Source organism: Pelomonas nitida (assembly GCF_043555975.1).
GTDB lineage: Bacteria > Pseudomonadota > Gammaproteobacteria > Burkholderiales > Burkholderiaceae_C > Pelomonas > Pelomonas nitida.
In genome coordinates, this window is sequence record NZ_JBIGIA010000017.1 from 1 (window position 1) to 53,546 (window position 53,546).

General features: G+C 70.5%; 54 protein-coding genes (1 of these 54 running past the window's edge). 17 read left to right on the forward strand and 37 right to left on the reverse strand.

What is annotated here, in order from left to right:
* Positions 1–210 precede the first annotated feature (210 nt).
* From ACG00X_RS19125 to mnmG, 8 genes are all read right to left on the reverse strand, one after another.
* Positions 211–1,161 carry a polysaccharide deacetylase family protein gene (locus tag ACG00X_RS19125; RefSeq protein ID WP_394490446.1) on the reverse strand — a complete coding sequence of 317 codons (951 nt, stop codon included), beginning with the start codon at positions 1,159–1,161 and terminating at the stop codon, positions 211–213.
* 62 nt (positions 1,162–1,223) lie between these two features.
* Positions 1,224–2,258, reverse strand: coding sequence for an OmpA family protein (locus ACG00X_RS19130; protein WP_394490448.1), 1,035 nt, complete (start codon positions 2,256–2,258; stop codon positions 1,224–1,226).
* Between the two features lie 22 nt (positions 2,259–2,280).
* A complete protein-coding gene (locus ACG00X_RS19135) occupies positions 2,281–2,517 on the reverse strand; it encodes a hypothetical protein (RefSeq protein WP_394490450.1) in 237 nt (78 codons plus the stop codon).
* Between the two features lie 129 nt (positions 2,518–2,646).
* The gene (locus ACG00X_RS19140) at positions 2,647–3,402 is read right to left on the reverse strand and encodes a GNAT family N-acetyltransferase (RefSeq protein WP_394490452.1); all 756 of its coding nucleotides are present in this window, start codon (positions 3,400–3,402) and stop codon (positions 2,647–2,649) included.
* A gap of 67 nt (positions 3,403–3,469) precedes the next feature.
* Entirely contained in the window at positions 3,470–4,243 is a 774-nt protein-coding gene (locus tag ACG00X_RS19145; RefSeq protein ID WP_394490454.1) for a ParA family protein, read from the reverse strand.
* Between the two features lie 232 nt (positions 4,244–4,475).
* The gene (gene rsmG, locus ACG00X_RS19150) at positions 4,476–5,108 is read right to left on the reverse strand and encodes a 16S rRNA (guanine(527)-N(7))-methyltransferase RsmG (protein WP_394490456.1); all 633 of its coding nucleotides are present in this window, start codon (positions 5,106–5,108) and stop codon (positions 4,476–4,478) included.
* Positions 5,105–5,611, reverse strand: coding sequence for a cysteine hydrolase family protein (locus ACG00X_RS19155; RefSeq protein ID WP_394490458.1), 507 nt, complete (start codon positions 5,609–5,611; stop codon positions 5,105–5,107). The genes rsmG and ACG00X_RS19155 overlap by 4 nt, the downstream gene beginning before the upstream one ends.
* Positions 5,608–7,557 (reverse strand): tRNA uridine-5-carboxymethylaminomethyl(34) synthesis enzyme MnmG, encoded by a 1,950-nt coding sequence (gene mnmG, locus ACG00X_RS19160; protein ID WP_394490669.1) that lies wholly within the window; start codon positions 7,555–7,557, stop codon positions 5,608–5,610. The genes ACG00X_RS19155 and mnmG overlap by 4 nt, the downstream gene beginning before the upstream one ends.
* Positions 7,558–7,863: 306 nt before the next feature.
* Between mnmG and ACG00X_RS19165 the strand changes: the two genes are divergently transcribed.
* On the forward strand, positions 7,864–9,066 hold the full coding sequence (locus ACG00X_RS19165; RefSeq protein WP_394490460.1) for a hypothetical protein: 1,203 nt from the start codon (positions 7,864–7,866) through the stop codon (positions 9,064–9,066).
* A 9-nt stretch (positions 9,067–9,075) separates the two neighbouring features.
* Here the strand turns inward: ACG00X_RS19165 and ACG00X_RS19170 are convergent, their stop codons facing one another.
* Positions 9,076–9,672 carry a TetR/AcrR family transcriptional regulator gene (locus ACG00X_RS19170; protein WP_394490462.1) on the reverse strand — a complete coding sequence of 199 codons (597 nt, stop codon included), beginning with the start codon at positions 9,670–9,672 and terminating at the stop codon, positions 9,076–9,078.
* A gap of 82 nt (positions 9,673–9,754) precedes the next feature.
* Between ACG00X_RS19170 and ACG00X_RS19175 the strand changes: the two genes are divergently transcribed.
* The 4 genes from ACG00X_RS19175 (at position 9,755) to ACG00X_RS19190 (ending at position 12,232) form a co-directional block, all read left to right on the forward strand.
* Entirely contained in the window at positions 9,755–10,969 is a 1,215-nt protein-coding gene (locus ACG00X_RS19175) for an MFS transporter (RefSeq protein WP_394490464.1), read from the forward strand.
* Positions 10,970–11,015: 46 nt separating this feature from the next.
* Positions 11,016–11,654 carry a Crp/Fnr family transcriptional regulator gene (locus ACG00X_RS19180; RefSeq protein WP_394490466.1) on the forward strand — a complete coding sequence of 213 codons (639 nt, stop codon included), beginning with the start codon at positions 11,016–11,018 and terminating at the stop codon, positions 11,652–11,654.
* 67 nt (positions 11,655–11,721) lie between these two features.
* Positions 11,722–11,916: a YgaP family membrane protein gene (locus tag ACG00X_RS19185; protein ID WP_394490468.1), complete on the forward strand. Its 195-nt coding sequence runs from the start codon at positions 11,722–11,724 to the stop codon at positions 11,914–11,916.
* A gap of 46 nt (positions 11,917–11,962) precedes the next feature.
* Entirely contained in the window at positions 11,963–12,232 is a 270-nt protein-coding gene (locus ACG00X_RS19190) for a YkgJ family cysteine cluster protein (RefSeq protein ID WP_394490470.1), read from the forward strand.
* On the opposite strand, the gene ACG00X_RS19195 is transcribed toward ACG00X_RS19190, so the two are convergent.
* The 8 genes from ACG00X_RS19195 to ACG00X_RS19230 all read right to left on the reverse strand — a co-directional run bounded on the left by ACG00X_RS19195 (position 12,217) and on the right by ACG00X_RS19230 (position 19,786).
* Positions 12,217–12,441, reverse strand: a complete 225-nt coding sequence (locus ACG00X_RS19195) for a DUF2061 domain-containing protein (protein WP_394490472.1) — start codon at positions 12,439–12,441, stop codon at positions 12,217–12,219. The two genes, ACG00X_RS19190 and ACG00X_RS19195, sit on opposite strands and share 16 nt — an antisense overlap.
* Positions 12,442–12,543: 102 nt before the next feature.
* Positions 12,544–13,053: a hypothetical protein gene (locus tag ACG00X_RS19200; protein ID WP_394490474.1), complete on the reverse strand. Its 510-nt coding sequence runs from the start codon at positions 13,051–13,053 to the stop codon at positions 12,544–12,546.
* Between the two features lie 12 nt (positions 13,054–13,065).
* The gene (locus tag ACG00X_RS19205) at positions 13,066–14,247 is read right to left on the reverse strand and encodes an ABC transporter permease (RefSeq protein WP_394490476.1); all 1,182 of its coding nucleotides are present in this window, start codon (positions 14,245–14,247) and stop codon (positions 13,066–13,068) included.
* Positions 14,244–15,086 carry an ABC transporter ATP-binding protein gene (locus tag ACG00X_RS19210; protein WP_394490478.1) on the reverse strand — a complete coding sequence of 281 codons (843 nt, stop codon included), beginning with the start codon at positions 15,084–15,086 and terminating at the stop codon, positions 14,244–14,246. The genes ACG00X_RS19205 and ACG00X_RS19210 overlap by 4 nt, the downstream gene beginning before the upstream one ends.
* Positions 15,083–16,549: an alpha/beta hydrolase gene (locus ACG00X_RS19215; RefSeq protein ID WP_394490480.1), complete on the reverse strand. Its 1,467-nt coding sequence runs from the start codon at positions 16,547–16,549 to the stop codon at positions 15,083–15,085. Before ACG00X_RS19215 ends, ACG00X_RS19210 begins: the two co-directional genes overlap by 4 nt.
* A 129-nt stretch (positions 16,550–16,678) precedes the next feature.
* Positions 16,679–17,713: a DUF3667 domain-containing protein gene (locus ACG00X_RS19220; protein ID WP_394490482.1), complete on the reverse strand. Its 1,035-nt coding sequence runs from the start codon at positions 17,711–17,713 to the stop codon at positions 16,679–16,681.
* Positions 17,714–17,906: 193 nt separating this feature from the next.
* Entirely contained in the window at positions 17,907–18,839 is a 933-nt protein-coding gene (locus ACG00X_RS19225) for an alpha/beta hydrolase (RefSeq protein ID WP_394490484.1), read from the reverse strand.
* 77 nt (positions 18,840–18,916) lie between these two features.
* The gene (locus tag ACG00X_RS19230) at positions 18,917–19,786 is read right to left on the reverse strand and encodes an alpha/beta hydrolase (RefSeq protein WP_394490486.1); all 870 of its coding nucleotides are present in this window, start codon (positions 19,784–19,786) and stop codon (positions 18,917–18,919) included.
* Between the two features lie 145 nt (positions 19,787–19,931).
* Here ACG00X_RS19230 and ACG00X_RS19235 point away from each other — a divergent pair, with 145 nt between their 5' ends.
* The gene (locus ACG00X_RS19235) at positions 19,932–20,861 is read left to right on the forward strand and encodes an MBL fold metallo-hydrolase (RefSeq protein ID WP_394490488.1); all 930 of its coding nucleotides are present in this window, start codon (positions 19,932–19,934) and stop codon (positions 20,859–20,861) included.
* Between the two features lie 13 nt (positions 20,862–20,874).
* Here the strand turns inward: ACG00X_RS19235 and ACG00X_RS19240 are convergent, their stop codons facing one another.
* The 7 genes from ACG00X_RS19240 to ACG00X_RS19270 all read right to left on the reverse strand — a co-directional run bounded on the left by ACG00X_RS19240 (position 20,875) and on the right by ACG00X_RS19270 (position 30,945).
* Positions 20,875–21,663, reverse strand: a complete 789-nt coding sequence (locus ACG00X_RS19240) for a hypothetical protein (protein WP_394490490.1) — start codon at positions 21,661–21,663, stop codon at positions 20,875–20,877.
* A gap of 47 nt (positions 21,664–21,710) precedes the next feature.
* Positions 21,711–22,214: a YgjV family protein gene (locus ACG00X_RS19245; protein WP_394490492.1), complete on the reverse strand. Its 504-nt coding sequence runs from the start codon at positions 22,212–22,214 to the stop codon at positions 21,711–21,713.
* A gap of 58 nt (positions 22,215–22,272) precedes the next feature.
* Positions 22,273–22,782, reverse strand: coding sequence for a hypothetical protein (locus ACG00X_RS19250; protein WP_394490494.1), 510 nt, complete (start codon positions 22,780–22,782; stop codon positions 22,273–22,275).
* Between the two features lie 34 nt (positions 22,783–22,816).
* Positions 22,817–26,944 (reverse strand): hypothetical protein, encoded by a 4,128-nt coding sequence (locus tag ACG00X_RS19255; RefSeq protein WP_394490496.1) that lies wholly within the window; start codon positions 26,942–26,944, stop codon positions 22,817–22,819.
* A gap of 124 nt (positions 26,945–27,068) precedes the next feature.
* Positions 27,069–29,039, reverse strand: a complete 1,971-nt coding sequence (locus tag ACG00X_RS19260; protein WP_394490498.1) for a TonB-dependent receptor family protein — start codon at positions 29,037–29,039, stop codon at positions 27,069–27,071.
* Positions 29,039–30,133 carry a PQQ-dependent sugar dehydrogenase gene (locus ACG00X_RS19265; protein WP_394490500.1) on the reverse strand — a complete coding sequence of 365 codons (1,095 nt, stop codon included), beginning with the start codon at positions 30,131–30,133 and terminating at the stop codon, positions 29,039–29,041. The genes ACG00X_RS19260 and ACG00X_RS19265 overlap by 1 nt, the downstream gene beginning before the upstream one ends.
* Before the next feature lie 71 nt (positions 30,134–30,204).
* On the reverse strand, positions 30,205–30,945 hold the full coding sequence (locus tag ACG00X_RS19270) for a TFIIB-type zinc ribbon-containing protein (RefSeq protein WP_394490502.1): 741 nt from the start codon (positions 30,943–30,945) through the stop codon (positions 30,205–30,207).
* Positions 30,946–31,063: 118 nt separating this feature from the next.
* Here ACG00X_RS19270 and ACG00X_RS19275 point away from each other — a divergent pair, with 118 nt between their 5' ends.
* Complete coding sequence (locus ACG00X_RS19275; RefSeq protein ID WP_394490504.1) at positions 31,064–31,624, forward strand: DUF3617 domain-containing protein; 561 nt, start codon at positions 31,064–31,066, stop codon at positions 31,622–31,624.
* Positions 31,625–31,795: 171 nt separating this feature from the next.
* Here the strand turns inward: ACG00X_RS19275 and ACG00X_RS19280 are convergent, their stop codons facing one another.
* Positions 31,796–33,424 (reverse strand): peptide chain release factor 3, encoded by a 1,629-nt coding sequence (locus tag ACG00X_RS19280; RefSeq protein ID WP_394490506.1) that lies wholly within the window; start codon positions 33,422–33,424, stop codon positions 31,796–31,798.
* Positions 33,425–33,568: 144 nt separating this feature from the next.
* Here ACG00X_RS19280 and ACG00X_RS19285 point away from each other — a divergent pair, with 144 nt between their 5' ends.
* Positions 33,569–34,189, forward strand: a complete 621-nt coding sequence (locus tag ACG00X_RS19285) for a serine hydrolase domain-containing protein (RefSeq protein ID WP_394490508.1) — start codon at positions 33,569–33,571, stop codon at positions 34,187–34,189.
* The gene (locus ACG00X_RS19290) at positions 34,075–34,929 is read left to right on the forward strand and encodes a tetratricopeptide repeat protein (RefSeq protein WP_394490510.1); all 855 of its coding nucleotides are present in this window, start codon (positions 34,075–34,077) and stop codon (positions 34,927–34,929) included. Before ACG00X_RS19285 ends, ACG00X_RS19290 begins: the two co-directional genes overlap by 115 nt.
* A 163-nt stretch (positions 34,930–35,092) precedes the next feature.
* On the opposite strand, the gene ACG00X_RS19295 is transcribed toward ACG00X_RS19290, so the two are convergent.
* From ACG00X_RS19295 to ACG00X_RS19320, 6 genes are all read right to left on the reverse strand, one after another.
* Positions 35,093–35,788, reverse strand: a complete 696-nt coding sequence (locus ACG00X_RS19295; protein ID WP_394490512.1) for a LytR/AlgR family response regulator transcription factor — start codon at positions 35,786–35,788, stop codon at positions 35,093–35,095.
* On the reverse strand, positions 35,785–36,822 hold the full coding sequence (locus tag ACG00X_RS19300; RefSeq protein WP_394490514.1) for a sensor histidine kinase: 1,038 nt from the start codon (positions 36,820–36,822) through the stop codon (positions 35,785–35,787). Before ACG00X_RS19300 ends, ACG00X_RS19295 begins: the two co-directional genes overlap by 4 nt.
* A complete protein-coding gene (locus ACG00X_RS19305) occupies positions 36,819–37,388 on the reverse strand; it encodes a hypothetical protein (RefSeq protein WP_394490516.1) in 570 nt (189 codons plus the stop codon). The genes ACG00X_RS19300 and ACG00X_RS19305 overlap by 4 nt, the downstream gene beginning before the upstream one ends.
* A gap of 133 nt (positions 37,389–37,521) precedes the next feature.
* Positions 37,522–38,022: a Dps family protein gene (locus ACG00X_RS19310; RefSeq protein WP_394490518.1), complete on the reverse strand. Its 501-nt coding sequence runs from the start codon at positions 38,020–38,022 to the stop codon at positions 37,522–37,524.
* 136 nt (positions 38,023–38,158) lie between these two features.
* Positions 38,159–39,277, reverse strand: coding sequence for a trypsin-like serine protease (locus ACG00X_RS19315; protein WP_394490520.1), 1,119 nt, complete (start codon positions 39,275–39,277; stop codon positions 38,159–38,161).
* Between the two features lie 153 nt (positions 39,278–39,430).
* Positions 39,431–40,351: a hydrogen peroxide-inducible genes activator gene (locus ACG00X_RS19320; protein ID WP_394490522.1), complete on the reverse strand. Its 921-nt coding sequence runs from the start codon at positions 40,349–40,351 to the stop codon at positions 39,431–39,433.
* A gap of 88 nt (positions 40,352–40,439) precedes the next feature.
* Between ACG00X_RS19320 and panB the strand changes: the two genes are divergently transcribed.
* Positions 40,440–41,246: a 3-methyl-2-oxobutanoate hydroxymethyltransferase gene (gene panB / locus ACG00X_RS19325; protein ID WP_394490524.1), complete on the forward strand. Its 807-nt coding sequence runs from the start codon at positions 40,440–40,442 to the stop codon at positions 41,244–41,246.
* Between the two features lie 2 nt (positions 41,247–41,248).
* Positions 41,249–42,085, forward strand: coding sequence for a pantoate--beta-alanine ligase (gene panC, locus ACG00X_RS19330; protein ID WP_394490526.1), 837 nt, complete (start codon positions 41,249–41,251; stop codon positions 42,083–42,085).
* On the opposite strand, the gene ACG00X_RS19335 is transcribed toward panC, so the two are convergent.
* Positions 42,078–42,911, reverse strand: coding sequence for an FKBP-type peptidyl-prolyl cis-trans isomerase (locus tag ACG00X_RS19335; RefSeq protein WP_394490528.1), 834 nt, complete (start codon positions 42,909–42,911; stop codon positions 42,078–42,080). The two genes, panC and ACG00X_RS19335, sit on opposite strands and share 8 nt — an antisense overlap.
* Before the next feature lie 140 nt (positions 42,912–43,051).
* On the opposite strand from ACG00X_RS19335, the gene ACG00X_RS19340 reads away from it, so the two are divergent.
* The 3 genes from ACG00X_RS19340 (at position 43,052) to ACG00X_RS19350 (ending at position 45,247) form a co-directional block, all read left to right on the forward strand.
* The gene (locus ACG00X_RS19340) at positions 43,052–43,756 is read left to right on the forward strand and encodes a peptidylprolyl isomerase (RefSeq protein ID WP_394490530.1); all 705 of its coding nucleotides are present in this window, start codon (positions 43,052–43,054) and stop codon (positions 43,754–43,756) included.
* Positions 43,757–43,812: 56 nt separating this feature from the next.
* On the forward strand, positions 43,813–44,937 hold the full coding sequence (locus tag ACG00X_RS19345) for a 6-phosphofructokinase (RefSeq protein WP_394490532.1): 1,125 nt from the start codon (positions 43,813–43,815) through the stop codon (positions 44,935–44,937).
* 115 nt (positions 44,938–45,052) lie between these two features.
* On the forward strand, positions 45,053–45,247 hold the full coding sequence (locus ACG00X_RS19350; RefSeq protein ID WP_394490534.1) for a hypothetical protein: 195 nt from the start codon (positions 45,053–45,055) through the stop codon (positions 45,245–45,247).
* Between the two features lie 44 nt (positions 45,248–45,291).
* Here ACG00X_RS19350 and recG read toward each other — a convergent pair whose 3' ends face one another.
* The 3 genes from recG to ACG00X_RS19365 are packed head-to-tail and all read right to left on the reverse strand — an operon-like array spanning position 45,292 to position 48,151.
* Positions 45,292–47,352 carry an ATP-dependent DNA helicase RecG gene (recG, locus tag ACG00X_RS19355; protein ID WP_394490536.1) on the reverse strand — a complete coding sequence of 687 codons (2,061 nt, stop codon included), beginning with the start codon at positions 47,350–47,352 and terminating at the stop codon, positions 45,292–45,294.
* A 30-nt stretch (positions 47,353–47,382) separates the two neighbouring features.
* Entirely contained in the window at positions 47,383–47,751 is a 369-nt protein-coding gene (locus tag ACG00X_RS19360) for a hypothetical protein (protein ID WP_394490538.1), read from the reverse strand.
* A 28-nt stretch (positions 47,752–47,779) separates the two neighbouring features.
* Positions 47,780–48,151, reverse strand: a complete 372-nt coding sequence (locus tag ACG00X_RS19365) for a TraR/DksA family transcriptional regulator (protein ID WP_394490540.1) — start codon at positions 48,149–48,151, stop codon at positions 47,780–47,782.
* Between the two features lie 118 nt (positions 48,152–48,269).
* On the opposite strand from ACG00X_RS19365, the gene queA reads away from it, so the two are divergent.
* The gene (queA, locus tag ACG00X_RS19370; RefSeq protein WP_394490542.1) at positions 48,270–49,427 is read left to right on the forward strand and encodes a tRNA preQ1(34) S-adenosylmethionine ribosyltransferase-isomerase QueA; all 1,158 of its coding nucleotides are present in this window, start codon (positions 48,270–48,272) and stop codon (positions 49,425–49,427) included.
* On the opposite strand, the gene ACG00X_RS19375 is transcribed toward queA, so the two are convergent.
* Together ACG00X_RS19375 and ACG00X_RS19380 are read right to left on the reverse strand one after the other, a co-directional pair.
* Complete coding sequence (locus ACG00X_RS19375) at positions 49,420–51,261, reverse strand: DEAD/DEAH box helicase (protein WP_394490544.1); 1,842 nt, start codon at positions 51,259–51,261, stop codon at positions 49,420–49,422. The genes queA and ACG00X_RS19375 overlap by 8 nt on opposite strands.
* A gap of 112 nt (positions 51,262–51,373) precedes the next feature.
* Entirely contained in the window at positions 51,374–51,964 is a 591-nt protein-coding gene (locus tag ACG00X_RS19380; RefSeq protein ID WP_394490547.1) for an IMPACT family protein, read from the reverse strand.
* 41 nt (positions 51,965–52,005) lie between these two features.
* Here ACG00X_RS19380 and tgt point away from each other — a divergent pair, with 41 nt between their 5' ends.
* Positions 52,006–53,133 carry a tRNA guanosine(34) transglycosylase Tgt gene (gene tgt / locus ACG00X_RS19385; RefSeq protein ID WP_394490549.1) on the forward strand — a complete coding sequence of 376 codons (1,128 nt, stop codon included), beginning with the start codon at positions 52,006–52,008 and terminating at the stop codon, positions 53,131–53,133.
* A 39-nt stretch (positions 53,134–53,172) separates the two neighbouring features.
* A protein-coding gene (locus ACG00X_RS19390; protein ID WP_394490552.1) for a hypothetical protein crosses the window boundary here: on the forward strand, positions 53,173–53,546 show its 5' portion. The gene runs 124 nt beyond the window's last position; 374 of the gene's 498 nt are visible here — the first part of the coding sequence; the start codon lies at positions 53,173–53,175; its stop codon lies beyond the right edge, outside the window.

The window sequence follows — 53,546 nt, forward strand, 5'->3', positions numbered from 1 at the left end:
CTCCCCCCCGGCCTCCCCCCCCCCGGGGGGGGGGGGGGGGTGTGGGGGGTGGGGGGGGGGGGGGGGGGGGGGGGGGGGGGGCGGCCGGGGGGGGGGGGGGGGGGGGGGGGGGGGGGGGGGGGGGGTTGGGGGGGGGGGGGGGGGGGGGGCGGGGGGGGGGGGGGGGGGGGGGGGGCGGGCCCCCCCCCCCCCCCCCCCCCCGACAGCCTCCTAGCGCGAGCAAAGCTGGGCATGCCATGGCGCCGTGCGGCCTTCGGGGTCGGGCTGGCCATACACGCTGAGCTTGACCCCTTGGGCCCGCGCCCAGCGCGCGAGCCAGGACGGTCCGAACCGGCCGCTGGCGCGGGCCGGCAGGCGGTAGGCCTCGTCACGCAGGGCTTCGTCCAGCGGCACGAAGGTGTAGCCGAGTTCGGCGAGCGTCGTCAGCGTGCGGTCGAGGGTGTCCGCATTGAGGCGGTTGGCGTGGATCAGCAGGATCTGCGGGACCTGGCGACCCAGGAGCTCCTGCGACATGGTTTCGAACACCCGCACCGAGGTGCGCAGATGCGCGTCGTATTCGTCGGCTACGGTCTGGCGGCGGGCCGCCTCGTGTGGCGCTCCGAGATGGTCGTAGACGCAGGCGAAGAAGTAGTCGTCATGCTCGATCGTCATCGGCGCGACGGTGTAGCCGTGTGCGGCAAGGAAGGTCTCGAAAGCCGCTCGATCCGCTTCGGTCCGGCCTGTCTGCGTGTAGGGATGGCGGTAGTAGCGCAGCGGGGCCTGGTGCTCGCGGGTGAGCCAGCGCGTGAGCACCTCGCCCTTCAGCACCGCGGCCTCGACGTCTTCGCGGGACGATTGCCACAGCCCCACATGGCCGAAGTTGTGGTTGCCCAGTTCCATGCCGGCCTTCAGCCAGGCCGTGAGCACGGCAATGCCGTCGTCGACATGGCCAGGGACGAGCAGCCGGTCCTCGTTGACAAAGCCCACCGCCTTGACGCCATGGCGCTTCAACGCCGCGAGCAGCTGTTCGTTGAGCCGTGCCGTCTCGCCGGTTGAGATGGCGGTGGCGCTGGCCGCGGGGACGTCGTCGATGGTGACGGCGATGCGCTTGGCGTCGGCAGCGAACACGGCGCTGGCGAACGCCAGGGGGAGCAGCGAGAGGGCGCGCGAGACACGGGGCATGCGATCACTGTAGGGCCAGCGCGGGCCCGCCCGCCCGAGTTCACGGCGCGCCGCGAACGGCGCTATTGCGCCACCAGCTCCACGCGCCGGTTTTTCGCCCGGCCGGCGTCGTCGCCATTGCCGGCCACCGGCGCCAGCGAGGCCAGGCCCCTGGGCGCCAGCCGTTTGGCGTCGACCTTGTACGGCGCCGCCGTCAGCGCCGCGACGATGGCCTGGGCGCGCGCCAGGCTGAGCTTCTCGTTGGCGTCGAAGGCGCCGACGTTGTCGGTGTGGCCGACGATCCAGGCCTTCAGCGCGGGCTGGGCTTTCAGCAGCTCGGCCATGGCGTCGAGCTGGGGCTTGGACTCGGGCTTGAGCTCGGTCTTGCCGGTGTCGAAGAACAGGCCCGTCAGCGTGACGCGGCCTTCCGCCGCGAGGCCGGCCTGCAGCGCGGCCGGGTCCACGGCCACCTGGCCCGTGGCCATGGCGCGGGGCTCGACGATGTCCAGCAGCGTGGCCACCTGGCGGGTGCTCGGGTTGTTGGCCAGCGAGACGTGCAGCAGCACATGCACCTCGCGGCCACCACGGTTCAGCGACGCCACCAGCTGGCGCGCCTCACCGGCGCCCAGCGCGCCGTTGAGGCTGTAGCGGTTGCCCTCGGGCGAGGTGACATAGCCCTTGGCCCACTGCATGCCTTGCTCGATCTTGAGCTGGCGTGCGAGCGCGAAGTAGAGGTTGGCGCAGCCCTGTTCGCAGGCGTAGAGCGTCTTGAAGCCCGCCTGCGCCAGCGCCTGCTGGTAGTTGCGCCAGACCTCGGTGACCGACTTGCCCACGGGGGCGATGTAGATCGTGCGGGTGACGGCGCCCTCCAGCGGCAGCAGCGTCTTGAAGCGGTCGCCGTTCTTCGGGTCCAGCTCGGCGGCGGCCGGCAGCGGCGAGGCCTCCCAGTCCGCCTTGAACTGGCCGGCCAGCCACGAGCCGGCGAAGCGGCTGATCAGCGGGTGGTCTTGCGCGCCGGGCAGGTCGGCGACCGGCACGTCGGCCGCCAGGGCGGCGATGCCGCTGAGCCCGGTGAGCGCGGCGAGCAGGGCGGAGGCGAGGCGGTGGATGTACGGCATGGTGGTCAGTGCGCTTTCGGCGTTATTGGAGAACCATCTCGACGCGGCGGTTCCTGGCGCGGCCGTCTTCGCTGGTGCCGGGGAAGGTGCGCTGCTCCCAGTCCTGCTGTGCGTAGCCCGCGAGCAGGCTGCCGCTGAAGCGCTTGAGGACGGGGTGATCGGCGCTGCCGGGGACGTCTGCCTTGGGGATGCCGGCCCCGGCGGCGGTGGCGAGCGAGCGCGTGGCGAGGACGGCGAGTGTGGCGCGCAGAGCTGTCATGGGTGGCGGCGTGGCAGGCGGGGTCGGATGTTGACCCCGGCAACGCACCAGTTTCCCGTGCCGCCGACCTGCAAACGTGGGAGACCGGCCTGCGGCGTGGTCCCCAACCGTAAGCGGCCTGACAAACGACTACGCGAGCGCAGTCTCCGGGCTGCGGTAGTGGTAGCGGTAGGCGAACACGAAGCCCAGGCGCGCGTAGAGGCGCTGGGCGACGGCGTTGTCGCAGCCGACCTGCAGGTAGGCCTGGCGGGCGCCCTGGGCATGCGCGAGCGCCAGCAGCGCACGGCACAGCCGTTCGCCATGGCCCTGGCGCGGCACGGCGGCGGCGATGTCGTACAGGCCCGCGAGGTCGCCGTCGACCACCATCTGGCCGCAGGCGAGCAGGGCGCCGTTGGCGTCGTTCAGCGCGAAGCCCTGGTAGGTGACCGGGGCGCTGGCGATGCGCTCGGCGTGTGCGGCGATGGCCGTCGCCGACGAGCCGCGCAGCGCGCCGACCTTGGCGGCGTAGGCGGGTGCGCTCAGGGCCTGGAGGGCGACGGGGGCGGCGGGGGCGGCATCTGGCACGAGGTCATCCAGCACCATGACGTCGGCCGCGTCGAACGCGCCCCAGCCTTTGGCGGCCAGCCGCGCGTCCAGGTCGGCCGGCTGGCTCCAGGGCGTCACGCGCACCGCCAGCGGCAGGCCGGCGGCGTCATAGGCTTGCTGGCAGCGCGCCAGCAGATCGTCCAGCGGCAGCGTGCCCTGGCGCAGCGCGTTGATGCAGCGCGATCGCTTGGCCTTGCCGGGCGACAGCCGGATCAACCAGCCGTCGATGTCGGCCTGCTGGGGTGGCGCCGAGGCGTCCAGGCCGGCGAGTTCGGCGCGGAGGGCGAGGGAATCGTTCATGGGCTCAAGGCGCATCCCGTGCGCGAATCGTGGGGGACCGGAGCCGGCTGGCGTGCGAGCGGCACGCTTACCGCATCGTCTCGATCCGCTTCACCATTTCCTTGGCGAAGTCGATGAAGGCCTGCGCGCCCTTGGAGGTCGGGTCGAACACGACGCCGGGCAGGCCGTAGCTGGGGGCTTCGGCCAGGCGCACATTGCGCGGGATGACGGTGTCGAAGACTTTCTCGCCGAAGTGGGCCTTGAGCTGGTCGCTGACCTGCTGCTGCAGCGTGATGCGCGGGTCGTACATGACGCGCAGCAGGCCGATGATCTCGAGGTCGCCGTTCAGGTTGGCGTGGATCTGCTTGATGGTGTTGACCAGGTCGGTCAGGCCTTCCAGCGCGAAGTACTCGCACTGCATCGGCACGATGACGCCGTGGGCGCTGCACAGCCCGTTCAGCGTCAGCATGGACAGCGAGGGCGGGCAGTCGATGAGGACGAAGTCGTAGTCGGCGCCGGCCTCGGCGAGCGCGGTTTTGAGCCGGGCCTCGCGGCGCTCCAGCGCCACCAGGTCCACCTCGGCGCCGGCCAGTTCGCGGTTGGCGCCCAGCACGTCATAGCCGGCCTTGTCTGCCCGGGCCCGCGCCTCGGCGATGGAGGCGGACTCCAGCAGCACGTCGTAGACCGTCAGGGCCAGCGTGCGCTTGTCGATGCCGGAACCCATGGTCGCGTTGCCCTGGGGGTCCAGGTCGATGACGAGCACACGCTGGCCGATGGAGGCCAGGCCGGCGGCCAGGTTGACGGTGGTGGTGGTCTTGCCGACGCCACCCTTCTGGTTGGCGATGCAGAAAATCTTGGCCATGGGTTCCAGTTCTCGGACTGCCGGCATCGTACCGGGGAGAGGGCGGGGCAGAGGGTGGGAGTTCTTCGGTCGTGTCCGAAAGGCGCGTCAAAAAGCCACCGAGCTAGACGCAAATCGGAGCCATGGCTTGACGATGGCGAGCTTTTGCAACGACGGGCGGGGTGCATTGGCGTGCCAGGCGGGCGCGGTGGAGGGGCGCCCACCTACTTGCGGCGCGACCCGCGAATTGACTTCAGCGAGGTCGCATCCAGACGATGCAGCGCTGTGCGTCCAGGCCGGGTACGGCCAGTTGTTCCACGTGAAACACCTCCACGGCGGCGGGCAGTGCGGCGATTTCGTCGGCCGGGTGCTGGCCCTTCATGGCCATCCAGACCGCGCCCTCGGCGAGGTGCTGGCGGGTCAGTGTCGTGAAGTCCAGCAGCGACGCGAAGGCGCGGGACGTGATGACGCCGAAAGATTTCGTGTCCAGCTGCTCGACGCGGCTGTGCACGCCGTGCAGGTTGGGCAGCTTCAGCTCGGCAGCCACCTGCTGGATGAAGGTAGCTTTCTTCGCGACCGCGTCCACGCAGCTCACGTCGGTGTCCGGGCAGCAGATGGCGATGACCACGCCGGGCAGGCCGCCGCCGGCGCCCACGTCCATGAGTCTGGCCGGCGCACCGTGGCGCAACAGAGGCGGCAGGGCCGAGAGGCTGTCTACGAGATGGTGACTCAGCATCTGCGCTGGGTCGCGCAAGGCGGTCAGGTTGTAGACCTTGTTCCACTTCTGCAGCAGGGCCAGGTAGGCCAGCAGCTGTTCTTGTTGATGGGAGCTGAGGTTGAGACCCAGGGACGCGATGTCCTGGGCCAATCGTTCTGCGAGGATCAAGCCAACACCTCGGTCATCGTTGTCAGGGGAATACCAGCCTCTTGAAGTTCTTGGTTCACGCGGTCTCGCACGGCAGTGGCCGCCAGTTCGTTCTGGGGCCAGGTGTGGTGGGCGTCTGCCACCACAGTCACCGGCACCGCCCGTCGATCCCCACCCAGTGCGGTGGCCTGAACGCAGCAGTCGCTCTGGAGCCCGGCGAGCAGGATGCGCTCCTGGCCCGCCAGCAGTGGGGCGAGGGCGGCGTTGCTGAAGGCATCGGGTTCCACCTTCAGGATGCGCGGCTCGTCGGCGGCAGGCGCCAGACGTGGGTCGATGGCAAACCCGGCACCATCCATCGGGCCGCCAGGTTCATGGTGCTGTACCCACAGCACGGGCCAGCCTCGGGCTCGGGCGTGGGCGACGAGGCGCTGGCAGACCGTGATCAGTTCGTCGCCGTCGGGCATGGGCCAGTCGCCCGTGAAGGCGCCGACCTGGGTGTCGATGATGACCAAGGCGGTTTTCATGCGGCCTCCGCTTCCGTGAAGCCCTTGAACTTGCCCTTCTTCAGGTGCACCAGCAGCAGCGAGATGGCCGCAGGCGTGATGCCCGAGATCCGTGATGCCTGGCCCAGCGTTTCGGGGCGGTGAGCGTTCAGCTTCTGGCGCGCCTCGAAGGAGAGGGCGTGGACGAGGCTGTAGTCCAGCTCTTCGGGCAGCTTCAGGTGTTCGAAGTGGGCGGCGCGGGCGACGTCGTCGACCTGCTTGTTGATGTAGCCGGCGTACTTGACGCTGATTTCCACTTGTTCGGTGACGAGGCTGGCCAGTTCGTCGCCCAGCTCGGCGCGCAGTGTTTCACGTGAAACACCAGCGTCGGGCTTGGCAATGGCGGCTACCTCGGCCACGGTGTCAAAGCCGACGCCCGGGCGGCGCAGCAGGTCGGCCAGGTTGTACTCGCGCTCCAGGGCCTTGCCCACCAGCCGCTCGGCGTCTGGCCCCGGCAGGATGCCGGGGTGCACCCAAGTGCTCTTCAGCTTCTCTGTTTCACGTGAAACAGCGTCGCGCTTGCGGTTGAAGGCGGCCCAACGCTCGTCGTCCACCAGGCCCAGCTGGCGGCCGGTTTCGGTCAGGCGGGCGTCGGCGTTGTCTTCGCGCAGCTGCAGACGGAACTCCGCGCGGCTGGTGAACATGCGGTACGGCTCGGTCACGCCCTTCGTGATGAGGTCGTCCACCAGCACGCCGAGGTAGGCCTGGTCGCGCGCGGGCGTCCACGGGCCATCGCCACGAACCTGCAGTGCGGCGTTCAGGCCGGCGAACAGGCCCTGCGCCGCCGCTTCCTCGTAGCCGGTGGTGCCGTTGATCTGGCCGGCGAAGAACAGGCCCTGGATGACCTTGGTCTCGAACGAGGCCTTGAGCCCGCGCGGGTCGAAGTAGTCGTACTCGATGGCGTAGCCGGGGCGCAGGATGTCGGCGTTCTCCAGGCCGGGAATGCTGCGCACGGCGGCGAGCTGGATGTCGAAGGGCAGGGAGGTGGAGATGCCGTTCGGGTAGAACTCGTGCGTCGTCAGGCCCTCGGGCTCCAGGAAGATCTGGTGCGAGTCCTTGTCGGCGAAGCGGTTCACCTTGTCTTCGATGCTCGGGCAGTAGCGCGGGCCCACGCCCTCGATGACGCCGGTGAACATCGGGCTGCGGTCGAAGCCGCTGCGGATGATCTCGTGCGTGCGGGCATTGGTGTGCGTGATCCAGCAGGGCACTTGCTGCGGGTGCATGGCCGTGTTGCCCATGAAGCTGAACACCGGCACCGGTGTCAGGTCCCCGGGCTGGGCCTCGCACTTGGAGAAGTCGATCGTGCGGCCGTCGATGCGCGGCGGCGTGCCGGTCTTCAGGCGCCCCTGCGGTAGCTTCAGCTCCTTGAGCCGGGCCGACAGGCTCACGGCCGGCGGGTCACCGGCGCGGCCGGCGGCGTAGTTCTGCAGGCCCACGTGCACGCGCCCGTCCAGGAAGGTGCCGGCCGTCAGCACGACCGCGCGGGCGCGGAACGCGATGCCCGCCTGCGTGACGGCGCCCACCACCCGGTCGCCTTCCACCATCAGGTCGTCCACGGCCTGCTGGAACAGCATCAGGTTGGGCTGGTTCTCCAGCCGGCGGCGGATGGCCGCCTTGTAGAGGATGCGGTCGGCCTGGACGCGGGTGGCGCGCACGGCCGGGCCTTTGCTGCCGTTCAAGATGCGGAACTGGATGCCGCCCTCGTCGGTGGCCAGCGCCATCGCGCCACCCAGCGCGTCGACCTCTTTCACGAGGTGGCCCTTGCCGATGCCGCCGATGCTGGGGTTGCAGCTCATCTGGCCCAGCGTTTCGATGTTGTGGGTCAGCAGCAGCGTCTGTGCGCCCATGCGCGCGGCCGCCAGTGCCGCCTCGGTGCCGGCGTGGCCACCGCCGACGACGATGACATCGAATTCCTTGGGGTAGAGCATCTCTTGATCCATTCCGCATTTCGGGCCGAGCGCCGGGCCGCTCAGGCGATGGGCTTGCCGGCCGGGCCGGCAAGCATCGCCGTCCCCTCGGGGGGCGGCCAAGGCGCGCCCTGGACGAGGGGCACCCATGCCATCGGGCAAACCCCGAATTTTACGAAGCCGCTGTGGACAAGTCACCCTGTCGTGCACGCTGATCAGGGCCACGGCAGCCACGAATGCCGGTCGGCTGGTTGGCGCCGGCTTGACCCGGCCAGCCCTCCGCGCCTACGCTGCCGCTCCTAACACGCCAACCCCAGGGCTGCCGCCATGAAGATTGCCTCGCTGCCTGTCGCCGCCGTACTGGCCGTCCTGCTGGCCGCTGGTCTTGCCGGGGCACCGGGTGCGTGCCGCGCTGATGCCGGTGAGGCGGGCGTGGCCGCGTCGCTGCACCGGCATGACTATGCCGCGCTGGAGCAATCGCTGTCCGCCGTGCAGCAGGGCTTCGAGGCCGGCCGGGTCACCGAGGTCGAACTGCGGCAGGCCTTCGCGCCCTTTGCCGAGCTGACCGATGCGCCGGCCCAGCAGGCGCTGCGTGACTGGGTGGCGCAGTCGCCGCAGTCCTATGTGGCGCACCTGGCGCTGGGCCTGAGCTACCGCGCGCAGGGCAGCGACGCGCGGGGCCGCAAGTTCTGGGACGACACGGCACCCGAGCGGCGCGAGGGCATGCTGCAGAACTTCGCGCTGGCGGAGCCGGAGCTGCGCCGTTCCGTCGCGCTCACGGCCAGGCCCTATCTGAGCCTGTTGAACCTGATGGCCATCGCGGCGAACGTGTCGAACCGCCCCGTCCTGCACGCCACGCTGCTGCTGGCCAATGAGGCGCTGCCGGACAACCGATCGGCGCGGCTGCAGTACGCACGCTTCCTGCTGCCGCGCTGGGGTGGCAGCCCGGACCAGCTGGACGCCTTCATCGCCCAGTCCCGCGCCCAGGGCGTGGACGAGGCCACGCTGTTGCAGATGCAGGCCATCGAGCTCAACGACCAGGGCCTGGCGCTGGTTGCCGAGCACCACGCCACGCGGGCCCGGGCGCTGTTCAAGCAGGCCCTGGAGCTGGCCCGCCAGGCGGGTGACGTCAACGGCTTTCGTGCGTCCTACCTGTCGGCCGCGATCAAGCATGTCTGCAAGGGCGAGGCCGCCGAGCGTGACGACCCGGTCTGCCAGGTGGCGCAGGGCGGCTTGCCCGCCGTCACGTCAGCCGGGGCGACCTGGGCCGGCCAACCCGGCGAGGACATGGCCCACGCCATCGTCATGCCGGCCGTGGGCAAGATCGAGGGGGTGCGCACCGAGTACGCCTGGCTGGCGCTGCGTCACCCGGGTGCCCTCCGTACCGGCCAGGCGCTGGTGGCGCAGGAGGGGCGGCTGTACGACAGGCTCTCCATCACCACGGCAGACCGCCGGGAGCTGACGCTCTACTTCGACATCACCGCCTTCGTCGACGAGGCGATCAAGCTGCCGGCGGCGCTGCACGGCTGAGCGGTCGCATCACGCGGCCACCGGCCGGCCCAGGCATTGCGCGAGCCGGTGGTGCAGCCAGGCCGTGTCGGGTGCCTGGGGTGCAAAGAGCAGCCGGTGCATGATGGGCGCCACGATGCCGTCCACCAGTGCATCGGTGGTGGGCAGATCGGTTTCACCGCGCGCCCGGGCGCGGGCCAGCACGGTGTCCAGCTGCGCGGCGGTGAACTCGTAGCAGCGGCACGGCACCGGCTGGCCGTCGACCGGCGCGCGGCCGGCCAGCACGTCGTGCACCAGCGCCCGCCCGACGTCCGACGACATTTCGTCCAGATACTGCTCGCTCCAGGCCGCCAGGTCGCCGGCCAGGCTGCCAGTGTCGGGCGGCTCCATGTCCGGGCGCATGCGCGCGACGGCCACGTCGGCCAGCAGGTCGGCCAGGTCGCCCCAGCGCCGGTACAGCGTGGACGGCGTGACGCCCGCACGTGCGGCGATCAGCGGCATCGTTAGCGCCGAGCGGCCCAGCTCTTGCGAAAGCGCCTGCACGGCCGCATGCACGGCGGCCTGCACACGGGCACTGCGCCCACCGGGGCGTGGCGAGGATCGGCCAGACAGGGATTCACGGGTCATCGCAAGATATTAAAGCAAAGCTTTTGCATTAGTGAGAAGATCCGCCGATTCACTAAAGCAAACTTTTTGCGTTTGTGCCGCCATGACACTCCCAACCACCGCCCCCGCCGTATCCACCACCTTGCCTACACCCGGCTGGCGCCTGCCGGCGGGGCCGGCCTTCGCGCTGCTGGCCGCGTTGATCACGAGCTATCTCGCTGCATCGGCGGCACCGTCGCCACTGTATGCGCTGTACCGCGAGGCCTGGGGCTTCTCTGCGTTGGTGCTCACGGCGGTCTTCGCCGTCTACGCGCTGGCGCTGCTGGGCGGGCTGCTGGTGTTCGGCTCGCTGTCGGACCACCTCGGCCGCCGGCCCGTGCTGCTGGCCTCGCTGGGCCTGGAGCTGGCGTCGCTGGCGCTGTTCTGGCGGGCCGAGGGCGTTGTGTGGCTCGTCGCGGCGCGCCTGCTGCAGGGGCTGGCCACCGGCATCGCCACGGCCACGCTGAGTGCTGCGCTGCTGGACCTGCAACGCGAGCGCGGTGCGCTCGTCAACAGCGTGGCGCCCATGATCGGCATGGCCGTCGGTGCGCTGGGGGCCAGCGCGCTGGTGCAGTTCGCAGCCCACCCGGCGCATCACGTGTTCGAGGTGCTCGGCGGCCTGTTCGTGCTGCAGTCGCTGGCCGCCTGGTTTCTGCCCGAGACGACCCCACCACGCCCGGGCGCCTGGCGCTCCTTGCAGCCCCGCCTCGCGGTGCCTGCGCCGGCCCGCGCCACGCTGCGGCAACTGCTGCCGATGAACACCGCGCAGTGGGCACTGGGGGGCTTCTATCTGTCGCTGGGGCCCACGCTGGCGCGCCAGGTCAGCGGGCTGGAGGCACCGTTGGTAGGCGGCGCACTCATCGCGACGCTGGTGCTCAGCGGGGCGGCGGGCATCATGGTGATGCGGCAGCGCCCGGCAGGGCGCGTGCTGCGTGAGTCGGCCGTGCTGCTGATGGCTGGGGTGGCGGTGACGCTGTGGGGTGTGCAAGCCCATGCGGTGGTGCCGCTGTTCGCTGGCAGCGCCATCGCGGGCGTGGGCTTTGGCGCCGGCTTCAACGCCTCGGTGCGCAGCCTCGTGCCGTTGGCTGCGGCAGCGCAGCGTGGGGCCTTGATGGCGAGCTTCTTCGTGCTCAGCTATCTGGCCTTCAGCCTGCCGGCGCTGGCGGCCGGGTTGGCGGCCGGTCGCTTCGGGCTGGAGGCCGCAGCGCTGGGCTATGGCGGCGTGCTGATGGCGCTGTGCGCGTGGGCGGCCTGGCGACTGGGCCACGCCGCGCGCTGAGGGAGCCGGCTGAGCGGGCAGGGCCGGCCCGTGCTGCAATGGCCCCATGCCGATACCGCCCGACCCCACGCTGGCGCCGCTGGCCGAACTCGCAGCCCGGGCGCAGCCCATGCGCGTGCCGGCGGGCACGCGGCTGTTCGATGCCGGCCATCCCTGCCCGGGCTTTCCCATCGTCGACGAGGGCAGCGTCAGCGTGTCGCTTCACGCGCCGGATGGCCGGCGCATGGAGCTCTACCGCGTGGAGCCGGGCGAGGTCTGCGTCGTCTCGGCCACCTGCCTGTTCGCCCACCGGGTGGCCACGGCCAGTGGCGAGGCACGCAGCGAGACGGTGCTGCGGCTCATCAGCCCGGCGGACTTCGAGGCCGTCTGCGAGCGTGACGCGGTGCTGCGCCGTTATGTCATGGGCTTGATGGCTGAGCGCCTGGCCGACTTGATGGCGCTGGTGGAGGCCGTGGCCTTCCAGCGGCTGGACCAGCGGCTGGCAGCGCTGCTGTGCGCCCGCGCTCCCAGCCTGCGCGTCACGCATCAGCAGCTGGCCGATGAGCTGGGCACCGTGCGCGAGATCGTCAGCCGGCTGTTGCGGCGCTTCGAGCGCGACGGCTGGGTGGTGCTGGGCCGCGAACGCATCGACATCGCCGACGCGGCGTCTTTGCAGCGGGTTTGCGCTGGCTCAAACGCTGTGTGACTGCGGTCACCGACGCGGCCGCGGCGCCGGCCGAGGATGAGGGCGTCTCAACGCAAGGAGAACCTTCATGTTCAAGACCAACGTCGGCGGGCTGGACCGTGTCGCCCGCCTGTGTGCCGGCCTCGTGCTGCTGGGCCTGGCCGCCAGCGGCGTCATCGGCGCCTGGGGCTATGTCGGCCTGGTGCCGCTGGCCACGGGGCTGCTGAGCACCTGCCCGCTGTACTCGATGCTGGGCCTGAGCACCTGCCCCACGCGCGGCTGATGCCTGGCCGATGCCCGGCGGGTTGGCGGCGCCCGACAATGCGGGCATGGACTGCCGCCCCCGCTGCGCCGCCTGCTGCATCGCGCCGTCGATCAGCTCGCCCATCCCCGGCCACCCGAATGGCAAGCCGGCGGGCGTGCCCTGCGCGCAGCTCGATGAAGACCTGCGCTGCCGCATCTTCGGCCGGCCCGAGCGGCCGGCGGTATGCGGCTCGCTGCCGCCGCACGAGGAGATGTGTGGCGACAACCGCGAGCAGGCGATGCGCTGGCTGGGCTGGATGGAGCGTGAAACCGCGCCTTCTCAGCCGGCCGGCTGAACCGCACGCGCCGGCCGGCCCAGCCGTGCCCGCCAGGCCTGGGCGCGCGGGTGGTCCCAGTACTTGTCGAAGAAGTAGTGCAACACCGTGTTGGCGACCGGCTCGATGAAGGTGACCGCCCCGGCCACGGCGATGCTGCCGGTCAGCGCGTAGGTCACCGTGAACGAGGTGCCGAGGTGCAGGACGCCGAAGCTGAGGGTCTTGGCCATGATGTCTATTGCCGATGAGAATCAGATAGCTAAATGCTAATGATTCGCATCGGCGATGGCCAATCGCTTGCGGCTATGCCGGCGATTGCCGGCGTGCGGGGCTCAGTGATCCGTGCCGGGGCCGGTGACCGTCTCCGAGGCCCGCCGGCCACTGCCGGCCTCCTCGATCCACACGTCGCAGACCTGCTGCTCGATGCGGCCGTTGACGACGTAGCGCTTGCCTTCCTCGGGCGTGAACGTCACTTCGCCGATCGTGCGGCAGGCGGGGTGGGAGAGGGCGACCAGCGGCGACGGGAACTGCGTCGTGGCCTGCAGCCGCACGCGGGTCGTCTGCAGCGGCATCTCGTTGGTCAGCGCGACCGGGGCGACCGTCATGCCGCCGCCCTGGCCGGCACGCGTGGTGGCCATGCTGCTGCTGGCCAGCCGCCGGCCGTCGACCTGCACCATCTCGAAGATGTGCAGTTGCTGCGGGCCCAGTGCGCGCACCTGGTCGGCGACGTTGACGGTGGTGCCGGTGTAGTCGGGCGGCGTGGCGGGCTGCAGCCCGGTGAAGCTCGTGCAGCCCGACATCAGGAGCGCCGCGACGGCGGCCGTGGAGACGATGCGTTTCATGCGGCGCGCAGGTTAACGCGCGACGGCGGCGCGCATCGAACGCGCCACGTAAAGAAGCGCCAACGCCGTCAGCGCGAACCCCACGACGACACCCGGCAGCACCTGGGTCCAGCGCAAGGCCTCGCCCTTGAGCACCGACAGCATCAGCGTGTTCTGCGCCAGCCCGGGCACCCACAGGTACCAGGGCGCGTCGGCGCCGGGGTTCAGCAGGCTCATCGTCGGGGCCAGGCTGATGGCCGTGACCACCAGCGTGCTGCCGGCCTGCGCCTCCTTGAAGGTCTTGGAGCGGATGGCCAGCGCCATCAGCAGCGCCGACAGGCCGGCGGCCAGCGGGATCTGCAGCAGCCAGAAGGCCAGCACCTCACCCAGGCCGAACTGGAACATCGCCTGCAGGCTGTCGCTCTTCAGCAGCCACTGCGCCGGCACGAAGCTCAGGCTCGACAACAGCGCCACGGCCATGCCCAGCAGCGCGACCGCGCCCCACTTGCCGACGACGATGGCGCTGTGCGGCGCCGGGTTCATCAGCAGTGGCTCCAGCGAGCCGCGTTCGCGTTCGCCGGCCGTGCTGTCCAGCGCCGCGCTGAGCGCGCCGTAGAGCACCGCCATGATGATGAACATCGGGATGATGCTGGTCAGTCGCGCGGCGCGGGCCTGGCCGCTGGCGAGGTCGCGCTCCTCGATGTCGATGGGCTCCAGCAGCTCGACGGACACGCCGCGCATCGCCAGGTTCAGCGCCGCGCGCTCCTGGTTGAAGCCGCGCAGCAGCCCGCGTAGCGCGCCCACACTGGCGCTGGCGCGCTGGTTGGCGCTGTCCGACACGATCTCCACGACGGGCGACTCGCCGCGCCGCAGCTTGGCCTCGAAGTCCTCGGGAATGACCAGCAGCGGGGCCGTCACCTTGCCGTCGCGCAGTTGCGCCTCGTAGACCTGCCGGCCCGCGTTGCCGCTGACCGAGAGCTTCACCGTGTAGCTCTGCCGCTCGATGAAGTTGACCAGCGTCGGCCCGTGCTGCTTGCCGTAGACCACCACCTCGCGCTTCTCGGCCTGCGTCTCGAACGACGCGATCAGCCCCGACAGCGCCAGCAGCAGCAGCGGGCCCATCAGCAGCGCCGGGACGAGGATGCGCAGCAGCGTGCGGCGGTCGCGCAGCGCGTCGGCCAGTTCCTTGGCAAAGACGATCCACATCGGTTTCATGCTGCCACCTCGTCGGGGAATGCGAGCTTCACGAAGGCGTCCTCGAAGCGGGATTCGCCGGCTTGTTCCAGCAGCGCGGGCACGCTGCCGCGGGCCACGCTGCGGCCCTGGGAGACGACGACGACCTCGTCACATAACTGCTCCACCTCCTGCATGATGTGCGTGGAGAAGACGATGCACTTGGCCCCGCCCGCCGGGCTGCGCAGCCAGCGCAGCGCCTCGCGCAGCGCGCGCGTGGCCAGCACGTCCAGCCCGTTGGTGGGCTCGTCCAGCACGATGTTGGCGGGGTCGTGCACCAGCGCGCGTGCCAGCGCCGTCTTCATGCGCTCGCCTTGGCTGAAGCCTTCGGCGCGGCGATCCAGGATGGCCTGCATCTCCAGCAGCTTTGCCAGCTCCTCGGCGCGCGCATTGGCGCGGTCCGCGTCCATGCCCTGCAGCCGGCCGAAGTAGACGATGTTCTCGCGGGCCGACAGCCGCGGGTACAGGCCGTGGGCATCGCCCAGGATGCCCATGCGAGCGAGGGCGGCCAGCGTGCCGCCGGCCCGAGCCGGCGCACCGGCGTTCTCCGCCGCGGGCTGTGCCGGCTCGGGGTGGCCCGGGGTGACCGCGATGCCGTCGACGGCGATGTGGCCGCGGTCCGGCGCGAACAGGCCGGCCAGCATGCGCAGCGTGGTCGTCTTGCCGGCGCCGTTGGCGCCCAGCAGGCCGGTGATGCGGCCATCGGCCGCCGCCAGGCTCACCCCTTGCACGGCGTGCACGACGCGGCGCGTGCCGCGCTTGAACAGGCCGGCCCCTGTGCGGGCGACGAAGTGCTTGTGGACGTCTTGGATCTCGATCATGGCGTGGCCCCTCGCTGGACGGGCTGGAAGGCGGTGGGGCGGGGGATGCGGGTCGCGCAGCTGGCGTCCTGCGGCAACGCGGCGGCGTCGGTCTTGGCGTCGACGAAGCGGAACATCACGTCGCGCAGGCAGGCCACGGCCATCACGCCATGGCCCGATTCGGCGACGACGACGTGCTGCACCCGCTCGGCATGGCCCTGGGCCAGCGCACGCGCGACACGCTCGCCGTGGCGCGGCGGCGTCACGGGGTCGGCGCCGCCGCTGAGCACCAGCACCGGGCTGGGCGCGGGCGGCAGCGTGTAGAAGGCGGCCGGCACGTCGCCCCGGGGCCAGGTCTTGCAGACGCGGGTGTAGAGCTCGGCATCGAGGCGGCCGAAGTCGGCGCCGGGGGCATCGGTGGCGTCGGCCAGGCGCGGGTAGTCCTCCGCGCAGACCACCGAAAAGTGCATGCCCGTGGCCAGCTTCATGCCCTTGTTGCTGGAGAAGGCGTTCGTCAGCCCGAACAGGCCGTCGAACCGGCCTTCGGCGGCGGCGGCGTGCAGGGCCGCCGGCAGCGCGGCGGCCAGCGCCGGCTGGTACAGCGGCCCGCGCACGGCGCGCAGCAGCAGCTCGCGGTCGACATTGATGTGCACCGGCTCGCCCGTGAGCGGCTGGGCCACCGTGACGGCGCGGGGCAGCGACGCGAGCAGCTTCTGCCAGTCGTCGCGCAACTGCGGGTAGGTGGCGGTGTTGGCGGTGATGAGCTTGTCCAGCGCGGCCTGCGTGTCCGGCGAGAAGCTCGCGGGCAGCACCATGTCCGGCGGCGCGACGCCATCGATGACGGTGCGCCGCACGCGGGTCGGGAACTGGCGCAGGTACTCCAGCGCGGCGCGCGTGCCGTAGCTGCCGCCGACGAGGTTCCACTGCGGCACGCCCAGCTGCTCGCGCACGGCGTCCATGTCCTGCATCGCGATCGTCGTGGTGAAGAAGCGCAGGCCGCCGTCGCGGCCGTAAGGCAGCTTCTCCAACGTGGCGCGGCAGGCGTCCAGGCGGCGCATCTGCGCGGCCGTGTCGAGCTGCTCGGTGTTGGCGGGCCGGCTGTCGTCAAGACATTCCAGCGGGGCGGACTTGCCGGTGCCGCGCTGGTCGATGAACACGAGCTCGCGCCGGTTGTTCAGCCGGGACAGCCGCTGCAGCACGCGTGGGGCAACGCCGATGGCGCTCTGGCCCGGGCCGCCGGCCAGTATCAGCACCGCATCGGGTTGCTTGTTGCGCGCCAGTGCCGGCACGACGAGGTAGTGGACGTCGATCTTCACGCCGTCCGGCCGCGCCGGGTCCAGCGGGCGCGGCAGGCTGCCGCACAGCAGCTCGTTGGGGATGCCGTCGACGCGGCAGGGCTTCAGGGCCGATGGCGCGGCGGCGGCCGGCGCGGCCAGGCTGACGGCCGCAGCCAGGGCGGCGACGCGACCCAGGGTTCGCAACATGCGGGCACTCGTGGTAGCTGAGGTGGCCGCAGTATCAGCGCCCGCCGCGCGGCCCCGGGTTGCTAACGGATGGATGGCATGCCCGGTGACATGGACGGCTGCCGCCGTGGGTGAGCGGCGGCGCCGCCATCAGCTGCCGGCCAGCACGCCCACCATCGCCAGCACCATGACGGCCACGCTGATGAGGATCCAGTGCAGCGCCGCCAGCAGCGCGGCCCGCAGCACCGTCGTCCACCATGAGGCGGCATGCACGCGCTTGAGCGCCAGCACCGGGTAGACGTTGGACCAGACCCAGGCCGTGAACGTGACGCCGCCCCAGGGCAACAGCACCGCCAGCAGCAACATCCCGTACCACGCCGCGTGCAGGTGCATCGCGAACACGAAGTGCGCGCCATAAGGCTGGCGCCAGAACAGCAGCTTGAGCAGGCCCGCGAAGAAGGGCAGCGAGCACAGCACCACATAGGGCGCCAGGCCCAACATCGTGGCGCCCATCGCACGCAGCGAGCCCTTGGGGTCGGCCCGCCAGTGGCTCTCGGCCCGCTTGACGCGATCCTGCATCGCCTGCGGCAACTGGGCGGCCAGGTCGGGACTGAGGATCTGGAACTGCCCTTTGTGCTCGGCCACGCGCTGGCGCACCTTGGCGATGCCCTTGGCCGCAGCTGAAGCAGCCGACGCGGCCGGTGCCGGCGCGGTGGTCTCCACGTCGACGTCCATGTCCAGGTCCTTCTCCAGCCCCAGCGCATGCGTGCTGCCCGGCATCAGCTTCACCGCCAGGAAGAACAGCAGGCCCAGTGTCAGCAGCAGCCGCAGCGGCAGCACATAACGCTGTTTGTGGCCGGCAAGGTATTCCTTCGTCAGGAAGCCGGGGCGTGCCATCAGGCCCCACAGGCTCTTCCACAGCGTGCCCTCGACGGCGATGTAATGGCTGACGAACTCGTGCACGAACTCGAACAGCGACGGCGGGTGGTTGGCCGTGTCCTGGCCGCATTGGCTGCAAAAGCGTGCCTGCGGTTGCAGCACGGTGTCGCAGTTCAGGCAGCGCCCTGTTTGGCCATGGCCATGCCCAGCGTGCGCGCCGCCGCCTGCAGCCATGCCGGCCAGCTCGGCTGAGGCTGCCACGGCGGTGGCGCTGCCGGTCAGGCCGCTCAAGCCCGCGTCGTCCATGTTCGTTCCTTCCCTGCGTGGGTCATCTGGCCACCGGCGTTAGCGACCAGGGCGGCGTCATCGTTGGCGCGGAGTTTGCCGCAGGTGCCGCGGCTTGCCATTGGCGTTCACACGGTCAAGGGGCGCGCCGGAAGCGCGCTGGTGGCCGCGGGCCCCATCCGCGCTGCTGCCGTCGTGGCGTTGAGCTGCGGGATCAGGCCGCTGGCGCCAGCAGGCCGCGCTGGCGCAGCCAGTCCTCCGCGCGGCGCGGCCAGGCGGAGGCGTTGCCCAGGCCGTCGCGCATGCCGATGCCATGGCCGCCCTGCTCGAACACGTAGAGCTCGGCCGGCACGCCGGCGCGTGTCAGTGCCTGGAAGTACAGCAGGCTGTTGTCCACCGGCACCGTCTTGTCGAACTGCGTGTGCAGCAGCAATGTGGGCGGCGTGGCGGGCGTGACCTGCTGCTCCACGGACATCAGCGTCAGCAGCGCCGGGGCGGGCGCCGCTCCCAGCAGCGCGCGGCGCGAGCCGGCATGGGCGGCGGGGTCGGTCATCGTGATGACGGGGTAGACGAGCACGGCGAAATCCGGCCGGGCGCTGACGCTGTCCAGCGCCGCGCCGGTGCGGCCGTCGGCATGGTCGAACAGGGTGCTGGCACTGGCGGCGAGATGGCCGCCGGCCGAGCTGCCCATGACGCCGATGCGCTGCGGGTCCACGCCGAACTCCGCCGCGCGCGAGCGCACGAGGCGCAGCGCCCGCAACACGTCCTGCAGCGGCGCCGGGTGCCCCCATTCCTGCAGCCGGCTCTTCAGGATGAAGGTGGTGATGCCCAGCGTGCTGAGCCACGCGGCGTATTGCTGGCCCTCGCGGTTCATCGACAGCAGGCTGTAGCCGCCGCCCGGGCACAGCACGACGGCCGTGCCGTTGGGGCGATCGACGGCCGGCCGCACGACGGTCAGCGTGGGCACCGACACGTTGGCGATGCGTCCACCGTCATCGCGCTCCGGGCCCAGGTCGCCGCGCGCGGCCGGCGCATCGGCGCGCCGGGCGGCGGGCACGCCCTCGGGCCAGAGCGGCAACACGGCGGGCGGCTCTGCTGAAGCCAGTGCGGGCAACAGAGTCGACAGCAGCAACAGGCGGCGCTTCATGCGGGCAGCGGGGCAGGGGTCATGACGCCGCAGTGTGCCCGCGCGGCAGGCGCTTGCCACACGCCGGCGCGCAACGCTCAAGCCCGTGACGCAAGTGCCCGCGCGGCCAGCCAGCCGCCCAGGCACGCCATGGCTGTCGGCGTGCGGGCCAGGCTGCGGTGATTGGTGCCGGGCAGCCGGTGCACGGTGACGCGGGCGCCCGCCCGGCGCAGCGCGTCGGCCAGCGCCAGCGAATGGGCGTGCGGCACCTGGCGGTCGTGCTCGGCCAGCAGCACGAGCACCTCGCCGCGCAGCGCGCGGGCGGCGGCCATGGAGTCCAGCGGTGAGCGCAACCAGGGCGTCAGCCACGCGAACACCGGGTGGCGGCGCAGCACGGCACGCAGGCTCTTGAGCGGCGTGATCAGCACGAGGCCCGCCGCCGGCCGGCCCGCCGTGGCGAGCCGCGCGGCCAGCTGCATCGCGACACCGGTGCCCAGGCTGCGGCCGGCCAGGTGCAGCGCCGTGGGCGGCAGGCCCAGCTGCGCCAGCCCCCAGGCCGCGCAGGCTTCGGCGTCCGCCACGCAGGCCGCCTCCGATGGCCAGCCCGTGCTGCGCCCCAGGCCCCGGTAGTTGAAGGCCAGCAGCGCGCAGTCGTCGGGCAGCCAGCCGGCGAGATCGGGCGTCCAGGCAACATGCTCGTTGCGCCCGCCCAGCCACAGCAGCAGGCGGCGTGGTGCGGCACCGCCCACTGGCACGGTCAGCCAGCCCTGCAGCCGCACGCCGCCGGGGCGTTGCAGCCACTGCGCATGGCTGTGCCGGCGCGCCCCGGCGGGGCCCGGGTCCGTGCGGCGGATGCGCCAGGTGCGGCCGAACAGCAGCCGCCCCTGCAGCACCACGGCCGCCACCGCCAGCACGCCCGTGGCGAGCAGCGGCCAGGCCCAGGCGGGAACGGAAGCAGGCAAGAGCATCGGGCGGGCGAGATCGGGCTACGAGCCTAGCGCAGCGGCATGACAGCGCGAAGGCGAAGCCCGGCACCTTCAACAACCCCGCAGCGGCGCAGCAGCCCGGCCGTCGCTATGCTGCGTCGCCTCACCAGCCCCCCGGAGAACCCAGATGCTCAAACGCCTGTTGCCCGCTGCCTTTGCTCTCGCCATCGCGTCCGCCGCCCACGCTGCCGGCCCGCAGCTCAAGGGGCAGGCGCCGGGCTGGTACCGCCTGCAGCTGGGCGATTTCGAAATCACCGCGCTGTCCGACGGCAGCCTCGACCTGCCCGTCGACAAGCTGCTGCAGCAACCCGCCGCCAAGACGATCCGTGCGCTGCAGCACGCCTACCTCGGCGTGCCGCTGGAGACCTCGGTCAATGCCTACCTCGTCAACACCGGTGACAAGATCGTGCTGGTGGACACCGGCACCGCCGGCCTGTTCGGCCCCACCGCCGGCCGCGTGCTGGCCAACCTGAAGGCCGCCGGCTATGCGCCGGAGCAGGTCGACGAGATCGTCATCACCCACATGCACGGCGACCACATCGCCGGCGCCTCCAGCGCGACCTTCCCGAACGCGACGCTGCGCCTCGACAAGCGTGACAGCGACTTCTGGCTCGCGCCCGAACAGGTGGCCAAGGGCGGCGACGGCGGCCAGGCCATCGCCGCGCTGGTCAAGGGCTTCGCCGACGCCGGCCGCTTCAAGCCGTTCGAGGGCGACGCCGCCGGCGTGCCGATCGTGCCCGGCGTGAAGGCCGTGCCCGCCTATGGCCACACGCCCGGCCACAGCAACTACGTGGCCGAGAGCAAGGGCCAGAAGATCGTCTTCTGGGGCGACCTGATGCACGTGGCGGCCGTGCAGTTCCCCGAGCCGGCCGTGACCATCCAGTTCGACAGCGACCCCAAGGCTGCCCGTCCTGCGCGCGAGAAGGCCTACGCGGCCGCGGCGAAGGACGGCTATTACGTCGCCGTCGCCCACGTCAGCTTCCCCGGCATCGGCAAGCTGCGCGTGGACGGCAAGGGCTACGACTGGCTGCCGGTGAACTACTCCGCAAATCGTTGAGCGGCAGCAGCCGTCACGGCGCCAGCGGCTGCACCCACAGCTGCTGGCTGGCCGGGGCCATGCACACCCGGTGGCGGCTGAAAAAGTCCTGGCCCAGGAAGCCGTCCAGGCCCGGCACCTGCAGCGGCACCGTGACGAAGCCGCCTACGGCCAGCACTTGGCCGTCCAGTGCCAAGGGGCCGGCCACCGCCGCCGCGGCTGCCGGCCGGATGACGTTGCGCGTGGCGCCCGTGTCCAGGCCCAGCGTCAGCACTTGCCCGTCGGCGGCGCGCAGCTGCACCACGGGCAGGCTGCCCAGCAACCGGAACGGCTGGGGCGCCGTGCCGCAGGCGGCGGGCAGCGCGGCCTGCGGGTCGAACAGCTGCAGCCGGCCCGCCGCGTAGTCCAGCATCCAGCGCCGCTCGCGCAGCCAGCCCCAGCCCAGATAACCGTCCACGCCGGCGGGCCGCCGGGCCTTGTGCCAGGTCTGCGCCGCCGGCACCGGCGTGAGCGACTGGCCGGCCAACACCACCTCGCCGACCGGCAGCGCCACGTTGATCCGCTGCTGGCCCTGGGCGTCCTGCGTGGCCGGCGCGCTGGCGGCGCCAGCAGGGCCCCAGTCCGCCCGCAACGCCAGCGCCGCTGCACCGCCGGTGTCGAGCAGCAGCCGAGCGGCGCGGCCATCGATGCGCGCGTCGACCAGCGGCAATCCGCCCTCGACCTGCAATGGCAGCGTCAGCGAGCCAGCGTCGTCGGCCCGGGCGGTGCCGAGAACGAAGGCGAGGGAAAAGCAGGCGATCAGCGCGGGTCCAAGCGATGGCATGCGCAAAGTCTAGGCAGCTCAGCCGCCTATGCCGCAAGCCATGGGGGCTAGGCCGCCGGTCGAGCGCGCCACATGCGCGCGATGGTCGTCAGGTTGATCGCCGCGATCACCAGCTCCAGCGCCGTGCCGCCGATGGAACCGACGATGACGTTGTTGGCCACCCACAAGCCCGTGCCGCACAGCATCAGCAGCCGCATGGGCACGCCATCCAGCGTGAACAGCGCGATGGTGCCCAGGCACGAGGCCGTCAGGGGCAGCCAGTCGCTGGGCTTGGTGGCGATCGCCAGGCCGAAGCCGATGTTGGCCGCGACGACCGCCACGGCCACCCAGGTGGCACGCGTGCGCAGCGACAGCAGCGAGCGCGTCATCGAGATCAGCGAGCTGGCCACGGCCGTCGGGTTGCCGAGCAGCGCGAAGTGCGCGACGTAGGCGAGGCACTCGCCCGTCATGAACCACTTGAAGCGCCGGTCGTCGGTCTGCAGGAAGCAGCTCACGCCGAGGACGAAAGCCACATAGCCAAAGAGTTGGGCGGGGGAGAACCAGTCGGACATGCGCCGGATTGTCGCGGCCGCCCGGCGGCGGAGCGGCGGGAGAACGGTGCGCGCGCCGTCAGATCGCGCCGGTGATCATGGCAGCGGCGAAGCCGACCGCCGTGGCGACAACGACGAAGGCCAGCATGGCGGCCACCGCCAGCCCCAGCGGCTTGGCCCAGCCCTTGCGCGGGTAGTGTTCGCCATAACGCGCGATGACGACGGCGCGCTGCGACTTGCCGAGGTTGTAGTACCACGCGATCAGCAGCGCAAAGCCGCCCACGCGGCCGAGCAGGTCGGCCCCCTTCGACTCGGGCAGAGCCACGGCCAACACGATGCTGAGCACGAGGAAAGCCGCCGTGGCGATGGCCCAGGTCTTCGACGCCGCCGCCTTCTCGGGCTCGCCCATCGCCTGCCAGTTCTTCATGTGCAGCAGGGCGCCGAAGAGCGGGCTGAACAGCAGGCTCCACGATGCCGCAGCGCCCGGGTTCCACAGTGGCGGGCAGGGAGTGCCCGCGCTCGTGCCCGTGCCCGTGCCGATGTCTGCAACCGCCGCCCGTGGCGGCGCATAGGGGTTATCTTGGCTCATCGAGGTCTTCCTGGAGGCGCGGACTGTAGCGCTGTCACGGCTCCGTGGGCCCCTGCGCTGGTTCCTGCGCTGAGGCCACTGTCGCGTTCGGCGCCGCTGCCTTCGCCGGCCACGCGCCGCCCTCGCAGAAGCAGCGCCAGGCCCAGGCCACCCACTTCAGCAGCGAAGTGGCCAGCCACAGCGCCCAGGCCAGCATCAGCGCGCGGTACAGCCACACCGGCGCGCTGACCACCCAGGCGCTGGCGGTGTGTTCGGCGAAGCGATCGCTCACCCAGCTCAACAGATGGCTGCTGGAGCCCGGCCCGGCGACGAGCAGGTTGGGGTAGCCCAGCAACCCGACGCGCAGCACATCCAGCAGGGCGCCGATGGCCACCAGCGTCCACATCACCAGGCCGACCTGCACGGCGATGCGCAACCAGCGCGGGCCGGGCGTTGCCGCCCAGCGGCGCCGTGCTTCCAGCAGGCCGAACCACGCGGCCAGCAGGCCCAGGCTCCACAGCGACACGGGCGCCACGCCCAGCGCGAGGACGAGCCAGGCCGGCCGGCCCATGAGCCCCGGCAGCCCACGCGGCACCAGCGCTGCCAGCACCAGCACCACGACGAGCGCGCCCCAGATCAGCACCGCCGGGCCGATCAGCGGGCCGCCGACGGCCAGCACGATGCGGTCCTGCGGCACCTGCAGTTGCAGCTGGTCGTTGACGCCCGGCAGGCCCAGTGCCAGCCCGGCGTGGCGCCACAGCGCCCCCATGCCTTCGGGCGCGCGCCAACGGATGTCGACGCGCTGCTCGCCGGGCGTCAGCGGCAGGCTGAGCTGGCCGTCTCGCAGCTGCAGTGCCAGCGCTTCGCCGTTGATCTGCACGCCCAGCAGCTCGGCGCCGGCCGGCAGCTTGAGGGCATGCGGGCCACCGAGGCTGGCGCGCAGCGTCATCGACAGCTGGGCGTTGGTGCTGCGGTCGCCCGGCTCCAGCGTCGTCGTGACGCTGTCCAGCGTCAGCGTCTGCCCACCGACACCCGCCGGCTTGCTGACGGCCAGTTTGAGCGTCTCGCCGGGCCAGGGGCGCCACTCGGGCAGCCACTCGTCGCCCTGGCGCAGCGCCGTCGCGGCCAGGCCCGCAGCCTCCACATGCCACTGCGGCGACGCCGCCAGCGTCCAGCGCTCCACCTGGTTGGGCTCCTTGCCGGCCACCAACGTCAGCGCATCGGCGGGCGGCAGGTTGCTGGCCACCTCGACGGCGTCATCGCCGCCCAGCTGCAAGCTCGCGACCTTCACGCCGCCTTCGTCAGCCACCGTGACGCCGGCGTCGCCGACGGCCTCGCCCGGCAGCAGCGCCCAGCGCACGCGCAGCGGTGCGCGGCTGGGGGCGATGCGCTCGATGCGCGTCACCACCTGCCAGCGCAGGCCCAGCGCCAGGCGGCGGTCCACACGCACCAGCGGCGCGAGCGCGTCGCGCTGCGTGCCGGCTTCCTCGGCACGCGCGCTGCCCCCGGCGGCGTCGCGGCTCAGCGTGATCGCCCCGGTGCTCTGGCCGCGCGGGTCCAGGCCCGCCAGCGTCCAGCCCTTCAGGTCGGACTGCAGCGTGCGCGGCGGCAGTGGCAGTGCGATGTCCAGCCCGCTGGCCTGGCCCACATCGGCCGTCAGCACGACCTGATGCACACCAGCCGGCACGGCGGCCCACAGCCGGCCCTCGTCATCGCGCCGCGTGGCGGCGGGCTGGCCGTCCAGCGTCACGCTGCCGGGCAGCCAGCCGGTGCCCTGCCCTGGCAGCGGCACGGCCACGAGCGCCTGCGCATGGATCTCGGCACGCAGCTGCACGCTGGCGCCCTGCGCGCTGACGAGCAGGCGGGCGAGGTCCGCGCAGTGGGGCTGGCAGTCGGGCGGCGCGGCCAGCTTGCCGCGCAGCGCCTGCAGCTGCTCGTCGCTGGGCCAGGCGAGGCCGGCACTGGCCGGCACGGCGACGTCGGCCGCCTGCTTGGGCGGCGCGGCGTCACTGGGCGAAGGCGACAGCGCCAGGCCCACCCCCAGCAGCAGCGCGGCCGCAGCCGTGGCGGTGTTGGTGGCCCGGCGCGGCAGGCGCGGGAGCGTCCACCCGGCGGTTGCGGCCAGCGCCAGCCCCAGCAATGCCAGGCCGATGAGCTTGAGCAGCGCGGTGGCCCAGGGCGGCAGCAGCCAGAGGTTCAGCGTCTGCTCCGGTGTGACTGGGCCGCTCCATGACAACCGGTGGGCGCGCCAGGTCCAGGTCGGCAGGCCGGGGCCGGTCTGCACGCGGGCGGCGGGGTCGACACGGGCCAGGTCGCTGCCGTAGGGCGACGCCATCTTGGCAGGTGGCGGTGACTTCGACGCATATCTTTGGCGCGAAACATCGACCTCCTGCGCCACGCTTTCAGACAACGCCGGTGCCGCCGCCGGCGCCGCAGGCACGTCTTCCTCGACCAGGTTCCCCGCCAGCGGCGCCATCGAGCGTCCACGTTCCAGGCTCGGGTAGATCGCCAGCCGGATCTCGTTCACCGCGAACAGCAGCAGCACCAGCGCCAGCAAGGCCGCCACGGCCAGTCGGCTATGGGCCATGGTGCGCTGCGCACGCCCCGCCGGCAGCACGCGCGCCAGCGCCGTCAACGCCAGCAGGCCGAACCACAGCACGGCCGGCGGGCTGCCCGGCGTGTGCCAGGTCAGTGCCAACGCCCCACCCAGCAGCAGCCCGCTGCGCCAGCCCAGCAGCCGGTAGGCCGCCAGCGCGGCCAGCAGCACGAAGAAGAAGTCCCACAGCGTCCACATCGACACCCAGGCGCCGTCGGCGCGGCTGGGGCCTTGCGCGTGCAGCAGGCGCCAGCCCGGCGGCAGCTGCAGGGTGACGTCTAGCTGGTTGACGTCGGCCGCCCAGCCGCTGGCCGGCAGCGCACCGCCGCGTGGCCAGCGGCTGTCGGCTTCCACGCGGGCGGCGCTGCGGCGCACCTCGAAGCCCGCGGGCCCGTCGGACGTGAGGCGGGTGATGGGCTGGTCTTCCCCCGCCAGCGCCGCACGGCCCAGCTGGCCCGGCGCCGCCATGGTCAGGCGCGCGCTCGAGGACAGCGTGCCGGCGAAGCGGTCGCTGGCGGTGAAACCCTGGCCGTCGAAGTCCAGCCACAGCGCGCGGCGCAGCGTCAGCGCATCCGGTGCCGGCTTGGCGTTGCCGCGCTGCAGTTCGGTCAGCTTCAAGGTCTCGCCAGGTTTCAGGCGGAAGGCCGGCAGCGCCCGCCAGGCCTCGGGCATCTCGACCTGGCGCGGGTCCACGCTGGCCGGGCCTTCGGGGCGGATCTGCCGCAGCGCGGGCTGGGCCTTGACGGCCCAGACTTCTTCGTCCGGCGCGCCTTGCGGCAGCGTCAAGGCCTGCACCGGCGCGCCCAGCCGCGCACGCAGCTCGATGTGCCAGTTGCCCGGCCGCGCCTGCACGACCAGGCGGCCGTCTTCGGCCAGGCGCGCCGGCAGCGGGCTGTCCAGCTGCACCGCGCGCAGCCCGGGCAGCAGCGCCAGCGGCAGCTCCACGGCACGGGCGCGGCCGGCCACGCGCAGCTCGAAGGCGGTGGTGACGGTCAGCGGCAGGTCGTCGTCGATCAGGCGCACCGTCTGCACGGTCACGCTGTCGCTGGCAGCCTCGGCGTTGATGACGGCGCGCAGCCACAGCCGCCCCTCGCCATCGGGCGCGCGGGCCTGCGTGGCGCCGTCGCTGGTCACGACGATGGCGCCCAGGCCCGGCGGCACGGCCAGGTTCTGCGGCATCTGAGCGCCCCAGGTGATGCGGCCTTCCACGACATGTGCGCCCGGCGCCAGCCACACGGCGGGGCGATCATCGGCCGCCGTGACGGGCAGCGCCCGCCCGCCGGCCTTCACGTCCTGCGGCCATGCACCGGCCTCACCCGGCAGCGCGACGGCGGCGGGTGCGCCGAACACCTGCACCTCCAGCTTGAACGTCGCCTCGCGCGCACCGGCACTCAGCTGCAGCCGGCCGGGCCACACGCACGGCGCGGCCTCACCCTCGGCAACGGCCGGGCAACCCAGCGGCGGCTGGCCCTGCTGGGCCCACGGCAGCCAGTCCCGCAACGCGGCGGGCAGCTCGGCGGGCGTCAGCGGCGCGGCATGCGCGGCGACGTGGACGAGCCACAGCAACGGAGCAATCCATCGTTTCATCAAACCTCCCTGGGCCTGCAAGCGGCCGCCTGGTGCCGGCCGACATGGCTGCGGATTCCAACACAACAAGCTGTTGGGCCGAGACCCCGCCGCCCGGCCACCCCGAGCCGGCTTCAACCGAGGTTCAGCGCGGTTGCCAGTTCAGCGCCACGCTCCAGCCGCGCGGTGCCGCCGGCTCGAAGAAGCGCTTGTTGGCCTCGTTGACGATGACGCTGGCCGCCGTGGCGCGGTCGAGCAGGTTGTCGGCGCGCAGGCGCCAGCGCAAGTCGGTGGTCAGCGGGCCGCCTACATGGAAGCTCCACAGCGCGCCACCCGCGGCAGACGCGGTGCCGGCGTCGTCGGCCGGCAGGCGGGCGCGTGCCTGCACGTTCAGCGCCGCGTCCAGCACGCCGCGCTGCCAGCGCAACTCAGCGGTGGCGAATGCGGCCGGCACGCCGGGCAACGGTTGGCCGGTGCTGGTGACGCGGGTCTGCAGGCGGGTGGCCGCGAGGTCCAGCCGCCAGGCTGGCGCCAGCGGCAAGCCGGCAGCGGCTTCGAGGCCGCTGCGGCGGGTCTGCGCGGCATTGGTGTAGACGCTGCGGCCGCCGCTGCTGGAAAGCACGCTGATCTCGTCGCGCGTCTCGGCGTGGAAGGCGGTCAGCGCAACGCGGCGTTCGCCGTCACGCGCTTCCCAGCCCAGTTCGACCTGCCGGCTGCGCTGCGCGCGCAGCTCGTTGTTGAAGCCGTTACCCGTGGCGCGGTAGGCGAGCTCGGTCAGCGTGGGCGACTCGGCTGCGCGGCCGCCAGCCAGGCGCAGCACCTGGCCCGCCGCCGGTCGCCATGCCAGCCCGAGCACCGGCTGCACGCCGCTGAAACGCCGCGCCCCACTGTCATCGCCGTTGGCGAGGTAGCGATCGGCGCTGTCAAAGCGCAGCGTGCTGGCGCGCAGGCCGGCCAGCAGCTCCCACGCGGGGGCCGGCGTCCAGCGCCACTGCACATAGGGCTCGCTGCTGGTGGCGCGGTTGGTCTCGTCGCGCTTGAGGGCGCCGGTCTGGCCGGCCTGGTTCAGGTAACCACGGCGCTCGTCGCGCTGGGTCTCGACGGCCCAGCCGGCGGTCAGCTCGTGCTCGGTGCCGAGCGCCCAGATCAGGCGCGCATCCAGGCCCCCGAAACCCCGGCGCAGCGCGATGACGCCGCCCGGATGGCTGGGCGTGTTCTGCACGGCCAGCGGGATGGCCTGCCACTGGTCCACCGCGCGGTGGCCCCACCAGCCGGCGACCTGCGCGCGGGCGTGGTCGCCAAGGTCGCGCTGCCAGCGCAGGCCCAGCTGCTGCTGCCCGGCGGTCTTGCGGGTGTCGAAGGCCTCGGCCTGTGGTGCTGTCTGGCGCGGGTCGGCCGCGAACTGCTCGGCGGTCAGGCCCAGCGGGTCCTGCGCCGGCTGGCTTTGCAGTTGCGCGACGAGCATCAGCTGCTGCCCCGGTGTGCGCAGCTGCCAGCGCGCCTGGGCCAGGCGGCGTTCGCTCTCGCTGTGGGCGCGCCAGCCGTCGCGGTGGGTGACTTGTGCGGCGAGGTTGAAGGCCTGGTCGACGGCGGGCAGCCGGTCGACGCTCACGCTGGCCTGGCGCAGGCCGAAGGCGCCCAGCGCGAGGCCCATCTGCGTGCGGTCCTGGGCGGGCCAGCGGCTCTGCAGCGCGATGACGCCGCCGCTGGCGCTGCCGTACAGCGCCGAGAACGGGCCGCGCAACACCTCCAGCGACGCGGCATCCGCGATCAGCCAGTGGCCCAGCTGGCCCTGGCCGTCGGGCGTGCTGGCGGGGATGCCGTCGGCCATGAGCCGCAGGCCGCGCACGCCGAAGCTGGCGCGCGCGCCGTAGCCGCGGCTGGACAGTTGCAGGTCTTGCGCGTCATTGCCGCGATTGGCGGCGTACAGCCCCGGCACGCGGGCCAGCGTGCGGGCCAGTGCCTGGGCGGGGTCTTGCGCGTCGGCGTCGCGGGCCAGCGTTTCGGCCGTGATGTGCTCGACGGCAAGCGTCGGCGCGCTGGCGCGGCCATTCAGGACGACCGTGTCCAGCTGCGCCGGTGCACCCGCCAGCGCCGCGCAGGCGAGAAACAGCATCAGGGCTTCACGCGCACCAGCCGGCCGTGCGTCTCCAGCACCAGGTACAGCAGCCCATCCGGCCCCTCGCGCACATCGCGCATGCGGCCAGCGCCTTCGAACAGCTTCTCCTGCTCGGCCAGCCGGTCGTCGGCGGCCAGCTTGACGCGCTCCAGATAGCCGAACTTCAACGAGCCGGTGAAGAAGCTGCCCTGCCAGGCCGGGCCGTACTGCGCGCTCTTGAGCTTGACCAGGCCCGACGGCGCGATGGACGGTACCCACTTGACGACGGGTTGCTCCATGCCCGCCTTGGCGACGAGGCCGTCACCGATCTTGCCGCCGCCGTAGTTCTCGCCGTAGGTGATGACGGGCCAGCCGTAGTTCAGCTTGGGCGCGATGAGGTTGAGCTCGTCACCGCCTTGCGGGCCGTGTTCCAGCTCCCACGGCCGGCCCTTGTCGTCGATCGTCAGGCCCTGTGAATTGCGATGGCCCAGCGTCCAGATCTCGGGCAGCGCGCCCGGCGTCTTCACGAAGGGGTTGTCGGCCGGCACGCTGCCGTCCTTGTTGATGCGCACGACCTTGCCGAGGTGGTTGTCCAGCGTCTGCGCGCTCTGCATGCCCTTGTAGCGCTCGCCCAGGCTCAGGAAGAGCTTCCCGTCGGGCGCCTCGGCGATGCGGCAGCCGAAGTGCAGCTTGCTGTCCACCTTGGGCTGCTGGCTGAAGATGACCTTCACGTCGGTCAGCCGCTTGTTGTCGCCGCTGAGCTTGGCGCGGGCCAGCGCCGTGCTGTTGGTGCCCTTCTCGGCACCGGGCTCGGCGAAGCAGAAGTACAGCGTGCGGTTACGGGCGAAGTCGCTGTCCAGCTGCAGGTCCAGCAGGCCGCCCTGGCCCTCGGCAACGACGGCCGGTACGCCCTGGATGGGCGCGCTGGGCTTGCCACCGGCTTTCGCCGTTCGCATCGTGCCGTCGCGCTCGGTGATGAGGAACTCGCCGCCGGGCAGGAAGGCCACGGCCCAGGGCGTCTTGAGGCCTTCGACGACGGTTTCGAGCGCGGGGGCGGCGTGGGCCAGGGCGCCCGCAAGGGCCAATGCGAGAGGAAGCAGACGCTTGTTCATGGGGAGCGGCCGGAGGCTGGAGGGGGCTGCATCATCGCAGCCGCACCCCATCCAGACGCGGCGGCAGGATTTCAGCGGGTCAACAGGGTGCCCAGCAACCTCAGGCCCACGGACAGCAAGTCCACGCCCAGCAGGCCGGCGCCCGGCGCGGCCAGCGTCGCCGTCGTTTGCTCGCGGCGCTGCTGCGAGCGTTCCTTCTCCAGCGCCACGAGGGCCTCGGCCACGTCCGGCGGGCTGCCCCAGTTCTGCCGCGACGGCGCCTGGGCATAGGCCTGCAAGGCCTTCTCGACGGCCTGCGGGTCCAGCAGCGACAGCGCGGTGCGGCAGTGTGAGCAGGCGTCTTCCTTGCGCAGGTCGATGGGCGCACCACAGGCGCTGCAGTGGATGCTGCCCACCTTGCGCGCGATGTCGGCGATCTCCGTCTTGGTGAGCTGCCGCACAAAGCCCTTCTCGATCATGAACGACGAGAAACCGCTGAAACGCCCGTGCCGGTTGGCGCAACGGTGCGTGATGTAGCGGCCGCTGCGCACGATGTCGAACCCCTGCACCAGCGTGCCACGGCATTCGGGGCAGGACAGGCGGCTGGCCAGCGGCGTGCGGGGCGTGTCACGGTGCTCGTGCAGCGCCTTGAAGACGGTGCCCACGGCTTCGGGCGACAGCTTCATGTTCTCCATCTGGTCGAACCAGATGCCCTGGCAGCTGAAGCAGAAGTCGATCTCGACCTGGCCGCCGTACAGCGCCGGCAGCGTGTGCACTTGCAGCGCGGTTTTGCAGGACGGGCAGGGCCTGGAGCGGGACGATGTGATGGACATGGCGGCATCGTAGTGGGCAGCGGGTGTATCGCCTTGTCACCAGGGGATGTCGCGCGGCGCGGCGGCCTGCTGCAATCGTGGCGTGTTGAACCCGCGTCGCCAGGTGCGACCTTCCCTCATGCCTCGTCTCCCCGCTTCCCGGCCCTGTGCCCTCGCCGCTCTGCTGCTGGCAACCGCCGCCGGGGCCGCGCCTGTCCTCGAACTGCAGCCGGGCCGGTGGTCGCAAGACACCGAGATCTGGATCAACGGCCAGTCGCTCAAGCCAGGCCTGACCGCGTTGCGCACGCAGGTGCGCGGCCAGCTGACCGAGGCACAGAAGCGCGAGCTCGATCGGCGCCAGGCGGCGGAAAAGTCGTCGTGCCTCACGCCCGAGCAGGCGCGCATCGACCTGCCGCGCTACCTGGAAACGGTGCTCCGCGACACGGGCAGCCCCTGGCGCTGCGAGGCCGAGACGAGCCAGCTCGACGGCAGCGCCGCCAATGGCAGCTACACCTGCCGCACCAGCGGCGGCGGGCTCACCCAAGGCAAGTTCAGCGCCACCTACGGGCCGACGAGTTATCGGCTGGAGCTCAACGGCCGCGGCAACGCCGTGGACGGCCGCACCGGCGAGGCTCACGGCGGTGTGGCCGTGGACCAGCGCATGCTGTCGACAGGGCGTTGGCTGGGCGGCGACTGCTGAGCACTGCGTCCCGCGGATGGGCTTGCGGGCCGAGCGCCGGGCCGCTCCCAAGCCGGACCGCCTGTGGCGATGTGCAAGCGGCTCCATGCCGCTTGCATCGCCGTCCCCTCGGGGGACCGATCAGGCGTGCCCGCGCACAGCGGCGCACGGCTGGGCGAGGGGCGTTGTTCCTCAGCCGTCCAGCCGCTGCTGGAACACGAGGCCCGCGTGCTCGCGCAGCGCGTGGAACTTGATCTTGGGCCAGTTGGCCTCGATGGCGCGCAGCTCGGGGGCGTACTCGACCAGCACGGTCGGCGCGTCCACGGCGTCGTAGGCCATGCGGTGGTCGTTGGCGTCGATGAAGCGCTTGAGCTCCGCCGCGTCGTCGCAGGTCACCCAGCGCGCCACCTGGAAGCGGCTGGGCATGATGCGCGCCTTGCAGCCGTACTCGTGCTCCAGGCGGTGCGCCACCACTTCGAACTGCAGCTGGCCCACGGCGCCGAGCAGCAGCACGCTGCCGGCGATGGGGCGGAACACCTGGATGGCCCCTTCCTCGCCCAGCTGCTGCAGGCCAGCCTTGAGCTGCTTGGTCTTCAGGGGGTCGGCCACCTCCACGGCGCGGAACATTTCCGGCGCGAAGAATGGCAGGCCCGTGTACTGCAGCGCCTCGCCTTCGGTGATGGTGTCGCCCAGCTGCAGCACGCCGTGGTTGGGAATGCCGATGATGTCGCCAGCGAAAGCCTCGTCCAGCAGCTCGCGCTTCTGGCTCATGAAGGTCACGACGCTGTTGGGGCGCAGCGTCTTGCCCGAGCGCACCACCTTGAGGTTCATGCCGCGCTCGAAGCGGCCCGAGGCCACGCGCACGAAGGCGATGCGGTCGCGGTGCGCCGGGTCCATGTTGGCCTGGATCTTGAAGACCACGCCGGTGAACTTGGGCTCCTCCGGCTGCACGGTGCGCTGCATGGCGTCGCGCGCATCGGGCGCGGGCGCCAGCTCGACGAGCGAGTCCAGCACCTCCTGCACGCCGAAGTTGTTGACGGCCGAACCGAAGAACATCGGCGTCTGCTTGCCCGACAGGAAGTCGTCGTGCGAGAACGCGGGCGCGGCCTCGCGCACCAGCTCGATCTCGCCCTGCGCGTTGTCGTATTGCATGCCGAAGCGCTCGGCATACACCGGGTTGTCCAGGCCCTCCAGCACTTCCTCGGTGCCGGCCACGCGGTCCTCGCCGGGTGCGAACACGCGCATGCGCTGCTGGCGCAGATCCATCACGCCGTGGAACTGCTTGCCCATGCCGACCGGCCAGGTAAAGGGCACGACCGTCATGCCCAGCTCCTGCTCGATCTCGTCCATCAGCGCCAGCGGGTCCTTCACCTCGCGGTCCATCTTGTTGACGAAGGTCAGGATGGGCGTGTTGCGCGCACGGCAGACCTGCAGCAGGCGGCGCGTCTGCGGCTCCACGCCGTTGGCCGCGTCGATGACCATCAGCGCCGCGTCCACGGCGGTCAGCACGCGGTAGGTGTCTTCCGAGAAGTCCTGGTGGCCCGGCGTGTCCAGCAGGTTGATGACGCAGTCGCGGTACTCCATCTGCATCACGCTGGATGCGACCGAGATGCCGCGCTGCTTTTCGATCTCCATCCAGTCCGAGGTCGCATGCCGCGTCGCCTTGCGCGCCTTCACCGAGCCGGCGATCTGGATCGCGCCCGAGAACAGCAGCAGCTTTTCCGTCAGCGTGGTCTTGCCGGCGTCGGGGTGGCTGATGATGGCGAAGGTGCGGCGGCGGCGGACTTCGGTTTCGATGCGGGACGGCAGATCGGCGGACATGGTGTGGGCTCGGAGCGAACTGCGAATTATCGGGCCTGGGTGCATCTGGGCCCTCGGCAACCGCAATCCGTCTCGTGAAGCTGGAGCGTCCACGGGTTGCCCCATTAGGCTGAACCTCTCATCGACAGCCCGATTCCGCCCGCCATGAAAAGCCCCCTGCTCCGCCCGCTGATGCTGGCCCTGTGCGCCGCCACTGCCACCGCCGCCACGGCGGCCACCCCCGACGCCACCGAAGCCCGCATCGCCCGCGTGCTGGCCGGGCTGCGGCCGCCGGTCAGCTTCGTCGGCGACGCCACCTGGACGCTGCAGGACCGCATGAAGCACTACGGCGTGCCTGGCCTCACCATCACCGTCATCGACCACAACGGCCTGGCCTGGACGCGTGTCTACGGCCTGGCCGACCGCGAGCGCGGTGTGCCCGTCAAGCCGGACACCTTGTTCCAGGCCGCCTCCATCAGCAAGGCGGTGACCGCCTTCGGCGCGATGACGCTGGTGCAGGCGGGCAAGCTGTCGCTGCAGCGCCCCGTCAACGAGCAGCTCAAATCCTGGCGCATTCCCGAGAACGAGTTCACCCGCGAGACGCCGGTGACGCTGGACCACCTGCTCAGCCATACCGGCGGGCTGACGGTGCACGGCTTCATGGGCTATGCATGCTCACCGGCCGAGTCGGCGGCGACTACGGCCTGGGCTTCGGCCTGCCGACGGTCGGGGGCGAGCCGTACTTCGCGCACGGTGGCTGGAACGAGGGCTTCTGCGCCAGCCTGATGGCCAGCCAGAACAGCGGCCAGGGCGCCGCCATCCTGATCAATGCCAACCAGCCCGCGCTGATGGACGAACTGCGCCGCGCCGTGGCCCACGAATACGGCTGGCCGGGGTTCAAGACCCTCACGCCGCTACCGGCCAGCGCCGAGGCGCTGGACAAGGCGCCGGGCCGCTACCGCGTCAACGCCGAGCAGGCCGTGGTGGTCACACGCCAGGGGCAACGCTTGTTCATCGCTGCCGTGGGAGAGCCGGCCAGCGAACTGGTGCAGGTGGCGGGTGGGCGCTACCTGCAACGCGACCAAGAGCTGGCGCGCCGCTTCGAGCCCGATGCCGACGGGCGCTGGCAGCTGCGCATGGAGCGCGCGCAGGGCGGCCCTCAGCTGCTGCCGAGGCTGCCAGACGATCAGCAGACGCCGCGCGAGCGGCTGTTGGCCGGCGACCAGGCCGGCGCGCTGGCTGCCTACCGCGTGCTGCGCGACAGCGGCGACGAAGCCGGCAGCGAGGCCTATCTGAACCGTCAGGCCTATGGGCTGGCGCGCGGCGGCAGCACCGCCACGGCCGTGACGCTGATGACCCTGAACACCGAGCTGTATCCCGAATCAGCCAATGCCTGGGACAGCCTGGGCGAGGTGTATCTCATGCGTGACGACAAGCCGCAAGCCCGCCAGGCCTACCGCAAGGCGCTGGCACTGCAACCGAACCTGGGCTCCGCCCAGGCGGCGCTGCGGCGGCTGGGCGATTAGGGCAGGCATCCCGAGCCTGTGCTGCAGCACCAAACCTTGCATTCGATGCGGCAGGCCATGGGCTCTGTCAAAGTCGGTGTCGGCGAACCGAACGGCGAACGGCCAGCCGGTGCTGGAGGTGCCGATGGCTGCCCGGCCCCAAGCAGGACCGTCGAGCGGCGCGCTACATCCCTTTGAACCGCCCGCGCTGCGCGCGGCTGACAGGCAGCGGGTGGATCTGGCCACGCAAATGCACCCAAAGCTCCCCGTCGTCACGGCGCTCGATGCGCTCGATCGCGCGCGCATTCACGACCGAGCCGCGGTGGATCTGCCAGAACAGCTGCGGGTCCAGTTGCTCGATCAGCTCGCCCAGCGAAGTGCGCAGCAGCAGGTTCTCGCCGCCCTGGCTCAGCGCGCGCGTGTGGCGCAGCTCCGAGCGCAGCGCGGCGATGTGCTCCACGTCCATCAGCTTCATCGTGTTGCCGGTCCAGGCCTGCAGGAAGCGCAGCTTCTCAGGCGTGGCGGCACCCTGCTGCCTCAGCCGCTGAACGGTGGCAGCCAGGCGCGCGGGCGTCAGTGGTTTGCGCAGGTAGTCAACCGCGCCGTGTTCGAAGGCGTCCAGGGCATGTTCGGCATGTGCGGTAACGAACACCAGTCGCGTGCCTTGAGGAGCCAGGCCGGCCAGCGTGAGGCCGTCGATGCCGGGCATGCGGATGTCGAGGAAGGCGACGTCGGGCCGCAACTCGTCCAGCAGGCGGCGCGCTTCGGTGCCATTGCGCGCCCGGGCCACGATGGTGAGGTCGGGCCAGGCGTCAGCCAGCAGCTGCTGGATCTCGTCGAGCAGTTGGGGTTCATCGTCGGCGATGAGCGCAGTCGTCATGTCAGAGGCAGAGTCAGCGTGGCTTCGGTGAGTCCGCGCGCATTGGTGGCGAGGCTCAGCCGTCCGCCGTCGCCATAGAGCGCCTTCAGGCGTTGGCGCAGGTTCGCCAGCGCCATGCCGTGACCGGCCGGTTCGGCATCGCGGCGCAGCGGGGCTCCGCTGTTGGCCACGCCCAGCTCCAACCGGTCACCATCGCGTGCGGCCCAAAGCAGCACCTCGCCGCCTGCCTCGCTGGGCTCAATGCCGTGCTGGATCGCGTTCTCTATCAGTGGCTGCAATATGAGCGGCGGCAGCGGCAGGTGCTGCAGCGACGCCTCCACGTCGATGCGATAGCGGAGCCTGCCGCCCAGACGCAGCGCCATGATGGCCAGGTAGTGCTCGACGAGCTGACATTCCTCGCCCAGCGTGGTTTCGGTCTGGCGGGCCCGCGTCAGCGCGACGTCGAACAGGCCGCTGATCGCATCCAGCAGCGGCAGCGACTGGTTCGACCCCTGGCGGATGAAGCTGCGTAGCGTGGCCAACGTGTTGAACAGGAAATGAGGCTCGATCTGCGCCTGCAACATCTGCAACTCGGCGCGCAGTCGGGCGCGATCCGCCTCCACACGGCGCACCGCTCGCAGGCGGCGCAGGCCTTGCAGCAGCGGCAAGCCCAGCAGCGCGGCGTTGAAGCTCAGATGCAGCCAGAAGCGGGTAAGCCGGTCTGCGGCGGCCATCGAATCGTGCAGCAGAGCTTGCTCGACGCTCCAACCCAGCGCAGCGCCCGTCAGCAGGATCGCAAGCAGCAAGGCTGGCAGCAGCGCGCGGGCCTGCGGCCCGGTGCGCCGTGCCAGCAGGCCACTCAGACCGTCGGCGGCGGCGTGACCAGCCCACAAGCCCAGCGACAGCGCCCAGGCGGGCTGGGCGCGAAGGAACAAAGCCGACAGCCCGAACAGCGCCAGCCCGGCCAGCAAGGGCGCAGGCCGGCGCCAGCCCACCCCCTCTTCGCGGACGGCCTGGGCCAGATCGTTGCCGAACGTGGACGCTGCGGTGGTCAAGGCGGCGTCATGGCGCGGGGCTGGCGTGGCAGCACCGGCGCGCCACTCTCACCGGTAACCGCCACGCCGTTGCCCACCACCTCAAGCTGGAACGCCGTGGCCTGCAGCTGGCCGCCCCCGTTGAGCAGGAAGCCGAAGCTGAGCGCGGTGGCGTCGGCCGGGATGTCCAGCACAACCTCGGCGGGCTGCCAGCCGAAGCTGCCGCGCAGCGGCCGGTTGTACATGTTGTCGAACGCCGCAGCGCGCTGGCCGACGTCAGCACGCATCCACAGGCCGCCCCAGGCTGCGAGTTGGTCGGCGCGCAATTGGGCGCTCAGACGCACGCGCTTGCCGGCGTAATCGGTGCCGGCGATCTGCTGCATCAGTGTCGAAAAACCGGTGGTGCCGGGCTGGCAGTCCAGGCTGAAGACCCGGGTGCTGGGGGCGCCAGCGACGGAAGCGACGTCGCCTTTACAAGTCTGCGCGTCACCCGTCTGCAACCAGCCCGGCGGCAGGCCCTCGGGCTTGGCCAGCGCGGTGGCGAGTACGCCGACCCCGATGGCGGCAATGATGGCGGAGGCTTTCATCAATCGATCTCCCGTGACGGACGCGAATCGGTCCGCCCGCAGACTAGGTTTTCGAGGCCTGGTCTGCGGGTCAACGGGGTGAACGGGCCCGCTGCGCGCAGCAGCTGCGCAAAAGCCGACACCAGTGGCGCGTTCACTCCTCCAGCAGGCTGCGCAGCATCCACGCCGTCTGCTCATGCACCGTGATGCGTTGCGTCAGCAGGTCGGCGGTGGGCTCGTCGCCGGCCTTGTCGACGACCGGGAAGAGCTGGCGCGCCGTGCGGGCGACGGCTTCGTGGCCTTCCTTCAGGATGCGCACCATCTCCAGCGCCTTGGGCGGCGTGGCGGGCGCGTCGGGCAGGCCGCTGAGCTTGGCGAACTGGCCGTAGCTGCCGGGCGCGGCATGGCCCAGCGAGCGGATGCGCTCGGCCACCGGGTCCACGGCGTTCCACAGTTCGGTGTACTGCGTCATGAACATCGTGTGCAGCGTGTTGAACATCGGGCCGACGACGTTCCAGTGGAAGTTGTGCGTCGTCAGGTACAGCGTGTAGGTCTCGGCCAGCAGCTGGGACAGGCCGGCGGCGATGGCGGCGCGGTCCTTGTCGCTGATGCCGATGCTGATGCTGGTGGTGCGGGCAGAGGATTTCTTGGGCATTGGGAGGCTCCGTAAGGGATGGGCCAAGCCTAACGGATGCGCCGCGCCCGCGCTCGCCCGGGGCGGCGGCCCGCACCAACTGCCCGGTGCAGAAAAAGCAAAGGCGCCCGCAGGCGCCTTCGAAACCGCGTCGTTCTCAGGCGCGGCGCTTGCGGCGCGACATGCCCATCACAGCGAGGCACATGCCCGCCAGCGCAACGCTGCCCGGCTCCGGCACGGTGGCCATGGCGGCATCGATGAAGTCGCGGTGGATGCTGACCGGTACGAAACCGTTGAACTCGCCGAAGCTGTTGTTCAACGCGTCGTCCACGTCGCCCCAGCCGCTGCCAAAGGTCAGGCCGAAGGACGTCACCGAGGCCACCAGGTCGCCGATGAACTCCGGCCCCCCCGAGTCGCCACCCGCGCTGGAGACTTCGTCCGCACCGACACCGGTGTTGCAGTACTTGTCGCTCGGAGCGATGCCGAAGCCGAAGACGGCGATGTTGCAGCTCAGATCGTTGGCGCCCGTGCCATTGTCAAAGTCGGCCAGGTAAGTGTTTTCGATCTGGCTGGCGGGTTCGCTGAGCACGTCATCCCACAGGCCGCCGAAGTCGGTGTCGCCAAGGCGGAAGTCGTAGCGGTTGTCGCCCTGGCGCAGGCGACCGGTGCCGGCGTTCACACCGACGTCACCGCCACCGGTCGAGCGGCCGCCATAGCCCGCGATGTTGTAGTCCAGCCCGGTCAGATCGTCGCCGCCGTACAGGCCGTGTGCCTTGACGCTGGAGTCGACGAAGTCGTCCAGCGTCAACACGGCGATGTCGTTCTGGTCGATGACATGGCCGGTGTAGTCAGAGTGCACGTAGTAGTTGGTCACGCCGTAGCTGAACGTCGGCGCTTGCCAGGTCACGTTGTCGGGGTTGGCGCCGGTGTAGAAGTACACCGAGGTGCTGAGCGGGCGAGCCGCAGTGCCGTCACTGACGCAGTGGGCTGCCGTCAAGATGGAGCGCTGGTTGGCCAGCAAGGTGCCGGAGCAGATGAAGGCACCCGCCGCACCGTAGTCCGTGATGATCGTCGCCACGCCGCTGTACTGAGACCGGGGCGCGAAGTAGCGCGGATCGCCGCCAGAGGCTGCGGTGCCGGTGGACGTGACGCCAACGATGGTGCTGTTGGCGGTCCAGTTCAGGCCGCTGTAGCTGCCCGACAAAGACTTGAAGTCGGCGTGCGCGCTGCCGGCGGCCAGCAGAGCCACGGCCAATGCTGCTAGAGACTGCTTCACAAAGATTCTCCCTGGGTGGAATCTCCCTGCCGCCAGCCCGCTCGTTATCGCGTTAGCAAGCAGGGAAAAGAGGTGAATGTGAAGCTACAACTATCGTTCCGGTTGGCGTGCGCGCCGGCGGACCTCCTCCCCGTTTTGGGGGGAGGGTTTGCCTCAACTCAGCCGCTTCACGCCGTCCAGCTCGCAGGCGTAGATGGCGTTGCGCAAGGCCGCGATGGCCTCGTAGCGCGTGAAGCTGCGCCGCCAGGCCAGCACGACGCGCCGCGTGGGGATGGGCTCGCTGAAGGGCACGAACTTCAAATGCGGTGACGGCTCGCGCGGCAGCGACAGGCGTGGCACCACGGTCACGCCCATGCCGGAGGCCACCATGTGCTTGATGGTCTCCAGCGACGAGCCCTCGAAGCTCTTGCGGATGCCCTCGGCGTCGCTGGAGAAGCGCGCGAACTCGGGGCAGACCTCCAGCACATGGTCACGGAAGCAATGGCCGTTGCCCAGCAGCAGCATGGTCTCGGCCTTCAGTTCCTCGGCGCTGATGCTCGTGCGGCTGGCCAGCGCATGGCCGGCGGGCAGGGCCACCATGAACGGCTCTTCGTACAGCGGCGCGGTGGCCAGTCCCGCGTCGGGAAAGGGGTCGGCGAGGATGGCGCAGTCCAGCTCGCCGGTGCGCAGCATGTCCAGCAGCTTCACCGTGAAGTTCTCCTGCAGCATCAGCGGCATCTGCGGGTACTTCTCGATCGTGTGGCGCACCAGCTCGGGCAGCAGGTAGGGGCCGATCGTGTAGATGATGCCCAGCCGCAGCGCACCGGCCAGCGGGTCCTTGCCGCGCTTGGCGATCTCCTTGATGGCGCCGGCCTGGTCCAGCACCGACTGCGCCTGGCGCACGATCTCCTCGCCCAGCGGCGTGACGGACACCTCGCTGCCGCCACGCTCGAAGATCTTGACGTCGAGTTCTTCTTCGAGCTTCTTGATCGCGACCGACAGCGTCGGCTGCGACACGAAGCAGGCTTCGGCGGCACGGCCGAAGTGGCGCTCGCGGGCAACGGCGACGATGTAGCGCAACTCGGTCAGGGTCATGGTCAGGCAAGCACTTCAGGGCAAGGCCCCGAACGCTACACTGCGCCCGCCCTGGGCGGTGGTTCAGGGTTTTCACTGAGAGGATGCCATGACTGATCGCAAGCCCATGACGCTGCCGCGCCTCGCGCAGATGCATGCCAGCGGCGAGAAGATTGCGATGCTGACTTGCTACGACGCGGCCTTCGCGAGCCTGCTGGACGAGGCGGGCGTGGACATGCTGCTGATCGGCGACTCGCTGGGCAATGTGCTGCAGGGGCGCGGCTCCACGGCACCGGTCAGCCTGGACGACATGCTGTACCACACGACCTGCGTGCGTCGCGGCGTGAAGTACGCCTTCGTCGTCGCCGACCTGCCGTTCGACAGCTATCACGTCAGCAAGGAGGAGGCCTGGAAGAGTGCCGCCGCGCTGGTGAAGGCTGGTGCCCACATGGTCAAGCTGGAAGGCGGCGGCTGGACGGCCGAGACCGTGCGTTTCCTGAGCGAGCGCGGCATTCCGGTGTGCGTGCACCTGGGCTTCACGCCGCAGACGGTCACCGCCCTGGGCGGCTTCAAGGTGCAGGGCCGCGACGAGGAAAGTGCCGCGCGCATGAAGCGCGAGTCCCAGCAGGCCGTGCAGGCCGGCGCTGCCATGCTGCTGTACGAGATGGTGCCGGCCGCGCTGGCCGCCGAGATCACGGCCGCTTCCCCAGTGCCCGTCATCGGCATCGGCGCCGGTGTCGGCTGCTCGGGCCAGGTGCTGGTGCTGCACGACATGCTCAACATCACGCCCGGCCGCAAGCCGCGCTTCGTCAAGGACTTCATGGCCGGCAAGGACTCCGTGCTGGCGGGCGTGAAGGGCTATGTCGACGAGGTGAAGGCCGGGGCCTTCCCCGTGAACGCCGTGCACGGATTCTGAATATGCAAGTCATCCACACCATCGCCGAGCTGCGTCAGGCGCTGGCCGCCCATGCCGCGCGCGGCTTCGTGCCCACCATGGGCAACCTGCACGACGGCCATCTGGCACTGGTGAAGCAGGCGCGCGAGCTGGTGGGCCCGGCGGGCGCCGTGGTCGCCAGCATCTTCGTCAACCGGCTGCAGTTCGCGCCGCACGAGGACTTCGACACCTACCCCCGCACGCTGGCCCGCGACTGCGAGCTGCTGGCGGGTGCCGGCTGCGACATCGTCTTCGCGCCGAGCGAGAAGGAGCTCTACCCCGAGCACCAGGGCTACAAGGTGAGCCCGCCGCCGGAGCTGGCCGACATCCTCGAAGGCCACTTCCGCCCTGGCTTCTTCACGGGCGTCTGCACGGTCGTGCACAAGCTGTTCAACATCGTGCAGCCGACGCTGGCCGTGTTCGGCAAGAAGGACTACCAGCAGCTCATGGTGCTGCGCCGCATGACGGCGCAGATGGCCCTGCCCATCGCCATCCACGGCGGCGAGACGCGCCGCAGCGACGAAGGCTTGGCGCTGTCGTCGCGCAACGGCTACTTGAGCGAGGCCGAGAAGGTGGAAGCGCTGCGCCTGTCGCGCACGCTCAAGGCCTTGATCGCGCGCTGGCAGGCCGGCGAGCGCGACGTGGCGGCGCTGGAAGCCGACGCGCTGCAATCCCTGCGCGACGCCGGCTGGGCGCCGGACTATGTGACGCTGCGCCGCCAGCACGACCTGGGCGCCGCCGCGGAAGGCCAGCCCCTGGTGGCACTGGCCGCCGCGCGGCTGGGCACCACGCGGCTGATCGACAACCTCGAGCTCAGTTGACGGCGGTCACCTCGATGTCGAACACCAGCGCCGCGCCGCCCGGGATGGTCTGGAAACCCAGGTTGCCGTAGGCCTGGCTGGCCGGCATGGTGATGGTGCGCTTGCCGCCCACCTTCATGCCGAGGATGCCGGCGTCGAAGCCCGCGATGACCGAACCACTGCCCAGCTTGAACGAGTAGGCGGTGCCGGAATCGAACTTGGTGCCGCGGGTGCTGGTCACACGGGCGTCGTACAGATAGCCGGTGTAGTTCAATGTGACGGTCTTGCCGGTGTCGGCGCTTGCGCCGGTGCCGACGACGGTGTCCTGCGTGGTCAAGGCCGTCACGCCCAGCCAACCATTGGGGTCGACAGCGACGAGTTCGATGTCGAACACCAGCGCCGCGTTGGCCGGGATGGCCGTGCCGGCACCGGCGCTGCCATAGGCCAGGCTCGCCGGAATGGTGACGGTGCGCTTGCCGCCCACCTTCATGCCTTGCGTGCCCTGGTCGAAGCCCTTGATGACGCCATTGGCGCCCACGACGAAGGGCAACGGCGTGGCGCCGACGTTGCTGTCGATCTTGGTGCCCTTGGTGTCGGCATTGCGAATGTCGAAGACCCAGCCGGTGTAGGTGACCGTCACCGGCTTGCCGGCATCGGCCAGGGCGCCCGTGCCCACGGCGTTGTCGACCGTCTTCAGCGCAGTGACCGTGTGCCAGCCCTGCGGGTCGCTGACCGCAGGAGTGCCGGCGTCGCCACCGCCACCGCCGCAGGCGGCGAGGCCCAGGCTGGCGATGAGCGCGCTGGCGGCGAACTGGAGAGTCTGGCGGCGAGAATGGTTGGCGAGCATGGGCATGTGTGAAGAAAGGGGCTACCGCCCAGTTCGGGTGGCGGCGCAGACTATATAGAAGCCACCGGATGTAAAGGCTTGTAAGGCAACGTCAACGCCTGGTCCTGCCCCACGTTAAGCCCCCAATGCCGGAGACCGCCATGAATCTGTTCCAACGCCTGTCGAGTTTTGCCGTGGCCTTCTGCACAACGGCACTGCTGAGCGCCTGCGGAGGCGGCGTGGACGTCGAGGTTGGTGGTGGCAGTGGTAGCGGCGGCGGCACGCCGTATCCGGTCCCCAACCCGGTGGCGAATGCGCCCACGCTGTCGTGCAGTGCCGCCGGCCTGGCCGCATCCACGGCCAGCACCTGGCCCACGGTCTGCATGCTGACCAGCAGCGGCGAGATCGTCGTCGAGCTGTACGACACCTACTCCCCGCAGACGGTGGCCAACTTCTACAAGTACGTCGCCGCGGGCTTCTACACCAAGACGCTGATCCACCGCGTGGACCGCGACTTCGTCATCCAGGGCGGCGGCTACACCTCGGGCATGGTGGCAAAGACGCCGCTGTACGCACCCATCAAGCTGGAAAGCAACAACGGCCTGTCCAACCTGCGCGGCACCCTCGCCATGGCCCGCCGCAGCGAGGCCGACTCGGCCACCAGCCAGTTCTTCTTCAACGTCGTGGACAACACCAGCCTCGACTACCAAAGCACCAGCAACCCCGGCTACGCGGTGTTCGGCCGCATCATCTCCGGCCTGAACACGCTGGACGCCATCAACGTCGTGCCGACCTACACCTACAGCCAGACGGACATCGAGCCGCGCACCGAGGTGCTGGTGTACTGGATGCAGCGGCTGAAGTAAGGCCTGTCTCATCGCCACCCGCCGCTGCGGGCGCGCCCGGTGGCAGACTCGCGGCCATGCCCGATATCGCCGCCCCAGCCATCCGCCGCATCGCCCTCACCACCGGCGGTGGCGACGCGCCCGGCCTGAACGCCGTCATCCAGGCCGTGACGCGCGCGGCATTGCAGCAGGGCTGGACCTGCCTGGGCATCCGCGACGGCTACGACGGCCTGCTGCGGCCCGAGCGCTACCGCGCCGGAGACGGCTGCGTCGAGCTGACGCCCGAGCGCGTCGACGGCATTGCGGCGCTGGGCGGCACGTTGCTCGGCTCCACGAACAAGGGCGACCCCTTCGCCTACCCGACGCCGCGGCCCGACGGCAGCGTCGCGACGCTCGACCGCTCGCAGGACCTGCTGGACGCGCTGGCCCGCGAGCGCGTGGATGCACTGGTGGCTGTGGGGGGCGACGGCTCGCTGGGCATCGCCCACCGGCTGGCGCAGCGCGGGCTGCGTGTCGTCGGCGTACCCAAGACCATCGACAACGATCTCGATGGCACGGTGACGACCTTCGGCTTCGACACCGCCGTGGCGTTCGCCAGCGAGTGCATCGACCGCCTGCACACCACCGCCGCCAGCCATCACCGCATCATCGTCGTCGAGGTGATGGGGCGTTATGCCGGCTGGATCGCACTGCATGCCGGGCTGGCGGGTGGCGCGCACGCCATCCTGCTGCCCGAGCTGCCGTTTGACCTGGCCGCCGTGGCGGCGCTGGTTGCCGCGCGTGAGGCGCGGGGCCAAGCCTATTCCCTCGTCGTCGTCGCTGAGGGCGCCTGCCCACGCGAGGGCCACCGCGCGCTGCTCGGGCCGGCCGAGGCCGGCCATGCCGAGCGCCTGGGCGGCATGGGCGAGCAGGTCAGCCAGGCCCTGGGCCGGCTCACCGGCAAGGACGCGCGCTGCGTCGTGCTGGGCCACCTGCTGCGCGGCGGCAGCCCGACCGCCTTCGACCGCGTGGCCGCGCTGCGCTTCGGCGCGGCCGCCGTGCGTGCGCTGGCCGCCGGGCAGCAGGGGGTCATGGTGGCGCTGACCGGCCGCGACGTGCAGCCCGTGCCGCTGGCCGATGTGGCCGGCCGCATGAAAGCCGTGCCGCTGGACGGCGACACGTTGGCCACCGCGCGCGACCTGGGCATCTGCCTGGGCGTCTGAACCCGCCCGCGCTGCGGCCTGACCCCGCCGTCGTGCAGCTCGTCGCAGCCCGCGCGACCCCGCTCGCACCATCGCTTAGGCTGCGCCCGTCTTTCACTCCCACGAAAAACTCGTCATGACCCGTATCGCTTCCCTGGGCGTCGCCCTGTCCGCCGCCGCCCTGCTCAGCGCCTGCGTCTTCGCGCCGCCCTCCAGCTCGTTCAACGCCGCCGACGCCGACACGCTGGCCAAGAACAGCGACCGCGCGCTGCTCGCCTGCGGTGCCGGCAACGTCAAGGAAGTCAGCGCCAAGAGCTTCAGCTGCAAGTAAGCGGCTAGGGCCTGTTTACCCTACTCCCGTAGGGTAAACAGGCCCTATGCCTTCAGGAACTCCGCCTTCGTCCCGAGCCAGCGCGCCACCTGGCGCTGCGCGGCCTCGGGGTGCTCGTCCAGCAGCCGCGGTGCCAGCTCGCGCGCGGCGACGAGCAGCGGTGCGTCCTCCTGCAGGTCGGCAAACCGCAGCAGCTCGGCGCCGCTCTGGCGCGAGCCCATGAACTCGCCCGGGCCGCGGATGTCCAGGTCGCGGCGCGCAATCTCGAAGCCGTCGGTCGTCTCGGCCATGGCCTTCAGGCGCGACTTGCCGGTGTCGGACAGCGGCGGCGTGTAGATCAGCACGCAGACGCTCGCCTTCGCGCCCCGCCCCACGCGGCCGCGCAGCTGGTGCAGCTGCGCCAGGCCGAAGCGCTCGGCATGCTCGATGACCATCAGGCTGGCGTTGGGCACGTCCACGCCCACCTCGATGACGGTGGTAGCCACCAGCACGCTCATCGCGCCGCTGGAGAACTGCGCCATCACGGCGGCCTTGTCGGCCGGCGACATGCGGCCGTGCAGCAGGCCCACCGCGTGGCCGTCCAGCTCGGCGCTCAGTTCCGCGTGGGTCTCGGTGGCGTTGCGCAGGTCGATGGCCTCGCTCTCCTCGACCAGCGGGCAGACCCAATACACCTGCGCGCCGTCGGCCACCGCCATGCGGATCTTGTCGACGACGTCGTGGCGCTTGGACTCGGTGAACACCTTGGTGACGATGGGGCTGCGGCCGGGCGGCAACTCGTCGATCGTCGACACGTCAAGGTCGGCGAAATAGGTCATCGCCAGCGTGCGCGGGATGGGCGTGGCGCTCATCATCAGCAGGTGCGGCTCCAAATCCATTGCTTTGAGCTTGTTCCTCAGCGCGAGGCGTTGAGCCACGCCAAAGCGGTGCTGCTCGTCGATGATGGCCAGGCCCAGCTTCGCGAACTTCACCTTGTCCTCGATGACCGCATGCGTGCCGACGACGAGTTGGGCCTCGCCCGACGCGGCCGCCTCCAGCATCTTCTGCCGCGCCTTGCCCTTCACGCTGCCGGTGATCCACGCAACACGCAGGCCCAGCGGCTCCAGCCAGCCGATCAACTTGCGGAAATGCTGCTCGGCCAGGATCTCGGTGGGCGCCATCAGCGCGCACTGCCAGCCGGCGTCGATGGCGACGGCAGCCGCCAACGCAGCGACCACGGTCTTGCCCGAGCCCACATCACCCTGCAGCAGCCGGTGCATGGGCTGGGGCCGGGCCAGGTCACGGGCGATCTCCTCGGCCACGCGCTGCTGGGCACCGGTCAGTTGAAAGGGCAGCACGGCCAGCAGCTTCTCGTGCAGCCCGCCCGGCCGCCCCTGCAGCGCCGGCGCCACCAGCCTTGCGCGCTCGCGCTGCGCCTGCAGTTGCGACAGCTGCTGCGCCAGCAGTTCCTCGAACTTGAGCCGGTGCCAGGCCGGGTGATGGTGCTCGTGCAGGGCCTCCTGCGACGCGCTGGGCGGCGGGTGGTGCAGATAGTTCAGCGCGTCCTTCAACGACGGCAACCCGCGCGGCACGACGCCCGGCGGCAGGATCTCGCGCAGGTCGGCCCGCGCCAGCCCCGATGCCACGGCCTTGCGCAGGTAGGCCTGCGGCAGCTGGGCCGAGGCCGGGTAGACAGGCGTCAGCGATGCGGCCAGCGGCGTGTCGTCGTCGACGACCTTGACGACCGGGTGCACCATCTCGCGGCCGAAGAAGCCGATGCGCGCCTCGCCGCGCACACGCAGGCGCGTTGCGGCCGACATCTGCTTCTGCTGCGACGGGTAGAAGTGCAGGAAGCGCAGCAGCAGCGTGCCGCTGTCGTCCTTCACGCGCACCAGCAGCTGGCGGCGGCTGCGCAGCTCAACCTGGCAGTCCACGACGACGCCTTCCACCTGCGCGGGCTCGTTGTCGTGCAGCGCGGCGATGGGGGTGATGCGCGTCTCGTCCTCGTAGCGCAGCGGCAGGTGCAGCGCGAGGTCGATGTCACGCACCAGGCCGAGCTTCTCCATCGCCTTCTGCGGCGCGGATTTGCTCGGCTTGGCGGGTGGGGGCGCGGCGGAGGCCTCGGGCATGGCCCGCATTGTGCGGGCGCCCGTGGGGGCTCAGGTCGGTGTCGGCACGCCGGCCATGCGGTCGTACGAGACGAAGAACTGGCGTGCCAGCGCGAGCAGCTGGCCTTCGCTGAGCGGGGCGGCGGGCCGGTAGTCGGCGATGCGCGGCGCCAGCTGCGGGCGGTGTTCCTCGATGTAGTGGCGCAGCTGGCCCAGCACCACATGGGCACCGGTCACCAACACCTCGGGCGTGTCCTGCACGGCCTGGCACACCGCCTCGAAGAGCGCGTGCTCGGCCCGCTCGTCATGGCCGTGCGGGCGGCGGTTGTGGGGCTCGATGCGGGCCGCGTGAACCTGGTGGGCATCGAAATGCAGCACCTGCGCGTGGTGGTGATCGAGATGGACGACGGCGTGGAACATCAGTTTTCTCCTCGAAAGACGGAAAGGTTCAGCGAGCCGCCTCGGCGGCGGACTGGCAGGGGACGCAGCGCAGCGCCTGGGGCTGGCGCTGCAGGCGGTCGAAGGGAATGGCGGCAGCGCAGTCGATGCAGCGGCCGAAGCCGGGTTGCTTCAGGCGCTCCAGCGCGTTGTCGATGGCCTGCAGTTCGGCCACCAGGTGGGCGTCGCGGATCTGGTCGAGCTCACGGTCGGCCTCGTGCTCGCGCAGCTCGCGCGGGTCCTCCGCCACCAGGGCGGCGGCGTGGTCGAGGCGGTCGCCGCCGTCGCGCTGAGCCTGCAGCGCGGCATGCGCCTGCCGCCGCGCAAGCTGCAGCTCGCTTTCCAGCAGCGCGTGTTGTCCGGGGGTGAGGGATGTGCTCATGGAACCTCCTGAGCCCATGCTCCCACTGCCGGTGCCCGCGCTCTTTGAGGTGGGTCAAGAGTGGGCGAGGGAGAATGCCTGCCCTTTGGCACGGGTCTGTCAGGCCCTCAAATACACCATGAATCTTCCCGCCGCCCCCGCGCACACCGTCGCCGATTTCGACTTCGATCTGCCGCCCGAACTCATCGCGCAACATCCGGCCGCCGAGCGCAGCGCCTCGCGGCTGCTGGACGCCACCGGCCCTGCGCCCGTGGACCGCGTGTTCCGCGAGCTGCCCGAGCTGCTGTCGCCCGGCGACCTGCTCGTCTTCAACAACACGCGCGTCATCAAGGCGCGGCTGTACGGCGTGAAAGCGACGGGCGGCAACGTCGAGGCGCTGGTCGAGCGCGTCTTGCCCGGCTGCTCCACGAGCCCCCCCGCAGATGCTGCGCATCCGCTGCCCCCCGAGGGGGCGCAGCCGGCTCGGGGCGGCCCCGCGCCGGCAGGCGAGGTCTGGATGCACTTACGCGCCAGCAAGAGCCCCAAGCCGGGCAGCCGCGTGCGCTTTGCCGACGCCTTCGACGCCGAGGTGCTGGGCCGCTGCGGGCCGGACAAAGGCCTCTTCCATATGCGCTTTGCCGGCGATCCGTTCGCGCTGCTGGAGGCCCACGGCCACGTGCCGTTGCCGCCCTACATCGAGCATGTCGACAACGCCGATGACGAACGCCGCTACCAGACGGTGTTCGCCCGCGAGCCCGGCGCGGTGGCGGCACCAACCGCCGCGCTGCATTTCGACGAGGCGCTGCTCGCGCGCCTGGCCGAGCGCGGTGTGGAGCGCGCGCACGTGACGCTGCACGTCGGTGCCGGCACCTTCCAGCCGGTGCGCGTTGACCGCCTGGCCGACCACAAGATGCACAGCGAATGGTTCGACGTGCCGCAAGCCACCGTCGACGCCGTGGCCGCCTGCCGCGCGCGGGGCGGCCGGGTGGTGGCCGTGGGCACGACGACGCTGCGCGCGCTGGAATCCGCCGCGCGCGGCGGCCAGCTGCAGGCCGGCGCCCGCGAGACGGACATCTTCATCACGCCCGGCTTCGAGTTCCGCGTCGTCGACCGCCTCGTCACCAACTTCCACCTGCCCAAGAGCACGCTGATGATGCTGGTCAGCGCACTGGCCGGCCATGCCCAGGTGATGGCGCTGTACCGCCACGCGATTGCGCAGCGCTATCGCTTCTTCAGCTACGGGGACGCGATGCTGCTGGAGCGTCAGGAAGGTGGAGCGGCGACCGCAGTCACTTGACTCCGGTGCGTGCTTGTGCGCTCAGGCGTGCCGCGAAGCTGCTGTTACCACCCAATCCGAGCACGAGCTTTTCGGTTGCTCGCGTAGCGGCGACATACAGCACGCGTGCAGCCTCCTTCTCGTCATCGCCTGTCGCAGGCAGGTGGCCGATGCCAGGCAGTGCAACGACTGGAAACTCCAAGCCCTTGCTGACCCTCATGGTCATGATTTGAATGACGTTCGCATCGGGCCTGTAGTCACCCGTCCCCTTGCGCACATTGCTGGGCAGACGCTGCTCCGCGAAGACGGCAGCGCATAGGTCCATGGTCTTCCAGTCGGCACACAGGACGGCCATCTCACCCCAAGCGTGGCCCTGCTGATGCGCCTGTCTCAACGAGGTGGCGATGGCCCACACCTCTTCGTGTAGTGTGGGCAATCGGATGATCAACGGGGCTTCGCCGTCGCGACCGCAACCGATGGGCTTGAGCAGTGGAATGCCGTCTTCATCACTGTCGTCGGGCGTCAGCAGGTCGGCGGCGATGGCAGCAGCCACCTGCAGGATTTGGCGCGTGTTGCGATAGTTGACTTTCAATATCGTCGTGCGCCCCTGGGCCTGGATGCCGACACTTTTGAAGCTGAACTGCTGCGTACGCCGGCGTTCATAGATGCTCTGCGCATCGTCGTAGAGCAACAGCAGGCTGTTAGTGCTCGGGTCGACCATCTGCGTGACCAGCTTGAGCCACTCAGGGGCAAAGTCGTGACCTTCGTCGATCAGGACGGCCTGGTACTGACCGCTCGGGATCTGTCGGTTTTCGACGCTGCGGATGACGCCATCGACCAGCGCCTGCACGTACTGCTGGGCGCCCATCTTTCCGGGCAAGGTCTGGCCGAAGGTGACCAGTTGATCGCGACACCATTTGTGGAAATGGCGTACATGCACGCGACCGCCCAGATCCTTGGAGGCCATCGTGGCAGCCAGCTTGACCGCCAAGGGCTCGTTGAAGCACAAGACAAGGATGGGTTTGCTATTCAGGCCGCTGGTGCGAGCGAGCAACTCGGCGCGGTAGCCCAGTATCATCGTCTTGCCGGACCCAGCAACGCCGTGAATGACGCGATGGCCGTCGCCCAGTGACCGGGCCAGCTGCTCCTGCTGCAGATCCATCACCCGCATGATCTCGGGCAGCTCTGCCTCTTCGTTCGTATCGCTGTCGAACAGATCGTCAGACGAGGGAACCCGCACCTGCGGGAACATGATCCATCGCACGCGATCACATTGGGGCAGACTCATCACGCCGCGCATCATGAATGGGAACATGCCCCACAACCGGCTCTGCAATGCCTCGGGCTCGACGCCCTCAAGCATCTCGTCCTGGCAGAGCACGCGATCCGGGTCGATGGCGTGCTGCAATTCGGCCTGTTCGAACTGTCGTCGCGTGATGTTGGCAAGCACGACGCCGTAGCTCCACGGAAAGGCCAGCTTGCCGCGATGGCTGCCTTCGGCATGGACCAGTTGCGGGTCGCGCTCCAGCGCGTTGACGACCTGATGCGCATACTGGCGCGCCTGCTCCAAGGGATTGATCACGCACTTGGTTTGCCCGTTGACCAGGATCTCCCAGGTGTGCCGGTCGATCTTGTGCAAGGTGCTCAGCCGCCAGTCCTTGACCTCCAGGATGAGCATGCCGCGCCGGGGATGCAGCACGCAGAAGTCCGGATGGGCATTGCTAGGGCCCATCGGCACGTCGTACCAAAGGAGGTAGTCATCGTCCAACTTCGCTTCGAGGCGCTCTGCCAGTCGGCGTTCGCCACTGGTCATGCGGGAAACGCAGCTTCCCAAAGTCGGGATGAGTGTTGCCATCTTGATTCGCCGTCTCGGTGCTTTTCCGTGCTTGGTACTAACCATGAATCGGTGCGGCTAGCAGCGAGGGCCCGGAGGGATGTTGCGCGCGGGATATCCCGCCCGCAACATCCTATGTGGGATCTAGCCACCCGATCTTGCCGTTGCCCGCTTCCCCCAGGCGCTCCACGAGGGCCTTGGCGTCGTCGTCGGCGAGGCGGAACTCCAGCTCGACCTGTGCGCCATGCTTCATGCTGAGCAACTTAGCACCGCTCAGCGTGAGTTCGCGGCGCAACATGCCTTCCATCGCGTATGGCAGCGTGCATCGCAGGGATCGCATCGGCACGGTGACGATCTTGTCGGCCGTCAGCAGCGCCTGCGCGATGCAGTCGGTGTAGGCCCGCACCAGGCCGCCCGCCCCCAGCTTCACGCCGCCCCAGTAGCGCACGGCGGTGGCGAGCACGCCGTCCAGGCCCTGGTGGCGCAGCACGTCCAGCATGGGCCGGCCGGCCGTGCCGCCGGGCTCGCCGTCATCGTTGGCGGCGGAGTGCCCGCCCGCCAGCAGCGCCCAGCAGACATGCGCGGCCCCAGGGTGCAGCGCGCGCAGCTCGGCCACGCGCACCAGCGCCGCCGCGCGGTCGGCGCAGGGCTCCACGCAGCCGAGGAAGCGGCTTTTCTTGACGACCAGTTCGTACTGCGCCGGGGCGCTCAGGGTCAGGGCCATGCACGGCATTGTCCGGTCGCGGCTGCGACAATCCGCGCTCCATGCTGAAGTTCGACCTCCTCAAGACCGAAGGCCGCGCCCGCCGCGGCACGCTCACGCTCAACCACGGCGTCGTGCAGACCCCCATCTTCATGCCCGTGGGCACCTATGGCACGGTCAAGGGTGTCACGCCGCGCTCCCTCGAGGAGATGGGCGCCCAGATCATCCTGGGCAACACCTTCCACCTGTGGATGCGGCCGGGCCTGGACGTCATCACGCAGTTCGGCGGCCTGCACCGCTTCGAGAGCTGGCACAAGCCCATCCTGACCGACTCGGGCGGCTTCCAGGTGTGGAGCCTGGGCGCCATGCGCAAGATCAGCGAAGAAGGCGTCAAGTTCGCGTCGCCCGTCAACGGCGACAAGCTGCTGCTGACGCCCGAGGTCAGCATGCAGATCCAGACCGTGCTGAACTCCGACATCGTCATGCAGTTCGACGAGTGCACCCCCTACGAGACCAAGGGCGTGCTGACGACCGAGCGCGAGGCCCGGTCGTCGATGGAACTGAGCCTGCGCTGGGCCAAGCGCTGCATCGACGAGTTCGGCCGGCTGGAGAACCCCAACGCGCTGTTCGGCATCGTGCAGGGCGGCATGTTCACGAACCTGCGCGACGCGTCGCTGGCCGGGCTGACGGCCCTGGACCTGCCCGGTTACGCCATCGGCGGCCTGTCGGTCGGCGAGCCCAAGGCCGAGATGCAGCGCATCCTCGAGCACACCGGCCACCAACTGCCCGCCAACAAGCCGCGCTACCTGATGGGCGTGGGCACGCCGGAAGACCTGGTGGAAGGCGTGAGCCAGGGCATCGACATGTTCGACTGCGTCATGCCCACGCGCAACGCGCGCAACGGCCACCTGTTCACGCGCTTCGGCGACCTGCGGCTTCGCAACGCGCGCTACAAGGCCGACGAGAAGCCGGTGGACGAGACCTGCAGCTGCGAATGCTGCAAGGGCTTCAGCCGCGCCTACCTGCACCACCTGGACCGCTGCGGCGAGATGCTGGGCCCGATGCTGACGAGCATCCACAACCTGCACTACTACCTGAACCTGATGCAGGAGATCCGCGACGCGCTCGACGCCGGCCGCTTCGAGGCCTGGAAGCAGCAGTTCCACGCGGACCGGGCCCGGGGCATCTGACCTCCTGGTGAATCCGTTCAGCGGCCCCAACATAGCGGCATGCTGAAAACCCTGCTCGCCCCACTGCGCTGGCTGGTTCGTGCCCTCCTGGCGCTGCTGATCCTCTTCGAGGAATGGGGCTGGGAGCCGCTGCGGCGCGTGTTTGCGCTGATCGCGAAGCTGCCCGTCATCCGGCAGGTCGAGGCGCTGCTGAAGCGCTTGCCGCCGCGCTGGGCCTTCGTCGTGCTGGTGCTGCCCAGCCTGTTGATCCTGCCGATCAAGCTGGCGGCCGTCTGGCTGGTGGCCCAGGGGCATGCGCTGCTGGGGGTGCTCATCATCATTGGCGCCAAGCTGTTCGGCACGGCGTTGCTGGCCTGGCTTTTCCAGCTCATCCAGCCGGCGCTGATGCAGCTGCCATGGTTCGCTCGCCTGTA

What these genes read in the sequence shown, in the direction of transcription:
- ACG00X_RS19125 (WP_394490446.1), bottom strand. Translation starts at nt 1,161, where the DNA reads ATGCCCCGTGTCTCGCGCGCCCTCTCGCTGCTCCCCCTGGCGTTCGCC.
- ACG00X_RS19130 (WP_394490448.1), bottom strand. Translation starts at nt 2,258, where the DNA reads ATGCCGTACATCCACCGCCTCGCCTCCGCCCTGCTCGCCGCGCTCACC.
- ACG00X_RS19135 (WP_394490450.1), bottom strand. Translation starts at nt 2,517, where the DNA reads ATGACAGCTCTGCGCGCCACACTCGCCGTCCTCGCCACGCGCTCGCTC.
- ACG00X_RS19140 (WP_394490452.1), bottom strand. Translation starts at nt 3,402, where the DNA reads ATGAACGATTCCCTCGCCCTCCGCGCCGAACTCGCCGGCCTGGACGCC.
- ACG00X_RS19145 (WP_394490454.1), bottom strand. Translation starts at nt 4,243, where the DNA reads ATGGCCAAGATTTTCTGCATCGCCAACCAGAAGGGTGGCGTCGGCAAG.
- ACG00X_RS19155 (WP_394490458.1), bottom strand. Translation starts at nt 5,611, where the DNA reads ATGAAAACCGCCTTGGTCATCATCGACACCCAGGTCGGCGCCTTCACG.
- mnmG (WP_394490669.1), bottom strand. Translation starts at nt 7,557, where the DNA reads ATGCTCTACCCCAAGGAATTCGATGTCATCGTCGTCGGCGGTGGCCAC.
- ACG00X_RS19165 (WP_394490460.1), top strand. Translation starts at nt 7,864, where the DNA reads ATGAAGATTGCCTCGCTGCCTGTCGCCGCCGTACTGGCCGTCCTGCTG.
- ACG00X_RS19170 (WP_394490462.1), bottom strand. Translation starts at nt 9,672, where the DNA reads ATGACCCGTGAATCCCTGTCTGGCCGATCCTCGCCACGCCCCGGTGGG.
- ACG00X_RS19175 (WP_394490464.1), top strand. Translation starts at nt 9,755, where the DNA reads ATGACACTCCCAACCACCGCCCCCGCCGTATCCACCACCTTGCCTACA.
- ACG00X_RS19180 (WP_394490466.1), top strand. Translation starts at nt 11,016, where the DNA reads ATGCCGATACCGCCCGACCCCACGCTGGCGCCGCTGGCCGAACTCGCA.
- ACG00X_RS19185 (WP_394490468.1), top strand. Translation starts at nt 11,722, where the DNA reads ATGTTCAAGACCAACGTCGGCGGGCTGGACCGTGTCGCCCGCCTGTGT.
- ACG00X_RS19190 (WP_394490470.1), top strand. Translation starts at nt 11,963, where the DNA reads ATGGACTGCCGCCCCCGCTGCGCCGCCTGCTGCATCGCGCCGTCGATC.
- ACG00X_RS19195 (WP_394490472.1), bottom strand. Translation starts at nt 12,441, where the DNA reads ATGGCCAAGACCCTCAGCTTCGGCGTCCTGCACCTCGGCACCTCGTTC.
- ACG00X_RS19200 (WP_394490474.1), bottom strand. Translation starts at nt 13,053, where the DNA reads ATGAAACGCATCGTCTCCACGGCCGCCGTCGCGGCGCTCCTGATGTCG.
- ACG00X_RS19205 (WP_394490476.1), bottom strand. Translation starts at nt 14,247, where the DNA reads ATGAAACCGATGTGGATCGTCTTTGCCAAGGAACTGGCCGACGCGCTG.
- ACG00X_RS19210 (WP_394490478.1), bottom strand. Translation starts at nt 15,086, where the DNA reads ATGATCGAGATCCAAGACGTCCACAAGCACTTCGTCGCCCGCACAGGG.
- ACG00X_RS19215 (WP_394490480.1), bottom strand. Translation starts at nt 16,549, where the DNA reads ATGTTGCGAACCCTGGGTCGCGTCGCCGCCCTGGCTGCGGCCGTCAGC.
- ACG00X_RS19220 (WP_394490482.1), bottom strand. Translation starts at nt 17,713, where the DNA reads ATGGACGACGCGGGCTTGAGCGGCCTGACCGGCAGCGCCACCGCCGTG.
- ACG00X_RS19225 (WP_394490484.1), bottom strand. Translation starts at nt 18,839, where the DNA reads ATGAAGCGCCGCCTGTTGCTGCTGTCGACTCTGTTGCCCGCACTGGCT.
- ACG00X_RS19230 (WP_394490486.1), bottom strand. Translation starts at nt 19,786, where the DNA reads ATGCTCTTGCCTGCTTCCGTTCCCGCCTGGGCCTGGCCGCTGCTCGCC.
- ACG00X_RS19235 (WP_394490488.1), top strand. Translation starts at nt 19,932, where the DNA reads ATGCTCAAACGCCTGTTGCCCGCTGCCTTTGCTCTCGCCATCGCGTCC.
- ACG00X_RS19240 (WP_394490490.1), bottom strand. Translation starts at nt 21,663, where the DNA reads ATGCCATCGCTTGGACCCGCGCTGATCGCCTGCTTTTCCCTCGCCTTC.
- ACG00X_RS19245 (WP_394490492.1), bottom strand. Translation starts at nt 22,214, where the DNA reads ATGTCCGACTGGTTCTCCCCCGCCCAACTCTTTGGCTATGTGGCTTTC.
- ACG00X_RS19250 (WP_394490494.1), bottom strand. Translation starts at nt 22,782, where the DNA reads ATGAGCCAAGATAACCCCTATGCGCCGCCACGGGCGGCGGTTGCAGAC.
- ACG00X_RS19255 (WP_394490496.1), bottom strand. Translation starts at nt 26,944, where the DNA reads ATGAAACGATGGATTGCTCCGTTGCTGTGGCTCGTCCACGTCGCCGCG.
- ACG00X_RS19260 (WP_394490498.1), bottom strand. Translation starts at nt 29,039, where the DNA reads ATGCTGTTTCTCGCCTGCGCGGCGCTGGCGGGTGCACCGGCGCAGCTG.
- ACG00X_RS19265 (WP_394490500.1), bottom strand. Translation starts at nt 30,133, where the DNA reads ATGAACAAGCGTCTGCTTCCTCTCGCATTGGCCCTTGCGGGCGCCCTG.
- ACG00X_RS19270 (WP_394490502.1), bottom strand. Translation starts at nt 30,945, where the DNA reads ATGTCCATCACATCGTCCCGCTCCAGGCCCTGCCCGTCCTGCAAAACC.
- ACG00X_RS19275 (WP_394490504.1), top strand. Translation starts at nt 31,064, where the DNA reads ATGCCTCGTCTCCCCGCTTCCCGGCCCTGTGCCCTCGCCGCTCTGCTG.
- ACG00X_RS19280 (WP_394490506.1), bottom strand. Translation starts at nt 33,424, where the DNA reads ATGTCCGCCGATCTGCCGTCCCGCATCGAAACCGAAGTCCGCCGCCGC.
- ACG00X_RS19285 (WP_394490508.1), top strand. Translation starts at nt 33,569, where the DNA reads ATGAAAAGCCCCCTGCTCCGCCCGCTGATGCTGGCCCTGTGCGCCGCC.
- ACG00X_RS19290 (WP_394490510.1), top strand. Translation starts at nt 34,075, where the DNA reads ATGCTCACCGGCCGAGTCGGCGGCGACTACGGCCTGGGCTTCGGCCTG.
- ACG00X_RS19295 (WP_394490512.1), bottom strand. Translation starts at nt 35,788, where the DNA reads ATGACGACTGCGCTCATCGCCGACGATGAACCCCAACTGCTCGACGAG.
- ACG00X_RS19305 (WP_394490516.1), bottom strand. Translation starts at nt 37,388, where the DNA reads ATGAAAGCCTCCGCCATCATTGCCGCCATCGGGGTCGGCGTACTCGCC.
- ACG00X_RS19310 (WP_394490518.1), bottom strand. Translation starts at nt 38,022, where the DNA reads ATGCCCAAGAAATCCTCTGCCCGCACCACCAGCATCAGCATCGGCATC.
- ACG00X_RS19320 (WP_394490522.1), bottom strand. Translation starts at nt 40,351, where the DNA reads ATGACCCTGACCGAGTTGCGCTACATCGTCGCCGTTGCCCGCGAGCGC.
- panB (WP_394490524.1), top strand. Translation starts at nt 40,440, where the DNA reads ATGACTGATCGCAAGCCCATGACGCTGCCGCGCCTCGCGCAGATGCAT.
- panC (WP_394490526.1), top strand. Translation starts at nt 41,249, where the DNA reads ATGCAAGTCATCCACACCATCGCCGAGCTGCGTCAGGCGCTGGCCGCC.
- ACG00X_RS19335 (WP_394490528.1), bottom strand. Translation starts at nt 42,911, where the DNA reads ATGCTCGCCAACCATTCTCGCCGCCAGACTCTCCAGTTCGCCGCCAGC.
- ACG00X_RS19340 (WP_394490530.1), top strand. Translation starts at nt 43,052, where the DNA reads ATGAATCTGTTCCAACGCCTGTCGAGTTTTGCCGTGGCCTTCTGCACA.
- ACG00X_RS19345 (WP_394490532.1), top strand. Translation starts at nt 43,813, where the DNA reads ATGCCCGATATCGCCGCCCCAGCCATCCGCCGCATCGCCCTCACCACC.
- ACG00X_RS19350 (WP_394490534.1), top strand. Translation starts at nt 45,053, where the DNA reads ATGACCCGTATCGCTTCCCTGGGCGTCGCCCTGTCCGCCGCCGCCCTG.
- recG (WP_394490536.1), bottom strand. Translation starts at nt 47,352, where the DNA reads ATGCCCGAGGCCTCCGCCGCGCCCCCACCCGCCAAGCCGAGCAAATCC.
- ACG00X_RS19360 (WP_394490538.1), bottom strand. Translation starts at nt 47,751, where the DNA reads ATGTTCCACGCCGTCGTCCATCTCGATCACCACCACGCGCAGGTGCTG.
- ACG00X_RS19365 (WP_394490540.1), bottom strand. Translation starts at nt 48,151, where the DNA reads ATGAGCACATCCCTCACCCCCGGACAACACGCGCTGCTGGAAAGCGAG.
- queA (WP_394490542.1), top strand. Translation starts at nt 48,270, where the DNA reads ATGAATCTTCCCGCCGCCCCCGCGCACACCGTCGCCGATTTCGACTTC.
- ACG00X_RS19375 (WP_394490544.1), bottom strand. Translation starts at nt 51,261, where the DNA reads ATGGCAACACTCATCCCGACTTTGGGAAGCTGCGTTTCCCGCATGACC.
- ACG00X_RS19380 (WP_394490547.1), bottom strand. Translation starts at nt 51,964, where the DNA reads ATGGCCCTGACCCTGAGCGCCCCGGCGCAGTACGAACTGGTCGTCAAG.
- tgt (WP_394490549.1), top strand. Translation starts at nt 52,006, where the DNA reads ATGCTGAAGTTCGACCTCCTCAAGACCGAAGGCCGCGCCCGCCGCGGC.